Here is a 43,334-nt window from a genome sequence, read left to right on the forward strand (position 1 = left end):
CAAAGGGATGGTAGGGGCTTGACCCTCACGGAGTTGAGGCAACTAGCCCTCGACCTCAGAAAACAAGATGAGGAGTACCAACAGCTATATTCGCAAGTGGTGCAACAAGTCGCAGATCGCTTCTACGAGGCTAGACGGAGGTTCTTGGACGGATTAGCGCGTTTCCCCAAGGAGAAGAAAACCCATAAATACTATAGCTTGGTTTATCCGCAAAAAGGATGGGAGATATTGGAAACTAGGGAGGGGAAGGGCAGGAAAGAGAAAAAACTAGTGCTGAGGTTATCAAATCTAGGCGTCTTCAAATTAATCGTTCATAGGGACTTTCCACTAGAGAAAGTGAAACGCGTGGCCGTGAAATTGACGAGGAGTGAAAGGGTTTTCATCTCATTCATTGTTGAGGATTATGAATTCCCAAAATTGCCAAATACTGGGAAGGCGGTGGGGATCGATGTTGGTGTGGAGAAGCTTCTCGTGACCTCGGATGGGGAGTACCTCCCAAACTTGAGGCCCTACGAGAGGGCATTGAAGAAGGTGAAGAGGCTTCACAAGGCCCTATCCAGGAAGAAGTTTCTTTCCCGCAACTGGTTCAAGGCTAAAATTAAGCTGGCTAGGGCTTATGAGCATTTGGCGGATCTGAGGAGGGATCTATATATGAAACTCGGGAAGTATTTTGCGGAGCATTATGATGCTGTGGTTATGGAGGATATCGATGCTAAGCAACTTGTTGGTGGGGCGAGTAGGGGGCTTAGGAGGAGTCTCCAGGATGCTGCCTTCGGCATGATGCGTACAGTAATAAAGTATCAAGTGGAGAAGTATGGGAAGGAGGTGGTTTTAGTGGATCCTAGGAATTCCTCGAAGACGTGCGCCAAGTGTGGGTACGTAAAGGACGACTTAGCGTTGAGTGATAGGGTGTTTGAGTGTCCCAGGTGTGGTTGGAGGGCTGATAGGGATTATAATTCCTCTCTTAATCACTTGAAGCATGCAGGGTGGGAGTCGCCCGTGGTGCCCGTGGAGCTCCGCCCACTACCCATAACGATGGGCAAGGCGGGGCAGGGAAGCGGGAAGCCTCGCCCTTAAGGGCGGGGTAGCTCACAGGTACTTCTCCAGTTTCTCCAACGATACGCCTCTAGTCTCTATGCCGGCCACTAGCCACATTATTGAACCAATGGTGCCTATTACGTAGAATCCCAGATTGAGGAGGAGGTACGTATACTCGCTTAGGAATGATGATAAGTAAATCATGGAAATATATGCTGACCACGCTATTACCCTGACTAATCCTATGAATGTGGCTCTCTCCGTTGTCTTGAATAACTCAGGCTCAAGCATTGTTCTAACGGCCCAACCAAACTCGCTGAACATCATGTTAATGAATAGGAACGAGTAGAATAAGAGGGGATCGCTGCCCAGGGACTTATAGAGGAATAGTATTGGAATCATGGTTAAGGTGCCGCCCAAATATGAGGCAAGCATGAATTCCCTGCGGCCTATCTTATCCACTATGAATCCGATTAAGCCAGCCACTGCCGCGCCTAGATTAGCCATCATTATTATCGTGCTTATAGTTGTTATCGATGTATAGTAATAATACGCCAAGTAAAATGCTATTAAGCCGTAAGTCACTATTTGGGACACTCCTATGGCTGCAAGAGTGAATAATCTGAGCCAGAGCGGTGATTTAACTATGTTGCTTCCGCGATCCATGTCTCGCTCATTAGCAAGCGGGGGCTCCGGATTATTGCTTAATTTACCTGTGGCAATCAACCACTTAGTTGATTCAGGCATTGATAATCTAATGATTGTGGTCACAATAATTGCGGCTATGCCCGATGCGCCCAGAATTATCCTGGCCTGCCCAAAACTAAGCGAGTAGAGACCGCTCAGCAATATTATTCCAGAGGCCAGTGCTGCCCCCACATTATCGAAGTTAGACGATAATACGAGCGCCTTTCCTCTACTGCTGGCGGGCATTAATTCAGTTAATGCGGCCAGCGATGCTGGTTCCTCGCCTCCTACACCGAATTCAGCCGCGGCATAAGCTAGAGTAAATTCATACAGGTTATTTGAAGCGGCCATGCCCAATAATCCAATTGAGTATAACAGCATTGTTACTATATAGATTTTTTTCCGTCCAATTAGATCAGCGGCTCTCCCCATTACTTGATTGCCTATGAGAAGCATTAGGGGACCAACAATGGGGTATATGGGTATCATAAACGCCGGCATCTCTCCCTTGAACCAGGAAAGCGATGCAACTCCCATAGTGGTAACGAATCCCCACATTAGAAAACCCAGCGATGTCGATATGAAGGCGCTGATCTGGGGTTTTCCCCACTGGGTCTCCACAGTTTCCCGTGGTTTCCTCATAATTATCCTAGTTATTTGTAGCCTATAAATATTTTTTCACGTAAATAATCGCGGTTAAATAATGTGGAACTGAACTTATTGACTAATCATAAATGTCAATGGAATCAATAGAAGATAACTTATTAATTGCCCACGCTATGGCCGCTAGATGAATGATTGTGAGTCCGCATCATTGATTTTGCTTGCGGCCATAATTCTAGATTGGATTTATCCAAGACATAAGGGCCTCGCCTACTTAATTCACCCAGTGCATTTGACTTACTGGATATCACAATCCCTCTTCAGCCATATGCGGCATACGAAGATCATGGGAGTCCTGATATGGTTGATATCGGTTGTCCCCGTGATGATTATATACATTACACCACTATTGGTCGTGGGAAGGGGCTGGATCCTCATATTGGTCTCGGCTATTGTGCTTAAGATGACATTCTCATTAAGGTTGCTGATAGATATAGCCAGAAATTACCTGAATAATGAGGGGCAAGATGCGTTGAATTATGCCCAGCAATTAGTTAGGCGGAATGTATATGCACTGGATGAGGGGCACGTTAATTCAGCCGTAATAGAATCCCTAGCGGAGAGCCTAGTTGATGGATTCTCATCCCCTCTTTTTTATTTCTCAATAATCGGCGTGCCTGGCGCCCTTCTACAGAGGTTAACCAATACCATGGATAGCTCGCTGGGGTATATGGATGAACCATATAGGGAACCCGGTTGGTTCTCCGCTAAGACGGATACCCTGATCAATTACATACCTGCACGCCTCACTGCGGTAATAATACTATTTACAGCTAAGTTGCTGGGTTTTCCGCCCAGCATACACATTTTCATGAGAAATAAGCGCTCAACTCAAAGCATTAATGCTGGGTACCCAATTGCAGCAATATCGGCCAGCTTAGGCGTTAGGCTGGAGAAAATTGGTTCATACTCAATCGGATCAGGTAAATTGCCTAGTAAAGCTGATGTAGAAAACGCAATAAGGCTGATAACAGCATCTGCAATAATAATGGTCATACTATCGATAATTATTCAATGCATTATATCAATGATTATTCCCCATATATAGATAGGTTCAAAGAGACGAAAAACCTCGCTGTTTAGAGCCATGGAGGAGGTCGATGGATAACCTTAGTGAATTAGGTTTTATATATAACGTTTTTCATTAGAAACCTTTATTAAGATAGCGAAACTGTTAGATGCATGGGTTGGCGCATTGGGCTTGCGCTGGTATTGATGATAGTGATGGCGCTCACGGCATATGAATTGCTCATGGGCATTGTGGTAACTAGGGCGCTCTTAATGGGTGGATTAATGGGCGTGAGTATTAAGGGGGAGGGACGGCATGTGACATCAATGAAAGATCTTCTCCGCGGCTCAAAGCATTAAANCTCTGACTAGTTAAGCAATATATGCCGGTTATAATCGACGAACTAGACAAGAGGATACTAGGCGAGTTACAGAAGGATGGAAGAACTCCTCTAGCGAAATTGGCTGATGATATAGGAAAGCCTAGAACCACCATAATGAATAGGGTTCAAAAGTTGGAGGAGGGCGGCATAATAAAGGGATATAGGGCGATATTGAGTCCATACGTATTAGGCTTCTCAATGCAAGCGTATGTATTGATAACCGTTAGGAGATCGGTTACTGCTGGTTCTAAACCATCTCAAGTTATGCTTGCCGAGAAGATNATAAGGGATTGCGATAATGATGCTCGTCTCCCCTGGATCGAGGAAGCAAATGTATTGACTGGACAGTACGATATAATGCTTAAGGTGTGGGTGCGNGACTTAAAGCAATTATCATCTTTCCTATTGAATTACTTGCCGACTAACCCGGACATAATAAAGACGGAGACGATGGTGGTGTTGGAGGAGGTTGCAATAGGCAGGGAACGATTGATTCCCCTCGATAAAGTGAAGGAGTAATTAAATAATTAATGGATTCGGCATTTATTTTTAAAGGTACATCCAGACCCCATTAGCTGCTGCACAGAGATTCTCATCGGCATCCTTTACCTCTATATAGACGAATGCCAAGTTGCGGCCCCGCTTCTTAACCCATGCCTCCGCATAGAAGTCTTTACTCACTGGCCTAATGTATTCTATATTAAGGGTAACAGTGACTTGATTTCTTCCCTCATTATTCAAGGTCATGACGGCGGCTCCACCTGTGGCATCTATTAGCGTTGCTATTGCTCCACCATTAGCGATGCCACCTAGCCTAGTTATTTCGGTTCTGAATTTCATGGATAGTTTTGCATAGCCATCCTTTGCTTCTATTGTTTTTACTTGAAGCATTGATAGGAAGGGATCGAGCTCCTCAACGTACTTCTTCATGGCTTCCTTAAGATCCATGTAATCGAATTTCAGCATGGGTTTAAATGTATTGATCCTATTTCTACACGTGTTAATAAATTTCAGTGCCCCAGCATTGTGCTCTCCAAGAAGATCTTCTCATAGTCGTCCAGCGCCGCCATCTCGATTACCTTAATCATATTTACTACATGCGTAGTTTTATCCCAATAATCCGCATTCCTCAGGATAAGCTTCGCACCACTTATTGCAGCATTCCCCAGAAAGAAGACTTTCGCCTGCGGGAGAAGACCTATTGAAATTGCTGAGTCAGGATTAATATGGGTACCAAATGAGCCGGCCACATACACGGCATCCAACTCCCGCTCAGTAATTCCAGCCGCTCGCAGAAGTGTTTTCCAGGTTGATTGAATGGCTGCCTTAGCCTCCTGAAGGAGACGAATATCGCGCTGAGTAACCGTGATTCCATTAATATCAATCACGAGCGATCCATTCCGCTCCTTAACAAAAGGCCCCGGAATTAACCGACCGCTCCTACCGATTGAGCCGGCCCTCATTAAGGCAGCCACTAGATCAATAAGGCCAGTCCCAGTTATTCCTATGGGGTCTCCACCGCCTATTGTAAAGGCCTGAAGCTTTCCATTCACTAACTCAACTCTATCTATGGCTCCCTCCACAGCCCTGACTCCACTTGATATCCCAACTCCCTCTATTGCGCTGCCAGCCGGGGCTGATGCAGCCAATATATAATCACTGGTTCTAAGCATGACTTCGGTATTAGTCCCTATATCTATAAGCAGCTTACGTCTATCCTCTTCCAGATTCGCCACCAATGCATCAGCCACGGCATCGCCACCAATGAAGCCAGCGACGGCCGGCATAATGAAGACAATCGCAGCTGGATTCACGATTAATCCAACATCGCTGGCTCTAAGTATAGTGGATAACCCAATTGNGGGTATGTAGGGGCTTTGAACCAAACTATTAAGCCTTATGCCAAGGAATAATTGGGTCATTACGGTGTTTCCAGCCACGACAACTGCATCTATATCGNTTGGGTCAATTCCAGAGCTACTGGATATTTTTTTGATTAATGAATTAATAGCGTCTATAACTAGTTCCCTAAGCTTATCATTTATCCCCTCATCGCTTATNNCAAGGGATGCCCTACTTATTATATCGATGCCGTACCTAGTCTGAGGGTTCTCGACCACATCATATGCAATCGTATTTCCATTCCTCAGATCAACCACGTGAACAACTATTTTTGTGGAACCTATATCTATGGCAGCCCCAAATACTGAATCACTGCACTTAACATTAATAACTTCATCCCACGCGTATACAATATTTACGGACCAATTACATTCCCTTAAAACGCTAGGCAGCCTCCTATATATCCATAAATGCCTTGGCCTATACCCGCTCTCCCTAAATAGGTTAACATCATCCGGAACCTGGGACCTAAGGGTGGGCGGATTCAATTCAACTCTTTTCATCTTCACCAGCGGCTTTATGGGAATAGTAGGTTCATAACCAACAGCCACAAACTTACCGCTGCCATGATTAATGGGCTCCACAATTACTTCCCCCCTCATTACCCAAGCCATACAGGCTAATCGCTCGCCAGGATCAAGCCCCTCTTCCCTACGAGTTCTTGGATTGAGGTTCTCGGAACCAGCAATAACCTTTACCCTACACTTGCCGCATATACCGATACCGCCGCACACTCCCTCAACGGGCATACCCATTCTCCATANCTCATCAATTATCCTAACAGGCTTGTCGGAGGCCCTTATCCTAATCATTAATTAGGTCTTCCCAATGCCTAGCACATAGGTCTTCTTTAAATATTAGGTCCAGTTCTTTTTTCATGGATCGAGCGGCTTGGCATTAATATTTATTATGCGGCTATCGGCTCGGGTCGCCCCATCTCCTATATATGTTATTCCTCAACCCCAACAGATCGAGAACTCTGCCTGCTACCGAGTTGATCATGTCATCTATTGTGGTTGGCTTATTATAGAACGGTGGACTGGCAGGCATAACTATGGCTCCAGCCATTGTGGCCAACTCCATGTTCCTAATATGGACTAGGCTTAATGGGCTTTCCCTTATCACTAGGACTAGCCTCCGTCGCTCCTTCAATGCAACATCAGCTGCCCTGGTCACTAAGTTATCCGTAATGCCGTGCGCAATCGATGCAAGGGTCTTCATTGAGCAAGGCACTATTGCCATGCCGTCAAACCAAAAAGAACCGCTGGCTATTGGTGCCTCCATTTCTTCCTCACCAAATACTCTAGTAGCTAACGCCTCGATCCTGGCGGGNTCAATGCCTTCTTCCCTCATCACTTTCCTAGCCGTTTCGCTCACCACTAGATACGTCTCCACATTAAGGCTCTTGAGCGCCTCCATTACCTTAAGTCCATATACTGCGCCGGAGGCGCCTGTTACTCCTATAACTACCCTCATCTACCGTCTCCCATTGCCTCTGGATTAGCTATGTATATGGGCGGCTTCCCATGAATTAATACATTGATTACGCTTTGAATTATGATTTCAGCCATATTATTCCTCGTATCAAATGATGCCGATGCTATGTGGGGCGTTAATACTACGTTATTCAGGGAAAGCAGTTCACTGTTAGTGGGTAGCGGTTCATCCTCATATACATCAAGTGCGGCGCCGCGTATCCATCCTTCACGCAGTGCCTTAATGAGGGCCGGCGTATCTATCACTGCTCCCCTGGCTATGTTTATTACATAGGCGTTTCTCTTCATTAACCTAAATCTATCCTCGTTCACTAAATGCCGCGTTTCAGGCGTGAGCGCCACAGATATTATTAGGTAGTCGCTTTGCCTAAATATTTCATCAAGCGTTACCGGCGATACCCCCATTGCTATCTCCACATTTGGCTTTCTATGCTTTGACCAATATATAATCCTCATTTTAAATGCAGCAGCCCTCCGCGCCACTGCGATTCCTATATTGCCTAACCCAAGTATGCCCAGGGTTTTTCCCCAAACCTCATCACCCATGTACTCACCCCAAACTGTTTCTGCATTTCCACTCCTAATGATTTTATCGCCATCAACTATTCTGCGAGCTGCGCTGAGCATTAATCCGATTGCGAAATCGGCTACAGACTCAACAAGTACCTCAGGCGTGTATGCCACTGGTATTCTAAGCCTAGTTGCTGCGTGCAGATCAATGTGATCAAACCCCACGCTATACGTGGCGAGGATCCGTATCTTGGCGTCCCTCAATATATCCTCCGTGATCCTATCCCCAATGGTGATCACCGCTCCATCACACTCCGAGAACTTCCGCCTTAATATGTCAGGAGGCGGCGCTGCTTTCCTGCTCCACATGCCTATCCCATCATTATTCCAGACATCTATTTGGAAATGCTTGCTTAATTCATCGTATATTACCTTGGGGAAGGTGGATCTACTAATGAAGATGCATTGCATGCATGGAGCATCCTTCACTGTTTAAAACAGTTGCTCAGCATTTAAAAATGTAAATCGAGTCCAGCGCTTAATGCGTTACCAGAGCCATAAGTATATATCGCTGCACGATTTGGCAAGTGTAATTGAAAAAACGCCGAGATGCGAGCCACCCATGAATAGGGTACCAACGTGGAGCGCCTTAAATAGGATAGCTGCACATGACATCATAACCACCATGGATGTGCCCCATAGAGCTAGGGCTGCATATGATGGATTCGCCGTACATTCAATGGATACGCCTGGAAAACTTCGATTAATGGGATCAGTAAGGGTCGGCGAGATCCCCACCTTCAGCGTAGATAGGGGGGAAGCAGTTTATGTGACTACGGGTGCATACTTGCCGGATGGAGTTGATGCCGTGGTTCCGGAGGAGGAGGCAGAATTAATTGATGACCAAGTATTAGTCGCAAATAAGGTGATGAGCGGCGCAAATATTGACCCTATCGGTAGCTACTTAGCTAGTGGAAGCAAGGTAATCGGGAAGGGAGACGTGATAATGGGCCACGTAATTCCGGCATTACTGGAGGCGGGAATAATGGAGGTGGATGTATATGAGAGGCCCACGATATCCATAATAAGCACTGGAAACGAATTAGTTAAGCCAACCAATGCATCTGACGCGGTGCAGGCATTTCTTGCGGGAAAAACCGTGGAGAGCACTGGTTCCCTTATTTCCTGGTTCATCGAGTCATACATGCCATACCTATCTATTATCGAACATAGATTGGTTAATGATGATCCGGAATCAATTCGATCCATTATGCTTGATGCGCTTAGGAAGAGCAATATTTTGATAACCACCGGCGGCTCCGGTCCAAGCGATATTGATTACATAGAGGAGGCAACATCATCCCTGGGACCTAAGTGGATGATTAGGGGATTGAAAATGAGGCCGGGAAGACCAACCACAGTAGCTGCGATGGATGGCTGTAAATTAATTTTCGGCTTAAGCGGCCACCCAATAAGCGCACTTAATGCCTTGATAAATGTAATAGAGCCCATGGTTAAGATAATGCTAGGCATACGCAGATCACCGGCGAAACCAATAGTAAAGGGCAGGCTCACTCGCGGCATTGCAGTGGAGCCCGGCATTATAACTCAAATAAGGGTTAAAGTCACTAGGGGAAATGGTGAGTTACTGGTGACCCCATTAGGAGGCGGTAGTTCCGTGACCACATCATTGGCAGCCACGGATGGATTAATCACGCTTACATCCTCCCTGCGCGAGGGGGATATAGTTGACGTGTTTATGATGCGGGATCCAGGTGATGCATGATGGGAATACATATGATTGATGTTACGAATAAGGAAGCCATGTATAGGGAGGCAACCGCCTCGGGATTCCTTGAGTTGAGAGGAGGCCTAGCCAGAGATGCTTCTTCCGGCTTCACCGGGTTAGGCAATGTTATCTCCACTATAGAGTTCGCATCAGTAATGGCTACGAAAAAAGCATGGCAATTCGTGGGCCTGCTTCACCCCATTGAATTAACTTATATAAGGCCGATCGTTACGCTAAGTAATTCTGGAATTAATGTGCGGGTCACTGCAAGAACGCTTGGGAGGACTGGAGTTGAAATGGATGCATTATTTGGTTCATTCATTGGACTTCTTGCTGCTTGGAATGTAGTGAAGGCTAAGTACTGCCTATGCAGCGGAGGAAAATGCGAGCCTGTACTTGAGTCGCCTGGATCATCAACTGTATTCATAGGCGCTAATCCCGACATAGTTGGCATACGGGATATCAGGGTTGAGTCTAAAGTGAAATCCATTAATCCAATAGAGGGAGAGGAATCCGCCACGCAATTATTGGCCCCACCAATAGTATTCATGTTTGATGCCACGGATGAGCCTCTATATAGGGGGGAAGCATTGTCCCGCGGCAAAATAATGCTGGGAAAGAAATCAATTGACTTGATAAGGAGTAATAAGGTAGAGAAGGGTGATGTAAGGACCACAGCCCAATTAGCGGGCATGATGGCCGCCAAGAAGGCTTGGGACCTGCTTCCTCTTGTTCATAACAATGATATAACAGACGTTAGGGTGGGAATAGATCTAGAGGAGGATGGAGTCTCCGTCGCTGTTCTTACAAAGAATATATCCAGGACTGGTTCAGCCATGGAGTCTCTCCTGGCTGCAGGGGTCTCTCTCCTAACCGTGTGGGATATGGTTAAGAAATATGAGAAGGACGAGAATGGCCAATACCCATATACGCGTATAAGCAGCATCACGCTTGAGAAGAGCGAGAAGCATCCATTAACATAGATCGATAAGTTTACTCTGCGTTGACGGGTTTTGCCTTGAATGTCCGTATCTTGATTATTATCCTGTATCCGCAATTTGGACAGTGGATTCCAGGCGAGATCTCTAGGTCACTCTTAGAAAATACTGTGCCGCACCTAAGGCACATGTATATCTTCCTTTCCGGCGCGGCTTCGCTTGGTTCCTCGCTTGGCGCTACCTCTTCCTCCTCTGCCATAATCTAATCATCACTCATTGGTTTAAAATATTTTCTATGCGTGCAAGCCTCATCAATCTTTCCACTCCATGTATCCTATCCATAACCCTGACCACGCCGCTGGGCACTAATTCAGCCCACGTTGAGTCATTTCTCGCAATCATGTATCTAATCCTGGATCCGCTCAACTTATCTCGCTCAAATAATGGAGTGGGCTTAACGCTTATTCCCCACTGCTCCATTGATAACCTGGTATATTCATCATTGGAATAAACCTCATCAAATGACGGGCAATATTGCCTAACAAGGGGATACCAAAGCAATGACTGTCCCCCCGTATCTGGTATGCTGCAAGTGGTCACGGAGCCTATGGCTGCCTCGATCATATCAATTCGTTCCCCCACGGTGAATGGGTTTCTAAATGTTAATGATGCATTTGCGGATCCTATTCCTATAATTACCTTATCCGCATTATTGAAAAGCCACCTCAATACGTTGGCATGACCGTTATGAAACGGTTGAAACCTACCTATGAATAACGCCCTCATCTAGGTTCGGTGCCGTGGAATTTGTTTTTAAGCATTAAAATTCAATTAATGAAGATTGGGCAAGTTTTTTAAAGAAATAAAAAATCGAATCCACATGTCATACTCAAGCAAGGTAAATGAGAAGCTAGGCAAATTTGGGGCATCCATATTCAGCAGGGTCAGGATCAATACTAATAGCGGCGAGTCAATTGAGGGCATAATACTGCCGAGGCCAGATATAGGCGATGCGGATGTCTTATTGCTGAAGCACGAGAATGGATATAACGTCGGCATACATATAGATGAGATTAAAGACATTGAGGTTAAGGAAATATATAATCCCCCAACTAGGATAGAGGGAATACCTAAACCAACGGGCGAGGGGCCGCGATCCGTCTTAGTGGCCACTGGAGGCACAATAATGTCTAAGGTAGATTACGTGACGGGCGCCGTGTATCCATCATTTAGCCTAGAGGAATTATATGATATGTACCCAGAGCTAAGGAACATAGCATCCATTGAGTTATTGAATCTATTTTCAATATTCAGTGAAGACATGAATCCAACCAGGTGGAGCGAAATGGGGGATGCAATATATAAAGCAATTCAAAGCGGTGCAGAGGGCGTCGTAGTGCTGCATGGCACCGATACGATGCATTATAGCGCAGCGGCAATGGCGTTTGCATTCCCCTCAAGCAGTGCACCCATAGTATTTACGGGGTCTCAGCGAAGCAGTGATAGGCCATCTAGTGATTCATTTGAGAATATGTATGCCGCAGTGCTTGCATCAATTAAGGCACCATTCGCGGAGTCCATAATAGCTATGCATTCCACCAGCAGCGACGGCGAAGTAGCGCTTCATAGGGGGGTCAGGGCCAGGAAAATGCATTCATCTAGACGCGATGCTTTTCTAAGCATTAATTCCAGTCCCCTTGGCTTAATCAACATTGATAAAAAGGAAATTAAAGTGCTTGCCTCTAGTTTCAAGGCGAGAGGCGAGGTAAGGTATGAAGCTGGTTTTGACGATATGGTTGCCTTAGTCAAGTATTATCCAGGCATGAAAGGCGAGGTAATAGATTACTTAGTGGATAAGGGATACCACGGAATAGTGGTGGAGGGGACTGGCTTTGGGCATGTATCTGAGTCAGTTCGTGACTCGATTGGGAGAGCCATTGACATGAAAATACCAGTGGTAATCACAACTCAAACGATATATGGAAGAGTCAACCTAAACGTTTATAGGCGCGGCGTGGAATTAAGTAAACTAGGCGTTATTCCGGGCGGCGATATGCATCCGGAGACAGCCTATGCAAAGTTATCATGGGTGCTCCACAAGACGAAGGATATGGGGGAGGTCAGGAAATTGATGATTAGTCCATTAGCATTTGAGCTAAGCAATAGAACTGAACTATTTAATTACTGTAAAGGGGTGTCCTGACGTGGTTAAGCATAAGGTTGGGCTGGAGATACATGTTCAGCTGGATACGGCATCCAAATTGTTCTGTTCATGCCCTACCCAGCTTCGCAATGATGAGCCCCACTTCCAAGTGAGGAGGAGGCTTCGCCCATCAATGAGCGAGTTAGGCCAGATTGATCCAGCGGCTCTATGGGAATTCAGGAAGAGTAGGACGTATATATATGAGGGATATAATGACTCCACCTGCTTAGTGGAGCTGGATGAGGAGCCACCGCATGATATGAATGAGGAGGCGCTAGAGACGGCATTAGCGGTGGCCCTACGATTCAATGCAAAGCCATTCGATGAGGTAATAGTAATGCGGAAGGTCGTGATCGATGGCTCCAATACATCTGGCTTCCAGAGGACTGCACTTGTTGCTAGGAATGGATTGGCCACATTCATGGATTTAAAGGTACCTATTTGGACAATAGCTATTGAGGAGGACGCGGCTAGGAGGATAGGCGAGAATGGTCGTGAAGTAACCTATAGATTGGATAGGTTAGGCATTCCATTAATAGAGGTATCAACTGGGCCCATGGAGTATCCCCCCAATACCATAATGGATGTGGCCTTCTATATAGGGCAAACCATAAGAAACACCGGTAAGGCAAAGAGAGGGCTCGGCTCTATTAGGCAGGACCTAAATATATCGATAGAGGGCGGCGCTAAGGTAGAGGTAAAGGGTGTGCCGGAGCTTTCATTGATACCGAAGGTTATTCAGTATGAGATAGATAGGCAAATAAATCTATTGAAGATAAGGGATGAATTGATTAAGCGAGGCTTAAGCCCTAATTATGGGCCTGACTTAATTGATGTTACCGATCAATTCAATGAAACCAAGTCCAACATGATTCAATCAATAATCAAGCAAGGGGGAAAAGTGATGGCAATGAAGCTGCCGGGCCTATCTGGAATACTTGGTTTTGAGATTCAGCCGAAGCGGAGATTCGGGACGGAACTGGCTGATAGGGTTCGTAATTGGACGGAGCTAGGTGGGCTTCTCCATAGTGATGAGTTGCCGAATTACGGCATAACAAGGGAAGAAGCGCAAAACATTAGGTCCAGGTTAGGGGTTGATTCATTCATTTTGTTAAGTGGACTAAATGAGCGGGAGCTTATGGAGGCTGCTACAGTTGTAGCAAATAGGATAAATGAGTCATTTAATGGTGTTCCAGAGGAGACTAGGGCTGCTAATGATGATGGCACAACCAAGTTCCTGAGACCGAGGCCAGGATCGGCTAGAATGTATCCTGAGACTGATTTGCGTCCAATAAGGATAACGAGGTACATACTAGATAAGGCTGCGGCATTGATGCCTGAGCCAATAGANGAGCAAGTAAATAGGTACCTGAAGATGGGCATGAGCAGGGAATTAGCCATGCAGGTCGTGAAGTCGCCATATGCTAAGGACGTAGATAGATTAATATCAATATATGGGAACAGCGTATCGCCCACATTAGTGGCTACGTTATTCGTAAATACTTTAAGGTATATTGGGAGAGAGGAGGGCTGGTTCCTTGACCCTGTTCCAGTCATCGAGGATGCTATTAGGCTATATATTGATGGAAAGATAACTAAGGAAGCTATACAGGAAGCGCTGGAGGAATATGCTAAGAGGCGGGGTTCCACTAGTCTTGAGAAAATAATAGAGGAAAGGAAATTATTCAAGTTGCCCCCTGATAAGGTTAAGGAGATCGTGTTGGAAGTGGTTTCCAGGCTGGGAACAACCGATGAAAAGATAGTGATTCAAGAAGTGATGAGGAGGTATAGGGGATTAATTGATGCTAGGGATGCATCAATGGCATTAAAGGATATTAAGCAGTCATCATAGGTAATCCAAGCTTCTTCCTATACTCATTATACTTGCTGATTAACTCAATATTCCATTTATCTATATTAGACGGATCATTAGGATACTTCTCATAAATCGCGCCAATGGTCTTCATATAGTTTAACGCGGTCACTAACTTCTTCGCCAATGATGGCACAGAGAGCAGCTTAGCCGCTGCCCTCACGCGCCTAGTTGCGCCTATCGACATTGATCCCTTAATGGAGATCTCCAATACATCCTCCTCCGTTAATATTCGCGCCCGTAATCCCTTGTTTATTTCGTCGTCGGTTAGGGATTGAAGCATTAACCTAAACACGTCCAGCTTCGCTTGCTTTATGCCGTAAGTCTTCAGGTAACTTATATTATAGCCCCACAATCCACTCATGGATAGATCTCCCCGCTCAAATGCCGCAGCTATGGTATCGCTTGCTAACTTAGCCGACTCAAGCGCTGGCCCTAATCCACCGCCGTGAACTGGATTAACAGCCACCGCGGCGTCCCCAATGGCCAATATGGAGGGACCAACCATTGACTTAAGGGGCCTCCTAGTGGGTACTATTCCTCCCCCACTATGAATAACTCGCCTACCCCTCGTGTATTTAGTGTTCAGCAAGTACTTCTCATAATTCTGCCTAGGATTAAGGCCCTTCTCCTTAACTAGTTTACCCCAGATACCTAGCCCTATATTCATGGTGTTCCTGGATTTCGGGAATAACCACCAGTACCCACCCGGCGATATATTATTATCCAGGTATATCTTAATGAATTCGGGCTCCTCAATATCATAATCAACCTCAATTATTTCCCTATAGGCATAGGATGCATCCTCCGGTAACAGGGGCTCCGATATTAGCCAATTATATGGCAACCTACTCCTCACTACTCCAGTTGCTCCAGATGCGTCTATAACGATCCTTCCCAGAACATCGATTTGTCCATGCCCATCCTCGCTTGAGGCTTTAACTCCAGCGACCCTACCATTATCCAGAGAGGAGAGGAGACAGAGTACCTTTCATGTATTGTCGCGCCATTATTAATCGCTTGCTTGGCCAACCATGGACCCCACTTACTCATATCGAGTCCATATCCCTCCCCCATTACCCTATATCTAACGCTCATATCCGGGCTATAAACATCAGCGCCTTTATAGTGAATCATGGCAACGCCCGCATCAAGGGTAAGCCCAAGCGACTCAACATGGTGAGACCCTATGGCATCCCCCGTCACCTTGAAAATATCATCAATCCTCTTCCTCTCCACAACAGCCACATTGAATCCATTCTTGGCCAATAAATAGGCCGCATATGATCCAGCGGTGCCAGCCCCAACTATCACCACATCATATTGATTACCCATGCAACCCCACAAGCAAGGCTGGTTTTAACCTTATCGCCACAAATTAATAACAAATTTCTATTCAGAAACACGCTCGCCAAGCCAGGATCATTGCAGTCATTGGACAAGGTAAAAATTAAAAACCACAGAAAAACGCTTGAACAAGGGTCCGTAGTCTAGCGGTTAGGATACTCCCCTGACGCGGGAGAGATCCCGGTCGGGCCATGTTGCCCGGGGAAGGTTCAAATCCCGGCGGACCCACCAATCATAACAATGAATGATGATCGCGGTCCCTTATGGCAATATTCCGGCATGAAGCACTTAATATTCTCGCCCAGTGCTGCCCTGAGGCTGGAATATTATAGCTGGCTTACTGTGATCCAATGAAGGAAGGAAAATAACCCAGCTAATAATGGGAGGAGACCAGTAAAGCTAAAGAAGTTCTCTAACTATTTTACCTAATTTATCGCTGAACTCCCTTAATGAGAGGCCCCTTACCCTCGATAATGCTGAAACGGATAACTTGGAGAAAGCGGATTCATCAGTTAAGAGCCTCGCCAACGCCTCTACGGCTTCCCCCGAGTCCCGGTACCCAATCCCGTTCTCTCCCTCCCCCGCTAAATCAGTCCAAGTTCCTCCAGATGCATGTACAACTATGGGGAGGCCCCGCGACATAGCTTCAGCCACCGCTATGCCCCAATGCTCATTAATAGTGGCGTGCAGGAATGCGCGGCTTGAATCCATGATAGAGTTAATCACTGATCGTGGCGCATTAGGAATCAACCGAACTATACCGCCATCCCCCTCAGCCTCGCCAATTCCCCTAATAACCCTCAGCCTCGCTTTTCTTGCTTCTGCCTCAACCCTCTCCAAATAATTGACTTGGGTTCTCGTTGTTGCTCCCCCCATTATTATCAACTCGGCATTTGGCATCTCCTTAAATAGTCGAGGCGCTATTTCCTTAACTACCCAGTGATACCTCTTCTCCTCGCTGAATCTGCCCAGCATGACCACCTTGGGCCCCCTCTCATCGAATTCCAGTGGTTTTCCAATTATTTCCGTATTTGGAGCTATAGGGGGATTAAGGACGATGGGGTCCCCTCCATAGACTTCCTTAATGACTTTAGCGGTCCACCGGGAATTAGTTAGTACTGCGTCGGAATCTTCAAAGGGATTGCTCCTAATATAGTGGGGAAGCATGGTAGTAAATAACTTCCAATACATGTTGAGGGGGAATCGACCGTACCGCTCCATTATGTATGGGTCCTCACCATACGCTAATCCGGTACCCTTAAACTTGGGATTCACGACAATCTCCAGCGGGAAATGTATATACTCAATGATTTTAAGCGATTTATGGTACCTATACTTAAGTAGTGGCTTATAGGTTGGTTCATCTGTGAATAAGAGATCTGTATTATATCTTTTTATAGCAGTTTCAGCGGGTTTCCATGCATATAGCCTAGTCAATAATCCAAATGCCTTAATTCCGATTGATAGGGTTATTATCTTGAAGCTAGATAAATCTATCCCATACCAATCAACGTACTTACGTGGATCGAAGGAGAATGTTCCAGTTAGTATTGGATTGAAGCCGGCTTCGCTTAGGGCTATGGCTGCAGCAGCATCAACTAATTGCCCCCCACCTGGTGATCCCCAGTATCTATGGCTTACTACAGCATATCTCGCCTTACTTTTACTCATCATTACAGCATAATTATTAGGTCCATAAATAAATTTATTGCATGGATATGTAGCATGAATTGATGAGCGCCTTAAGCTGCTCATGAGTCTAGAAGCGGGAAGTTTTATAAAACGACTTTCTCCTTGAGTAACTTATGACTCCTCCATTGCGTAAGATAGATAAAAACATTTGGGAGATACCGAGGGATTATAAGCCATGCATGAAGGTCCCCGCCAGGATATTCGCTAGCGACTCATTAATTGAGAAAATGAAGAGCGACATGACGCTTGAACAGGCCGCCAATGTTGCTTGCTTGCCTGGCCTCTATAAGTATAGCATAGCGTTGCCTGATGCGCATCAGGGTTATGGTTTTCCGGTGGGCGGCGTGGCGGCGGTTGATGTGAACAGCGGTGCAATTAGTCCTGGCGGGATTGGTTATGATATTAATTGTGGAGTTAGGGTATTGAGAACCGACTTAAGCATTAATGATGTGAAGCCTAGATTACGGGAATTAGTTGATACCATTTTTAAATTAGCGCCGGCCGGCGTTGGGGAGACTGGCCATGTAAGATTATCGGTTGGGGAACTCGATCAAGTGTTAAACGAGGGGATTTCATGGGCGATAAGTCGAGGATATGGTTGGAGGGATGATCAGGATTATATTGAGCAAAACGGGAGCTGGGACTATGCGGATGCGTCTAAGGTAAGCGCGAGAGCTAAGGATAGAGGAAAAAGCGAGCTAGGCACCATAGGTTCCGGGAATCACTTCATAGAGGTGCAGGTCGTGGAGAAGATATTCGATGAGAAAGTGGCAAAGGCCTTTGGCATAAATGATGTTGGGCAAGTGATGGTGATGATACATAGCGGGTCAAGGGGTCTCGGTCATCANGTGGCAACGGACTATATAAGAATCGCCGAGGGTAAAATGAGGCAATGGGGACTCATCCTGCCGGATAGGGAGCTAGTTTCAATGCCAATCAACACGAGGGAGGCCCAGGATTACTTGCATGCCATGGCTGCAGCCGCCAATTATGCCTGGACTAATAGGCACTTGCTTATGCATTGGGTTAGGGAGGCATTTAAGAGTGTCTTTAATAGAGATCCAGACAAGTTGGGGATGAGGGTTGTCTATGATGTAGCCCATAATATAGCCAAGTTAGAGGAACATGAAATCGATGGACAAAGAAAAAGCATGTGGGTTCATAGGAAGGGCGCAACCAGGGCATTCCCAGCAGGTAGGCCTGAGATTCCGAAGATATATAGGGATATTGGCCAACCGGTTTTGATACCTGGAAGCATGGGGACGGGTTCCTATATATTAGTTGGGTCGGAGGCATCGATGAATTTAACGTTTGGCACGGCGCCTCATGGTGCAGGTAGGGTAATGAGTAGATCAGCGGCGGTGAGGATGTTGCCTCCCAGTAAGGTTAAGACCGCATTGGAGGGNAGAGGAATAATAGTTAGGAGCGCGGAGTCCGAGATAATAAGTGAGGAAGCGCCAGAGGCATATAAAGATGTGGATGCCGTAGTGGAGGTGGCGGACTCCATTGGCATGGCTAAGAAAGTGGCTAGGATGAGACCCATAGGCGTAGTAAAGGGATAATGCCTTTAATTCAATAGATTTTAATAATAGGATTCAAGTGAGCATTCATGGAGTTAAGCGATATAATAAGATCAATAGAGACTCGGATCAGCGTTGTTGATGAGACTAGGGAGCGATTATTGAAGGATACTAGGGACATAATNAGGACATCCAAGGAGGTTATCCTACGCGTGGCTAAGGGTGACCTAAATGCTGAGTCAAATAATGTCAATAAAATAATGAATCAGGTGATGAATGTTATCAACATTGCGAAGAATGTGCCCGAGGTTTATTATAGTGGCATACTGGATGGCCCGCTAGCCGAATATGCGGAGGCGATGATACTATATAATCTAGTTAAGCAGAATAAGTACCCTACGCCGGAGGAGTTAGGCATATATGATGTGCCATACCTCCTTGGGCTAGGCGATGTTGTTGGCGAACTTCGTCGCATAGTATTGGATAAGTTAAGGCTTGAAAAGTATAAGGAGGCAGAGGCATTATTTAATAGGATGGAGGAGATCTATGAGGTCCTCTCAACCCTAATTATACCAAATGCGTTGGCGCCCGGTCTTAGACCTAAGGTTGATGTGGCTAGGAAACTCGTTGATGCGACGCGGTCTGACTTATTTCTGGCCCAGGTAAAGAGGGGATTTATCAATGACGAGGATAATGAGGAGAATAAGCGAGAATTACATTAAGTCAAAGATACCTAAGGGCTTTAACCTGGATGCGGCTCGATCAATTCAGAAGCGATTAGCGGGCCTAATTGAGGAGCGCGAGTTAATGGAAAGGAGATTAGTGGCCGGAATAGATGCCGCATATGTAGGTGATGTAGCGATTAGCGCCGCGGTCGTGATTGATTCAATTAATAAATCTATAATAGATTCATCAATTGCCAAGACAAAGGTATGGTTTCCATATGTTCCTACCCTGCTTTCCTTTAGGGAATTAAAGCCGATGATTGCAGCTTATGAAGGGCTTCACGTTAAGCCGCACGTGATTATGATAGATGGTCATGGCTTTGCGCATCCCTCTCGCTTGGGAATAGCATCCCACTTCGGTGTAACTATGCAATTACCAACAATAGGAGTCGCTAAGTCGCTTTTATATGGTGAATGCGAAATCGATGATACGTATTCTCCCATACTTGATCCAATCGATCATAGCGTGATAGGCGCTATGCTGCGTTGTTCACGGAACTCAAAACCTATGTTCATAAGCATAGGTAATCTAGTGACTCTTCGGGATGCAGTTGACTTATCGAGGTCGCTTTGTGCTGGGTCATCAATGCCTCTACCAATACTGTTGGCTCATAGATTAGCCAATAAAAGCAAAAGGTCATAGCCATTATATTCTCGTAATAAGCAAGAGGGATATGGTGCGATATTTTTCCATGGACGGAGAAAGTTTTTTAATGAGTGTTTAAACGGGTTGTCATAGGTAGTGGGCGAGGGAAATGAAGATACCGTTTTGCACGTTTTGCGTCAAGTCGCGCATGTTCTGCGCTAAGTGCCAATCCTTATTGGATAGTGGGGAATATGATGAATTGGATGTGGATGTGATCGATAAGTTACTTTCAATTGAGCAGAAATATAAGCAATACTTGTCTGATGTGTCTTACAGCAAATCATACAAGGTCAGGAATCTACTGCTCATTGCCATGGTTGGCGTAAGAAACATGCCGAGAAACATCATTAAGCAGATCGAGGATGAATTAACTACAGCTCTTGGAATTACCGTTAAGTTAGTTGAGCACACAACCAGCGTTAATGATTTAGCGACTCAATTGACGTATCCTGCCAGGATTTACAGTATTTCAGTGGCTTGGTTGCCGGATGGAACTAACGAAACTATAATTAAGATACCGAAACATGAAACCAGTAGGTTGCCATTCAAGCCTACTGAGCTTGGAAAGGTTTTAAGTCGCTTGACTAATGAGAATGTTAAGGTTGAGGTTGTGGGTTAATGCTTTTTAATCACTATTGCCGTACCCCTCAATGAGGAAGCAGTGGACACGTGAAGTAGAATCAATGCCGGACGGCGCTGTGGCTNAGTTAGCTGGGTGGGTATGGGATGTCCGTGATGTTGGCAAGATACGCTTCATAATATTGAGGGATAGGGAAGGAACTGTTCAATTAACCATTAAAAGAAATGATGTGTCGCCGAAATTATGGGAAACCGCTGTGTCCCTTGCTAAGGAGGACGTGGTAGCGGTTAAGGGCATTGTTAGATCCAGTCAAATAGCTAAGCGCGGCATCGAAGTGATTCCAACAGAATTAACTGTACTTAATAAGTCGAAGCCGCTTCCAATAGATATATGGGGGAATGTTTCCCAAACGGAGCTAGATGTAAGGCTGAAATATAGGGTAGTCGACTTAAAGAGGCCCGAGTCACTTACAATATTTAGGGCATCTAGTGAGGCTGCGAGAGCCATACGTGAAACCCTTTATGGAAAGGGATTCATTGAGGTGTTTACTCCCAAGATAATATCCACAAGCACAGAAGGNGGAGCGGATTTATTTCAGGTTCAGTACTTCGAGACCGTGGCTTACTTGGCTCAGAGTCCCCAACTCTATAAGGAGGAACTGACGGCATCCCTTGAGCGCGTTTTCGAGATTGGACCTGCATATAGGGCTGAAAAGCATAGCACTACTTACCACTTGAATGAGTTCATTTCAGTTGATTTAGAGGCCGCATTCATGGATTATAGGGATGTGATGAGTATATTGGAGGATGTCGTAATCAATGTTTATTCCAGCGTAACTAAGGTTCCGGGCATCCATGAATTAAATAGTGAATTAACAGTGCCTAAGAAGCCGTTTAAGGTAGTTACGTATGATGAATCCCTAGATATATTGAGAAAGAAGGGGCTAGAGGTGAAGTGGGGTGATGACGTGCCGAAGGAGGGCCTTGAATTATTGTCAAGCGAGGTTGGTTCACCATTCTTTCTAGTGAATTTCCCAACATCGCTCAGAGCCTTCTATACAATGCCAATCGAGTCGGATCCAAGTCGTAGCCAATCCTTTGATCTAGTTATAGATGGGGTTGAGATAGTGTCCGGCGCTACTAGGATACATGATAGGCAAATGCTGGAGAAGGCCTTAATGGAGAGAGGCCTTAATCCAGCTAATTTTGAGACCCACCTTGCCGCATTTAATTGGGGCATGCCTCCCCATGCTGGGTGGGGCCTTGGCTTCTATAGGCTAATCATGGTAATGCTCCGGAGAAGCAATATACGTGAGGTAGTGCTTTTCCCCCGTGATAGAACCCGCTTGACCCCTTAGGAATCCTTTAAATCCGCTGCCTGTTTCTTGTGTCAATTATGGATGTTGCTGTTTTCACGGTTGCATCAACATTGTCCGGGGGACACCTTAGGATACTCAATGCATTATCAAGGTATCCAAAGAGACCTACATTATTTATACCCAGGAATTACTATGATGTATTGCTCCATACTTTGGAGAGGTTTTATGAGGGGCAATTCGTGGATTTCATTAAGAACAATACTATAGTGTTGCCTCCCAGGCCGTTGACTAATCCAATAGCTGCCTTATTATACATGAGGTACCTGAGGGCCGCCTTTAAGAGGGATTTTCATTATTACGATATTTTCTATGTGCCGCATGAGCATACGGATCTAGCCATGATGTTTAAGGGAATTAATCATCCATGGACAGCACTGCTTCAATTAACGCCGGCAATTGGTTCACTAGCGTATGAGGGCGATCGATCGCCCATGGAATTAATTGCAAATAATTATAGGATACAGAGCGGAATTAGGTTGCCTCAATTTATGCTTAGCGAGAAGTTAATTGAATTAAAGTTAGCTGAGGCAGTGTTTAAGGGAACAACTATTTTATCTGTTTCCCGATCCATAAGATATGAGTTGAAGAGGCTAGGGATCAATATTAGGGTTAAGCCCCTTGATCCTGGAGTTGGAGTCGATGATTGCCCCTTAAGCCTCAATAAAAAGGACATAGATGCCGTGTTCTTCGGTAGATTAATACCGGGTAAGGGCATATTTGAGTTTCTTCATGTGATTAAAAAACTAAAGGCGATGGGCTTAAACCCCATGGCGGTGATGGCCGGTCACCCCGAGAAGGAGAGTTACGTGCGGGAATTAAGGGTTAAGGCATCCAATATGGGTATTGAAGTAGATATTCGGCCTGGAGTTGAGCGAAGCGAGTTAATGAATCTAGTATCCAGGTCAAAGGTATTTATCTATCCCACTAAACTAGACTCTGTCGGGATGGTTGTACTGGAGGCCCTTAATTGCGGTGTTCCAGTGGTTACTCATGATATTCCGGCAACTAGGTTCAATTTTAAAACAAAGGCAGTGATCCGAGTCCCACTTCGTGATGTAGATTCCATGGCGTCCGCGGCGGCCTACCTTATTAAGAACGATGATGAACGCATAAGGTTGGGATTAATCGGCAAGCGATTCACGGCTAAGTATGATTGGAGCGCTGTAGCCATAACCGAGTGGGAAGCACTAAGATCAATTGCAAACAATTGGTCCATAATAAAGGAAAAGGAATATAATGGACTAGGAGTGCCAAGCAATTGATAAAACGAACGACAAACCTCGCCAAATGGCGGGGAGGAGGTCAGTCGATAAAACCGATAATATTGATGTTAAAGCTTCACGGTATTTTTAAAAGGCATTCCTCGCCTAATCACTTAATGGGTAAAATAATAGTCCTTGGGCTTGGTTCAATGGGTAGGGCAGCGGCGTATTACTTAGCTAATTACACCAATAACCAGGTTAAGGGATTTGATGCATCAATTAAGGCAGTGCAAGAAGCATCCGCCCTTGGTTTGAATGCTGCTCAGGCCGATGTATTAAGTAACATTAAGCAATTGATTAGTGATAGCGATGCAGTAATAAGCGCGCTTCCCCAATCGATAGCGGATGAGGTCGTTAATGAGGTTCATGCGGCTGGTGTTCCAGTGATAGACATGATATATATGTGGAAATACGATGAATCAAAGGCAAGATCATTAAGTAGTGGTTCCATAGTTATACCGGCATGCGGTTGGGCTCCTGGATTAACTAATCTGTTGGCTGCAGCTGCAGTTAATGAATTGGATGAGGCAAAGGAATTGGGGATCCATGTTGGAGGAAACCCTATTAATCCTGCTCCTCCATTGTATTACTCATTGCTTTTTTCGCTGGAAAGCACAATAGACGAGTATGTAAGGCCAGCCACGATTATACGAGATGGTAATCCAGTATTAGTCAATCCATTGGATACTATTAAGCCCTTTGAGACGTCACTAATGAAGGGGGAANTCGAGGAATTCTATACAGATGGATTATCAACATTAGTGAAGACGCTTAATGTGAAGAATATGTATGAATTAACCATTAGGTGGAAGGGCCACTTACAAGCCATGAAATTATTAAGGGATATCGGAATACTTAGCGATAAGGAACTTGCAGCAAAGGTATTAAGCTCTGCATTGAACAGAGGCTCTCAAGACTTCTCNATAACAGNGGTTGAGGCCCGAGGCTTCATTAATGGCGAGGATGCAATGGTGAGGTACGAGGGGATCGATTATGCATCGGGGCAATTTACATCAATGGCCAGATTAACGGGCTTCTTCGCCGCTGAAGTAGCTAAATTATTGCTTGAAGGATATATAAGGGGAAGCGGATTAACTCCCGTGGAGACCATATACAGCGGTGACCTTTTAGAACTAATTCTAAGCGATTTGAGGAGGGATGGAATAAAGTTTTGGAGAGTAGAACGGCAATTGGCGGAATAAGAACATCAATTCCTCAGTGATTAGATGCCTTACTGATCCCGAGTAGTATTGATCCGGCTATTACGAGCGCTAGTGACGATGATCCAAGCACTAGATACGCATGCTCGAAGCCGTATTCTAGCAGTGCCCCAATCAAGTATGGGGATATCGTTCCTCCTAATTGAGTCATGAAGTTAAGGAATGCGCTAGTAGTTCCTATGTGACTTGATGATCTGGATGATGCAAGTGATGGCGATGCATAAAATCCATACATGAAGCCCATCATCAACATCAAGAGTTCCTGAACTATGAAGGGCATCCAATAAATCGTTAATATTGATATCGCTATTGCGCCGGAGCCAAATATGCTGGGCCCAACATACCCTAACCTATCCCCCACGATGCCTCCCATTATTGTACCAATTGAGCCTAGAATAGTGGAAGTGAATACATATAATCCACTGCTTGATGCTGATGCGTGAAGGACATGCACTGAGTAATATGTAGCCCACGCAATGAATCCAAGGTAAGAGAAACCAGCGGCTAATCTTATCAATCCCATTCCAATAACATTGATTCCAAATCTATTTGATGCGCCATGCTTAGCCGCTTCGGGTTCTATCATTATGGCCGGAATTAAGGCTACCAATAATGATACTGAATATAGTATAAAGGGAATCGCCATATTAATTGCGTATAAAATGGGAGTTAAGGCTATTGAGATGGATGATGCAATGAAGAATGCGCTTTGGTAGATTCCCACAGCTAATCCGCTTTTCTCTTGGCTTGAAATAAGCTGGCTAACCAGCGCTACATAAATCATAGCGGATAATGAGCCGGCGACGAATTGAGCGATCAGTAGCGACTCATATGATTTAATTAATATTGGATATGCAAGAAAAATCACGGCTAATGAGACGCCCATTATCAATATCTTTCTATGGCCAACCCTATCTACGATGATTCCACTGGGCAGCATGAATGCAGTGTATCCAAGCCAATATGACGTGACCAATAAGCCCTCCATTGCCGTCCTTATATTCATAATAGAGCCAAGAAAGGGCAGCAGCGAGGGAACGGTGAACCTAATCATAACTATTACGAAGAACAGGAAGAAGGCGGCAGCAAGCCTCTTCACAATATAGTAAGGTTGAAACCGGTTTTTATCGATTCCCCTCGCAAGTTTAGCCATGATTTTTACTAATTAATATGGCGATTATCCAGAAAATCAACAATATAATTAATACCTCAATATATTGATATGCAATGCTTGGCTTTAACGGCGCTGCCTCGTTACTTATAGTTATGGCATGCATAGTTAAGTTAGGCGGAGTCACGGTTGTGTATAATTCGTTGAATGATGGAACTCCCAAGGCAATAATTGCCGAGTTGCCGCTCCATTTAGACGTCACATTCTGCGCGCCCTCCATTGTGTCTGCCCCGAAATTCCATGCACTAGGGGGCATATCCATTGATGTTCCATTGATTATAAATAGGGACATGGTGGCCCTAAGCGATTTAAATGATGCAATGCTGGAGTTGCCTGAGCCTCCGACAACAAGCTCAGCATCATAAAGGCCACTAAATGGCGTTAGTTCCCCTCCATTCACAATAAATCTAGCTGGTCCTGGAAGCTTAATGTATAATTGCCAATTCCAATCACTTGAGTTAAGCTGAATCATTAAGTAGTATCCACTTTCATTTCTAGTGATATTATCCATTAAAGTTGCGATTAATGGATATGAGATATTCCCCAATGCTCGGCTAGCATAAAGGTATTTCCCTTCATTAATTAACGGCCCCTCCAGCGGCTGGCCNCTCTCATTCCATATATTTATTATTCCAACTAATTTTCCGCTATAATAATCCAATGCATCCTGAATGAAGTAGATAGAGCCATTGGCCTCCAAATTGCCATTAAGCTGAATGCCGTAACTCCTTGAATCCGCATTCATAATAGCTACATTACCAATTAAACCGGTGCAATTATACTTATATAGGACTAGGGAACCATTGCTCAGGGATACCCCATAATCAGCAATACCAATTGCCATATCCGGCCTCACTGCCTCCAGTGGATTCACCCCTTCATATACTAATGATTTTGATAATACTAAGCCATTGGATATTATTAGCAATGCATAGGATCCATTGGGGAGAAGCACATTACCATTTATGTCGTTCCCATTCCCACTAAAATAGGTATATATACTGCCCCTAGTATAGTTACTTAGCTCGCTGAGGGGTATTACGTAAACGCTTGTGGTTGNATTAGAGGTTATATTTATTTTAATTAGGCCGGCGGAATTCAAGAAGAAGCTTTGATAAAAGGCTCCATTTATGACTTTGCTCATCGATAGATTAATAGAAAGGAGCTGGGGTTGGGCAATAACATAACTTGCCTTAATCGATCCAGNAATTGCCAATATCAGTAGGGCAATAAGTACTGTTTTCCTCACGATGTCGTGATGAATTGNAATGCATTATAAAGTTATTTCTGAATTATGGTTAGCGGCTGACTGCATTCANGCCCTAAGGGGGGAGGCTTTCAATCTTTTGGCAATTATGGGACCCAGTTAAAGATAAAAAGCTAAAATCATGATACGTGGATACGTGGATCCCATAGTTTACTTAGTGCTTGGGATTGGCGTTGCTTATTTGATTATTGGAGTCATGCTGGCCTATTACGCATTAAATGCATTTCGCATTCTCCGCGATTCGAGGCTTATAGGTCTAATGCTTGGTTTTTTATTATTGGGTTTATCAGTGCTCATTGAAAGCGCATTATCGCTGATTTATAGCGTAGAGAGAATTGNTTATCTCTATTCCCATGTGGCTTTTATGCATGAACCCCTAGTTGCAGTGATCTATAACGTGATTACTCTAGCAGCATATGTTGCTTTTGCATACTCGGTCACAAATATTGGGATCGCGGCATCGCCTCTGCTGTTAATGAGGTTGTACACTAATCAATTAATGCAAGTGATAACTCCTGCAATTCAATTATATGTTGCGCTGATGTTATGGATAAATTATTATAAGGGAAATTCACTTGTTGTATCAAATGCATTGGCGTTCACATTATTATTCATCGATAACTTTGTGCTTCAAGCAATGATTAATATAGTATCCTCGTTCTGGGCATTGTTGACATACTTCATTATTCGTTTGCTTGGCCTTGTTTTTCTAGTCAATGGATTGATAAAAGTGAATGCGAATGCGGGACAGTAAGAAGAAGAGAAGCAGGATAGAGATTATTGCGGATATCCTAAAGTATCTGGATAATAATGGCTGCTCTAGACCAACCAGGATGTCCACCGCGCTTAATCTTTCCTATGATAAATTAATGGATTATGTGAAGGAATTAGCGGCTAAGGGCATGATAGAGACAAATATTGAGGGGATATGCATAACCTCAAGGGGTCTTCAATTCCTAAGGGAATACATTAGATGGAGCAGCTTCGCTAAATCATTTGGAATCGATATATAATTCATCCCTCCGGCATTAATTGCCTAGCCGCTATGATTAAGGGATCCCATGCAGTTGAGAGAGGCGGCAAGTAACCCAGTTCAGCAAAGAATAGATCCTTAATGCTTAAACCATGCTGTATCGATATTGCCAAGGCATCAATGCGGGCCAGCACGCCCTCATTGCCTATAACCTGTGCCCCAATTATTTTATCATTGGCATCACTGATCAGCTTAATCCATATCCATCCGCCGCCTGGATAATATCTAGACCTGGTTCGTGCCTTTATGATAGTGGATTTAGGCTTTAACCCAGCATTAATGGCTTCGCTTTCCTTAACCCCGGTTGATCCTATTTCGAGATCCATATACCTAGTTAGGCCAGTGAGGACAACGCCTGGAAAAATAATATCGCCCCCACCTGCATTAACTCCAGCCACATAACCCATCTTATTGGCAACTGGACCAAAGGGTGCCATAACTCTTTTTCCAGTCACTAAATTAATCGTTTCAACGACATCGCCGGCGGCGAATATATTGCCTTGGCTAGTCCTCATGTGATCATCAACTAATATGCCGCCATCCTTGCCAATGCTTAACCCAAAATCACGTGCGAGTTCCGAGTTGGGGCGTATCCCAGTCGCAATTACAACTATATCGCCCTCAAAATTATCCTCACTGGTTTCAANAATGGTCTTGCCATTGTTTCCCCTACTTATTGCCCGTAAATCAGCATTCTTTACTAATATAATATCCCTTACTAATCGCTCCTCAACTATATTAGCCATTTCTGGATCAAGCATCTTGGAAAGTACTTGCCTAGACCTAGTAACTATGGTGACCCGCTTCCCAAGATTAACTAAAGCCTCGGCTAACTCGATGGCGATGAGACCGCTTCCAATTATCACCACATCATTTGCGTTCCAGAGTCTATGCTTAGCTTGCCCGGCATTAATGGGATGGTGAATTGTCAGTACGTTGCCGCTGATGGGCACATCTGGTAGGCGGGGTCTTGCACCGGTTGCTATTATCAATTTATCGAACTCGATAAGTCTCTTTTCATTTTTGTTCTCAATCAGTACCTCGCCGTCCCGTATTTCAATTGCTCTGCTATTTATCAATATATTTATGTTTCTATCAATGGCGAATTGAGATGGAGTATACGCGCTTAATAGTGATTCATCGGAGAATAGTCCCTCTATATAGTATGGTATGCCGCATGGCGCATGGGAAATGATGCTGCTCTCCTCTATCACAGTTACCTGTGCGTCTCTGCTTAATTTCCTGATGCGTGAGGCGGCGCTCATTCCGGCGGCTCCGCCGCCAATTATGACTATTTTCACAATAGATTCACTTCGCTTATATCCTCATAAATAGGGCCTTGAGGCGTTAATGTGCTTTTCTTTAGCTTTATGCTCTTAATATCTTGCCATCCGAAATCCATGTTCTGCCATTGGTTAATGACTTGGATCAATTTATTTCTATTTCTACCACTTCTAACCCTAGCCATTGTTATATGAGGAGAGAAACCCTCATCTTTATCTCTGCCAACTAAGTCCTTTATCAACTCTTCAATTGAATCATGAAATAATGCCGCTTCATTACTTCCTTCAGATATTCCAACCCATACTACGCGTGGATAATCCAAATTTGGGAACGCACCAACACCAACTAGATGCATCCTAAAGCTGTTTCCAGATAATTGAGATAACTTATTGGCTATCTGTGGGGCCAAGGCATCCCTTACCTCTCCAATGAATCTAAGCGTTACATGTAGGTTACTTAGTTCAACTATTTTTAGATCGGCTTCGCTGTTCTTCAATGCGTTTTGGAACTTCTTTAACTTATCCAGTATTTCCGGGTTATCTATGTCCACTGCTATGAAGAGTCTCATGAAATAATCCAGTTAGTGGGATTAATAAGAGAAGCGATAATCTGACCTCCTCCCCACCCTGAAGGGCGAGTTTTGCCGTTCGTTTTATCAGCAATGGAGAGTCATTAATCGCTTGATGTTAGGGTAATATTAATGCTGAGCGATATTTATGAAGCAAACATGCCTAGTCCCTCAAAGGTCCAGAGTGATCAGAGCTTAGATATATTGCGTATCCATCGTCCCAGCAGTTCGCAAGTGTCTGGGCTAACGTGTCCTCCTTTTCCGCAGTCCTTTATATAGGGGCAATAAAAGCACGGTATTGACATGAGCAGCTCTATATCAGTACCCATGCCGGTCTTCATGCCCTCAACAAGGGCCTTTGCCCTCTTCACGCCTGCATCAGTTAATCTAACGACATATTGGCTTCGCTTGTCTCCACCAACCTTATCTCGCTCTATTAATCCTCTCCTCTCTAGTTTGCTGAGCGCAGGTATTCCGGATTTGCTGTTTATTCCCGCCATTCGCCATAAGTCCCTTTGATTATATTGATTTCCAAGTTTTATTAGCGCTATTAAGATCTTGCTCTCATTCTCATCTAATTCCCCATACTCATCCTCCCCGCTCATTGAACGTTCGTTTAATGCTTTATTAAAAATGTTGTGTTTTCTTTCGTATTCATTCTTTATTCTACTGGTATAGAATATAATATAGTAAACATTAAAATCCATCTTTATTAGAAAACGATTTCATCATTTTAATCAACATAATAATAACCATAAAATAGAAGTGCCTATTATATTAGTAAAATTTTTTAAACGGTAATTGCAGGCGTAGAGTTGTATGTGGACGGGTGATTCAATGTGGATATAAAGAATGTGGCGGTAATAGGAGCTGGAGAAATGGGGCACGGAATAGCTGAGCTATTCGCAATTAATGGCTTTAATGTAAATCTAATGGATGCCTATGAAGATGCGCTAAAGAAAGGGCTCGCCAGGATAAGGGAGAGCCTAAACAAGCTTGCCGAGAAGGGAAAGGTAGGTAACGTGGATGATATAATGAGTAGGATAAAGACATTTACCGATATTCAATCCGCCGTTAAGAACGTTGATCTGGTTGTTGAGGCAGTTCCAGAATTACTCGATCTAAAAATAAAAGTATTCAAAGACGTAGATGCTGCGGCTCCAAGACATGCAATACTTGCATCCAATACCAGCAATATAAGGATAAGCGACTTAGCTGCAGCAACATCAAGGCCGGAAATGGTTGTTGGAATGCATTTCTTCAATCCTCCCGTCGTAATGAAGCTGGTTGAGGTCATAAGGGGATCCAAGACAAGCGATGAAGCATTTCAAGCAATATTTGATCTTTCCAAAACCCTTGGAAAGACTCCGGTTAAGGTGCTTAAGGACTCGCCCGGCTTCATAGTGAATAGGATTCAGGCACCAGAGCTTCTTTTATTGTGCTTGATCCAGGACAAGGGCGTAGCAACGCCGGAGGAAGTTGATGCCTTATTGCTTGGGCAAGGTCTCCCCATGGGAGCCTACGAATTGCTTGACTTCGTTGGAATAGATGTTGTTTATCATAGCATGGAGTACTTCTCCAAGGCCTTATCAGGCGATTACGGTAAATGCGTCACAATAAAGAAGATGTATGAGGAAAAGAGGCTCGGCAAGAAGACTGGCAAGGGGTTCTATGATTGGAGCAAGGGGAGGCCATCCATAGATATAATGAAGGTCACCAATAAGGTTGGTCTCCTTGATTTCTTTGCGGTGGAAATAAATGAGGCAGTTAAGGTGCTTGAGGAGGGAGTGGCTGAGAAGCCGGAGGACGTGGATACCGCCGTCATGCTTGGATTAAATAGGCCATTTGGTCCCTTCAGTGTAGCTAAGAGTCTAAGTAATGAGGAAGTGAAGGCTAAACTGGAATCCCTCGCTAACGAGTTTGGAGTGGATGTTTTCAAGCCGACGAGGTCAATAGTTGAGGGAAAATTACGTGAAGTCGCGCAGGGTCGCGTTAAATTCATAATGGAGCAGCCTCAACAATCAATAACTAGGGAAGCTCGACAGGAGCAAGCTACTAAGCCAGGAGNTGGAGTGGGCCAATTCGAAACCATTAAAGTCGAGAAATTCGATTTCAAGGTTGCCCGCATAAGTTTGAATAGGCCTAAGTATAATACAATAAATGGCAAGGTTCTCGATGAACTTAACGCAGCAATAGATGCCCTTTGGGATGATCCGGAGATCAACGTCGTCATAATAACCGGTGTAGGCGATATTATGTCAGCTGGCGCAGACTTAACGGGCTTCTACTTCTCCAATCCATTGCAATTCACCGAGTTCTCTAGAAAGGGGGAGAGGACATTTAGGAGATTAATGGAGATGCCTAAACTCACCATTGCTGCAATAAAGGGTTACGCTTTGGGCGGTGGCCTTGAATTATCATTAGCATGCGATTTACGGGTTGCCACAGAGGATTCGCAAATAGGATTCCCAGAAGTAACCCTGGGCTTAATACCGGGTTGGGGTGGTACCCAGAGAGCCGTCAAGTTGATTGGCATCAGCAGGGCTAATCAATTAGTGTTGACCGGCGAACGAATAAGCGCTAAAATAGCGCATGAGTGGGGATTAATTAATGTGCTGTTTCCAAGAGATGGCTTTGATGATAGGGTGCTTCAATATGCAAAGGATATAGCCGCCAAGGTAGCGCCAATATCGGTTGCATTAGCCAAGAGACTCACAAATAAGGCTGGTGAAGTAGCTAGCGATGTTGGTCTAGAGATGGAGGCCACCGCGATGGGTTTATTATTCTCCACGGAGGATCTAAAGGAGGGAATAATGGCGTTTTCACAAAAGAGGCAACCAAACTTTAAGGGGAGATGAGGAATGGATGTCTATATAGTTGATTTCCTTAGAACCGCCTTCTCCCGCTCTAGGCCTAATGAGCCGGAGAAGGATGTATTTAATTCGATTAGAATGGATGAGGCGCTGGCCAAGCTAATTAAGGAAGTAGTGAATAGGACCGGAGTTAATCCCAAGGAGATCGGCGACGTAATAACGGGATGCGCCCTACAGGCTGATGAGAATTGGCTATACGCAGGCCGGCACCCTGTCTTTCTGGCTAATCTGCCAATCGAGGTTCCAGCAATGGCTGTTGATAGGGCATGCGCATCAAGCATGACATCTATATCTATTGGAGCAATGGAAATAATGACGGGCAATTCGGATATAGTGCTTGCAGGCGGCATGGAGCACATGACTCATGTGCCTATGAGCAATAATCCACATGTAGCCATAAACTTCAAATTAATGACTGATCCCCATTATGCGCATTTACAAATGGGAATCGGCTACAACATGGGATTAACTGCAGAGAATTTGGCCCGCTATGCCAAGATACCTAAGGATGAAATGGATCAATTAGCCTATAGGAGCCACATGCTTGCCGCTAAGTCCCTTGATGAGGGTTGGTTCAAGGGCGAGATACTGCCACTGGAAGTGGAGTACCAAGGAAGAAGGATAGTGGTGGATAAGGATCAAAGCATTAGGCCAGACACTACCCTGGAGCAAATAGCTAAATTGCCTCCGGCATTCATGGCGAATGGCGTAATCACCGCCGGCAATTCATCCCCGCTAAATGCAGGAGCATCACTGGTAATGTTGATGTCCGAGNAGAAGGTCAAGGAATACGGATTAAAGCCGCTTGCTAAAATACGATCAATGGGGTGGGCTGGGGTTCATCCAGCCTTAATGGGCATGGGCCCTGTGCCGGCCAGTCAAAAGGCGCTTCAACGCGCCGGTTTGAAGCCTGAGGATATAGATTATTGGGAAATAAATGAGGCATTCGCGGTTGTTGTTCTATATGCAATTAAGCAGCTTGGGATCGACATAAATAAGGTGAATATTCATGGGGGAGCAATAGCAATTGGACACCCATTAGGCGCAACCGGGGCAAGAATAACAGGAACATTGGCTAGAATATTAAATGAGAAGGGCAAGAATCTTGGTGTGGCTNCTCTTTGTGTTGGAAGTGGCCAGGGGTTCTCAATAGTTTTGGAGCGGGCGTAATAAAATTAAATGTATAAAACAATCCCTATTTTCTCCATTAATTCCCTGTATCGGCTTCTTATTGTAACATCAGTGACATTAGCTATGCTTGCCACATCCCTCTGCTTAGTTTTTACTCCGAAAACCATCATAGCTATGTATACTGCAGCCGCTGCAACAGAGTATGAGGATTTGCCATTCAATAATCTCTTATCATGCGCCTTGTTCAATATCTCTATCACGAAGCTATATATGGTCTTCTTCTCTATTGAACCAGTATTAATTGAATTAACTAGGGACGAAACATACTTCGCCACATCGCTCCCATTGATTTGAACCTTATCATTAGTTAATTGCTTTATCTTTGTTATTGTCCTATTAAGTCCATGCCCCTCTATTCCAGTTATCTTAATTAATGTCTTTAGTCTACATGGTATGCCCCACTTCTTGCAGTTTAAGTATGTTAATGCAACCGCCGTCTCACGTAGCCTCCCCTTATAGCCATTCTCGGCCAGCCTTCTATATTCGGTTATCACGCTGGATAAAATGAAGCTCGGAATTGATGACCTAGTTATTATTTGTTTAACGACATGCCTTATGGTTGCGACATTGCGCTCTATATTATTAGATCTAATTATGGCTTCTATTTTTCGCTCAAATCCTAATCTACGCTGCTTACCAAGCATTTGCCCCATCTTCAGTAATCCTATGCCATAATGGGGCTGCGTCTCATCAATCACTTGAGCGCGCGCCTTGCTCGGCCTATCCCCGAAATCGCGCCACTCGGCTCCTAAATCAATACGGGGTACTTCTTTAAGCACAGTGCCGCATTTAGCGCAGACTAATTCGCCTGTTTCTCCGTCATAGGCTATCTCGGTCGAACCACAGGCCTTACACTTAAATTCTTCTGCTTCCTCCATAGTGCCTCCCCCTTCTTTTTCCTTCCTTGCCTGACTTTCTGCTTTGCTTTTCGAGGCTCCTCGCATCAACATATATTGGTTTGCCTATTATGAATGATGGGTCCTCCTGGTTGGCCTTTATCAATCCATAAGGTGACTTAACGGGTCCAATCACATCATATAACGATCCCACGCGTTTCATTCCATAATCAAATACCTGAATGCCGAGAGGGGGAACCATGACTAGACGGGCAACTATCTTACCATCATTAGCAACGTGAATCGCATCACCTATTTTCTTTAGAGACATGACGTATACGGGTCCCTCCCCATTTTTAAGTATAATACGATCAAACTTTTAGATAACTTTCCTGCCTGTATCCATGAATTATTAGCATATTATGGGTAATGATGCCATATGATTATGCATTTATAAAAATCAATAATAATTGAAAAATAATCATAGGCCCCAATACGTATACTTCGAATTAATGCCTGTTTAATCCCTATTATGGGAGCCCATTATGAAGGGGAACTAAATCGATGTATTACGCATCTAATTCCCCTTAGTTCTAATGAGCAGGATTTATAGGTAAAACGAATTGTTATCCTAGCCCATTAAGACGGGGGGAGACCTGCGATGCCCTTTAATGTCGATGAAAGGCTAGTGCGTTTAGGCACAGTAAATTCAAGGTAACCTTTTTAAATATGCCGAGTTGAATTGGTAGCATGGAAAATCAGCAGACCCCAGTAGAGACTGGTGATGTGGATATACTCTATTTTAAGAGCCTTCATGATTTTCTATTATATCTTGATCAATTGATAAATGATAATCAGAGAAAAGCAGAGGCCATAAATAAAGACTTGGAGGCACTCAAGGGACGTGTTGATAAGTTTGAAGCCATTCAGAGAATAATAGAGGAATTATTAGAGAAGAATAAGGAGGTGCTTCCAACGGCGATAGAGTTAACGGGCCTCAAGATATACATTGACCCGAGGCCCACGGATGAGTATGATATATTAAAGGAAGGCCTTGACTCAATAACTGATAGAAATACGGTGCTGAGGAAAATTAAGGATATAGTGGATATACTTCAAACAAAAATAGGCCAAAGCGATACGACAATAATAGTGGAGATGAGAAACGGAGTCCCAGTCAAGATACTATTTAGAGGCTGGTAATGAGGCTCTTTCAAGATTTAATTTTAAAATAGCGAAGAGCTGGGAGATTGTCTCTCACATCATGGTATTACTTATAATACACTAGCTGTGGGGCATATCCATGAAGCTTCAGGTCGCGCTCGATTTAGTGGATATAGAGGTTGCTGTGGGCATGGCTAAGACCCTATATATTGGTAATGCGGTTGATGTGCTTGAGGCCGGCACTCCCCTAATAAAATCAAGTGGGATGTATGCTGTATCCAGGCTTCGGGCTTGTTGCAGGAATGCAGTCATTTTTGCGGACTTGAAGACAATGGATGCTGGTTCAATAGAGGTTAAGATGGCTGCCGATGCTGGGGCCGATATGGCAAGCGTATTGGCCGCGGCTCCTCTGGAGACCATAATAGAATTCATAAAGTCAGCGTCATCAAATGGAATAAAATCGATAGTTGACTTCATAGGAATAACAAATATAGATGATAGATTAAGTGAAATACTAGCATCAGGAGTAAGGCCGGACTTCATTGGTTTACATGTTGGGATAGATATACAGAGGCGCACTGGATTAACAGCAGCTAATCTGGTTAATGAGGCAATTAAAATAAAGGAAAAATACGGTATTCAAGTAACTATAGCTGGGGGCATAAATGAGAAAATTGCCGCAGCAATAGCAGGTAAAGATATAGATATAGTGGTTGTGGGGAATGCCATAACCGGAGCTGATGATCCGTTATCCTCTGCAATCAGAATACGACGCGCATTAGGAATCGAATCTAGGGCCTCCAAATAAATATCTAAACCCCCTAAGATACCCTAAGAGGCGAGTATTGCCTCCCCTTATAATTATTAAAAAGAAAGTTTTTGAGCTAGAAGGGACTTTTTGAGCGGTTAAAAGGATGGAGTACCTCATTAATGAGGATCAAGTGATAATGAGAGCAGCAATCGCTTTTTAGGGGAGGCCACGCTGGGCTAAACACTTTATTAAAGAGTTACCTAATCGGTTAATTAATGAGCAATATAGAAGATGAGTTAACGGGCTTAACCATAGATTTGGTTCGCATAAATAGCGTTAATCCCCCGGGTCTAACTAATGATATCGCCAGTTTCATAAGGGAATGGCTGGGGAGACGCGGGTATCAAGGCCATGTATATGAGTATGAAAAAGGAAAACCCAATATAATTGCTAAGGTTGGCCGCGGATCCCCCACGCTCATATTAAATGGGCACATGGATGTGGTTCCACCAGGGGAATCCAGTAAGTGGAGCGTGCCTCCTTTTTCTGGAAAGGTAATTGATGGAAAGATTTTCGGCAGAGGCACAACGGACATGAAGGGAGGATTAGCTGCATTAATGATGGCATTCATTGACTTGGCTCCACAAGTTGAAAATAGCGATGCATCGCTGATATTCTCCGCGACGGTTGACGAGGAGTCAGGCGGACATCCGGGCGTTGAGGCGCTGGTGAATAATGGTGTTTTAAGGGGAGATGCCGCAATAATAGCCGAACCAACTGGTGCCTCCCGCTTCTGCATAGCTGAGAAGGGCTTGGCTCAAGTGAGAATAAATACTATGGGAAGGCCTGCGCATGGTAGTTTGCCGATCCTCGGCAGGAATGCAATTTTGGAATTGATTAATGCAGTTAATGAATCGGCTAAGGCAATTAATGAGTTCAATAGGGGAATCAAGTTGCCGCGCGATCTAGAGGCTCCAATAGAGAATTCAGCCAAAATCTACGGAGCTGCCGCCAGAGGCATTGGCTTAAGAGTGGATGATAATGAGCTTGGGAACATAATAGGATCAGTATCATTTAATCCCGGCGTGATTCGCGGTGGTTCCAAAATAAATATGGTGCCTGATTCAGCTGAGCTTGAGCTAGATATGAGGGTTCCTCCTGGCGCTTCATCTAGGCAAGTAATCGATTACCTGGCGGCTAGGCTAGGCGATTCAGCTAGGGTTGAGGTCATAGATGTTAGTGAGCCCAATTACACGCCAATTAATTCTGAAATAGTTGCTTCAGTGAGGGATTCCATAATTGAGGAAGGAAAGCAACCAGTTCCATTAATATTAACGGGGGCAACCGATGGCCGCTATCTAAGGGCTGCAGGAATACCGGTGGTTATTTATGGTCCAGGCGAGCTAGCTATGGCTCATTCATATGATGAATACGTCGCTATAGATGACTTAAAGGACTCCTTGATAGTCATGGAGAAAGCCATTCAACGATTCCTTGGATTGGGGAGATATGGTAAAAAAATTGGTAATAAACGAAACTAATTTAAGCAACTGTTCTGAAAGTAGTGACATGAGTTCTGAATATAAACTACCCCTAATCGGTGAGAAGTTTCCGGAAATGGAGGTAGAGACTACCCAGGGCAAAATAAAGCTCCCAGATCACTTTAAGGGGAAATGGTTCATGCTGTTTAGTCACCCCGGCGACTTTACGCCGGTATGCACAACTGAGTTCATCAGCTTCGCTAAGAGGTATGATGACTTCAAGAAGCTCAACACGGAATTAATAGGGCTATCCGTGGATAGCGTAATTTCCCATGTTGAGTGGATCAGGTGGATAGAGGATAACATTAAGGTCAAAGTGCCGTTCCCAGTAATAGCTGACNCAATGGGTAATGTAGCTAAGAGGCTAGGCATGATACATGCAGAATCAGCGACAAGCACTGTCAGGGCCGTCTTCATTGTTGATGATAAGGGCACGGTTAGGTTAATATTATATTACCCACTAGAAATAGGGAGAAGCGTTAATGAATTGCTGCGCGTGATAAAGGCGCTACAGGTAGTGGATAAGTATGGCGTTGCATTGCCGGCAAACTGGCCTGAGAATGAAGTGATTGGGGAGAATGCGATTAATCCGCCGCCTCACACCGTTGATGGCGCTGCATCCAGGTTAAAGGAGTATAAGGGCTATGCATGGTGGTTAACGTATAGGGAATTACCGAAAGCGGAGGTCGAGGAGGCAAGAAACATATTAAAGATACGCGTATAGGAAACGGAAACTAATATATAAAATAAAAATTTATTTAACTATTTTCATCGATCGCTAACTAATGGAGTTTAGGCAAGCCACGTCGTTGGATTCTGAGGAAATCAAATCATTTACTATGGATACATTTCCATGGGGTGACTACTTGCCGAATGAGGTAGATACATGGATAAAGAATGGGAATGTCTATGTAATGACTGATAATGGAAGAATAGTGGCGGTTGCATCCATGCTTTTTCTTTTCCAGGAAACGGCTTGGTTACGGGGATTAAGGGTTAGGAAGCAGGAGCGGAGGAGGGGCATCGGTAAAGCAATCACGATGAATATGCTGGAACTGGCGAGAAGCAATGGCGCAAGGCGAGCAATGCTGATGGTAGCTGAATGGAATACCGCAAGCAGAATGCTAGTTAAATCCCTAGGCTTTGAACAAGTAATGGATGTATGGGGCGGAGTAATAGATCCAAACGCGACTATTATTGATGATGCCATTGAACTAATTAGGGATGCCTTATCCATCACTGATAATTATATTTGTTTACCTGATGATCCATGGACATGCACAAAGGCATCCTTGAATGACGTGCTATCACTATCTCCCCGGATTTATAGGGGACCCGGCATAGGTATAGGGCGATTCTCCGTGGGGCAGCCGACCTCCGCCATACCGGCCTCGGTCGTCTCCACTGCGGAGGGTAAATTTAAGGAATCATATGGTAAATATACCATTTTTGAGTTGATGCTATAGATCAATCATTATTCCATTGATAAATTTCATTCATATAATGGGGTCCCTCCATGGTTATCAGAATCACTTGGAGCAGTGATTCCTAATTGATTCAATAATTCCCTCTTTGGTTTCCCATTCTCATCATAGCCCCTCAATTCATAGTAATACTGTAGAGCCGCTTCCAATTCAGCTCGGGGAATCACGTGCTTCTTACCCTCATACTCCACCCCTTCCTCAAACCACCGTCTTGGCAGCTCATCATCGGCTTTAGTGGTTCCATTCATTAATCTATGCATCACTATTATGCGGTGCGACACTGACTTCAACTCATTTAAGCTATATTCATATCCAGTGACTGCCTTAAGCGAGGCTCTAATAGTGTCCCAATCATAAATGGATCGCCCGAACTTACATAAAAGCATTGAATCATATAACGCATTGCGGTTCTCTAGGTCAATTACATAATTGATTTTTTCTTCATTAATTGAGAATCTGCCTCCGGCTTGTCCACTTATATCAATGGCATATGCGCTGGACCAGAGGTGATCAGCGCCTCTTTCTCCTACTGCATTATTTAGCGACATCCCCATTAATGTTCTAGGATCATAACCGGCAGGCTCTAGTCCTTTCACGTGAATCGCTAGATCTTGCACGCCAAGTTTTTCTGCCATGCCTCTAACGCCGAGGGCTATTAATTCTCCAATGCCTTGCTTATATGCTGTATTAATTATGAGCTCTCGTATCTTCTCATGATCACCCCATTTAGGTGCATTATCCATGATCCCCCTTTGACCTAAGTATATCAGGAACGCTATTGAATTGCCTAGGCTAACAGTGTCGAGACCTAATCTATCTGCTAATTCCGCTAAGTCAATTATTTTTGATGGATCGCTTATTCCGGTTAGTCCGCCAATTGCCATTACAGACTCGTACTCCAAGTCATAGGAGCCATTACTTGATTTGACTATTTTGTGGCATGCAATGGGGCAGTAGAGGCAAGCCCCATTCCTTAATAAGAAACTAGTCTTTAATTTTTCTTCCCAAGATATGTTTCTCCATCCGGGCAACTCAACCTTGGTCCAGTACAGGCTTGGGAAGAAGCCCATTGAATTACCAATATCGATCAGCCTAACTGTTCCTCCGCTTCTATATGGTATTGTTCCCGGATTACTTAATGTGGCTTTACCCAGTTGCTTGACTAATTCGTAATATAAGGATGGATTCGCCACGTTGATATCTTTATTATCTGGAAGAAATGCTATGGCCTTTATCATTTTGCTGCCCATGACTGCTCCTGCCCCTGTTCGCCCGAATTGCCTCCATTTCTCGTGATTTATGGTAGCATAGGGAACGGCATTTTCGCCTGCTGGTCCAATTACTAATATGCTTGAGTCCCCTAGTTCTCTCCTAATCAATTCCTCTGCTTGAACTGAGTCCATGCCCCACATCCACTCTGCGTCGCGAGTCTCAACTCCACCATCACTTACTACTAGGTAAATTGGTTTATTAGATGAACCCGTAATTATCAATGCATCGATTCCAGCATACTTCATGTATGCTCCAAGAGTTCCACCAACTGTTGAGTAACTCCATCTATTTGTGAGGGGTGATTTAAATATGGCTGCGGCCCTTGTGGCTAAAGGCAATTTGGAACCCCCAAGGGGTCCAGTGGCTATTATTAGAGGAGATGATGGGTCAAATGGATTAATGGTCCTTGGGATCCCCATTTCCAGAATAAGCCTTAATCCAAGTCCGCGACCACCAATCATGGATTTAGCAATGGNTTCGTCCAGATTGGTTTTCATGTAGCTGTGGCCAAGTCTTATATGGAGAATTGCGCCAGCATAGCCATACATGGACACATATGTTTTTGCTTGAATTAAAAGTTAACTATAGCATTGCTAATTGCCTTGCATTCATGGTATCTTAGGCTATGAAGATAGGCGAAACAAGTCTTGCTCTTATAAAGCCTATTTTTATAATTATCGTTTATTTTAACCAATATATTTATAAATATTAAAGCAAGTTAATTTATCTAATGGGTTTAAATAGGGGGGGACTCCATGAATCAATGGATGCTTCGATCGATTATGTTGATCATGACTGTGACGACAATATCAATACTTTTCGGCGTTGATTACGTGTTGCTGCAAGTATTGATAACGGGGTCATCCAATTTAGGCATCATATTTATGGTGCCAACTATGTTATTCTTGGTATTAATGGAGATAATCACATTCATAATATATATATCGCAATTAAGGGAAAAAGATATACTAGAAAGGTCAGGCAAGGCATATAAGTTCCTTATCTTTTTAGTAACGGCTATAGCCATAATAGCCATGCTATACATAGATATAGATATGCTTGGTGAATTTTCCAGCCTAGTTATACCTGTAACTGCGCCCAGCATCGTAATGGATAAATCAGTGGGTATGGGAATAGCGTTTTATAATGGTGGATTAGCGATAATGATCTTTGCACTCACTCAATTGTATAGAAACAGTATACCATTACCAATAATCATCAATAGGTATAGCGATGATAATGATAAACCCGAAATAGACGAAATATAGAAATATGGTCTAGAGTTTTCCTTTCACCATATAATTTGGATTCTCATCATCAATTCTTTGAATTGCCGATTACATTCCTCGCTCCAGTTCCCCGGACTGCTGATCAGTGATGGGGTCTCCTTGAAGAATTGATTCTCTTTAATCAGCAATAGAGGTTTGCATCAATGTGAGGAAATTACGCTCTAAAGGTTAAAGGGTTTTGTTGTTCTGTTCCGTTTTCTGTTTCTCATTTTCATCGTTGCTTCTTCTCTTAACTTCAAATATGTCTCCATATATTAATTTTATGCCAGCAGCTTGCGCATCATCTATTGCTTCCTTGGTCGTGCTAACTGCGAGAATCATCTTGATTGGATCCTTAAGATTTAATATCTTGGAAACCACATCAACCTTCNCCCTAAACCACTCAACGTCGTCAGAATCAGCGAATGATTTAACTTCTATCAAGTATACCTTATCGTTCTTTGCCACTATGTCAACCTCATAAAGGACTCCCTTGAATCCGAATATGCCCTCATTATCCTTGTATGTGAATTTATTCAAGTACTTTATGTCTATGCCTAACTGGTCCAGTACCTCCTTAAAGAACCCCCTTATTAGCTCCTCATAATCTGCTCCCCAACGCTTTCCAATGCTATCAATGGACCTCCTAAGTTGATCCATTCCTTTTCTTAGATCAATAACAGCATCAGTTAACTTCGCTATGTTATCCTCAGTTCTTTTCTGCGCTTCCGCTAATTGGTCTAGTCTTTCTTCTGTTTTTCTTTGTGCTTC

42 protein-coding genes, 1 tRNA gene and 1 pseudogene are annotated in these 43,334 nt (G+C 44.2%); 26 read left to right on the forward strand and 18 right to left on the reverse strand.

What is annotated here, in order from left to right:
* On the forward strand, window positions 1-1,077 hold a 1,077-nt coding region (locus AT710_00955), incomplete at its 5' end, for a transposase (protein KUO93082.1).
* Between the two features lie 12 nt (window positions 1,078-1,089).
* Here the strand turns inward: AT710_00955 and AT710_00960 are convergent.
* Window positions 1,090-2,367 carry a hypothetical protein gene (locus tag AT710_00960; GenBank protein ID KUO93083.1) on the reverse strand — a complete coding sequence of 426 codons (1,278 nt, stop codon included), beginning with the start codon at window positions 2,365-2,367 and terminating at the stop codon, window positions 1,090-1,092.
* A 148-nt stretch (window positions 2,368-2,515) separates the two neighbouring features.
* Between AT710_00960 and AT710_00965 the strand changes: the two genes are divergently transcribed.
* From AT710_00965 to AT710_00975, 3 genes are all read left to right on the forward strand, one after another.
* The gene (locus tag AT710_00965) at window positions 2,516-3,436 is read left to right on the forward strand and encodes a hypothetical protein (protein KUO93084.1); all 921 of its coding nucleotides are present in this window, start codon (window positions 2,516-2,518) and stop codon (window positions 3,434-3,436) included.
* Between the two features lie 134 nt (window positions 3,437-3,570).
* Complete coding sequence (locus AT710_00970; GenBank protein ID KUO93085.1) at window positions 3,571-3,756, forward strand: hypothetical protein; 186 nt, start codon at window positions 3,571-3,573, stop codon at window positions 3,754-3,756.
* A gap of 23 nt (window positions 3,757-3,779) precedes the next feature.
* A complete protein-coding gene (locus AT710_00975; protein KUO93086.1) occupies window positions 3,780-4,298 on the forward strand; it encodes an AsnC family transcriptional regulator in 519 nt (172 codons plus the stop codon).
* Between the two features lie 30 nt (window positions 4,299-4,328).
* Here the strand turns inward: AT710_00975 and AT710_00980 are convergent, their stop codons facing one another.
* The 4 genes from AT710_00980 to AT710_00995 all read right to left on the reverse strand — a co-directional run bounded on the left by AT710_00980 (window position 4,329) and on the right by AT710_00995 (window position 8,158).
* Complete coding sequence (locus AT710_00980) at window positions 4,329-4,745, reverse strand: hypothetical protein (GenBank protein KUO93087.1); 417 nt, start codon at window positions 4,743-4,745, stop codon at window positions 4,329-4,331.
* Window positions 4,746-4,789: 44 nt separating this feature from the next.
* The gene (locus AT710_00985; protein KUO93088.1) at window positions 4,790-6,493 is read right to left on the reverse strand and encodes a hypothetical protein; all 1,704 of its coding nucleotides are present in this window, start codon (window positions 6,491-6,493) and stop codon (window positions 4,790-4,792) included.
* Window positions 6,494-6,596: 103 nt separating this feature from the next.
* A complete protein-coding gene (locus AT710_00990; protein ID KUO93089.1) occupies window positions 6,597-7,157 on the reverse strand; it encodes an aromatic acid decarboxylase in 561 nt (186 codons plus the stop codon).
* A complete protein-coding gene (locus AT710_00995) occupies window positions 7,154-8,158 on the reverse strand; it encodes a D-glycerate dehydrogenase (protein KUO93121.1) in 1,005 nt (334 codons plus the stop codon). Before AT710_00995 ends, AT710_00990 begins: the two co-directional genes overlap by 4 nt.
* 70 nt (window positions 8,159-8,228) lie before the next feature.
* Between AT710_00995 and AT710_01000 the strand changes: the two genes are divergently transcribed.
* On the forward strand, window positions 8,229-9,473 hold the full coding sequence (locus tag AT710_01000; protein KUO93090.1) for a hypothetical protein: 1,245 nt from the start codon (window positions 8,229-8,231) through the stop codon (window positions 9,471-9,473).
* Entirely contained in the window at window positions 9,473-10,459 is a 987-nt protein-coding gene (locus AT710_01005; protein KUO93091.1) for a hypothetical protein, read from the forward strand. The genes AT710_01000 and AT710_01005 overlap by 1 nt, the downstream gene beginning before the upstream one ends.
* 10 nt (window positions 10,460-10,469) lie before the next feature.
* On the opposite strand, the gene AT710_01010 is transcribed toward AT710_01005, so the two are convergent.
* Both AT710_01010 and AT710_01015 read right to left on the reverse strand, forming a co-directional pair.
* The gene (locus AT710_01010) at window positions 10,470-10,673 is read right to left on the reverse strand and encodes a DNA-directed RNA polymerase subunit P (GenBank protein KUO93092.1); all 204 of its coding nucleotides are present in this window, start codon (window positions 10,671-10,673) and stop codon (window positions 10,470-10,472) included.
* Window positions 10,674-10,687: 14 nt separating this feature from the next.
* A complete protein-coding gene (locus AT710_01015; protein KUO93093.1) occupies window positions 10,688-11,200 on the reverse strand; it encodes a cytidyltransferase in 513 nt (170 codons plus the stop codon).
* Between the two features lie 94 nt (window positions 11,201-11,294).
* Here AT710_01015 and AT710_01020 point away from each other — a divergent pair, with 94 nt between their 5' ends.
* Both AT710_01020 and AT710_01025 read left to right on the forward strand, forming a co-directional pair.
* Complete coding sequence (locus tag AT710_01020; protein ID KUO93094.1) at window positions 11,295-12,617, forward strand: glutamyl-tRNA(Gln) amidotransferase subunit D; 1,323 nt, start codon at window positions 11,295-11,297, stop codon at window positions 12,615-12,617.
* A gap of 1 nt (window position 12,618) precedes the next feature.
* A complete protein-coding gene (locus tag AT710_01025; GenBank protein KUO93095.1) occupies window positions 12,619-14,469 on the forward strand; it encodes a glutamyl-tRNA amidotransferase in 1,851 nt (616 codons plus the stop codon).
* Here AT710_01025 and AT710_01030 read toward each other — a convergent pair.
* A pseudogene (locus AT710_01030) lies at window positions 14,453-15,825 on the reverse strand (dehydrogenase). The gene AT710_01025 and the pseudogene AT710_01030 overlap by 17 nt on opposite strands.
* 144 nt (window positions 15,826-15,969) lie before the next feature.
* Here AT710_01030 and AT710_01035 point away from each other — a divergent pair.
* Window positions 15,970-16,068 (forward strand) — tRNA-Val (locus tag AT710_01035).
* A gap of 168 nt (window positions 16,069-16,236) precedes the next feature.
* On the opposite strand, the gene AT710_01040 is transcribed toward AT710_01035, so the two are convergent.
* Window positions 16,237-17,508, reverse strand: coding sequence for a glycosyl transferase (locus AT710_01040; protein KUO93122.1), 1,272 nt, complete (start codon window positions 17,506-17,508; stop codon window positions 16,237-16,239).
* A 134-nt stretch (window positions 17,509-17,642) separates the two neighbouring features.
* Here AT710_01040 and AT710_01045 point away from each other — a divergent pair, with 134 nt between their 5' ends.
* The 7 genes from AT710_01045 (at window position 17,643) to AT710_01075 (ending at window position 24,842) form a co-directional block, all read left to right on the forward strand.
* On the forward strand, window positions 17,643-19,091 hold the full coding sequence (locus AT710_01045; protein KUO93096.1) for an RNA-splicing ligase RtcB: 1,449 nt from the start codon (window positions 17,643-17,645) through the stop codon (window positions 19,089-19,091).
* Window positions 19,092-19,138: 47 nt separating this feature from the next.
* The gene (locus AT710_01050) at window positions 19,139-19,771 is read left to right on the forward strand and encodes a hypothetical protein (GenBank protein ID KUO93097.1); all 633 of its coding nucleotides are present in this window, start codon (window positions 19,139-19,141) and stop codon (window positions 19,769-19,771) included.
* Window positions 19,731-20,417, forward strand: coding sequence for a hypothetical protein (locus AT710_01055; protein KUO93098.1), 687 nt, complete (start codon window positions 19,731-19,733; stop codon window positions 20,415-20,417). Before AT710_01050 ends, AT710_01055 begins: the two co-directional genes overlap by 41 nt.
* A gap of 112 nt (window positions 20,418-20,529) precedes the next feature.
* Window positions 20,530-21,039 (forward strand): transcription elongation factor NusA, encoded by a 510-nt coding sequence (locus AT710_01060; GenBank protein ID KUO93099.1) that lies wholly within the window; start codon window positions 20,530-20,532, stop codon window positions 21,037-21,039.
* Between the two features lie 31 nt (window positions 21,040-21,070).
* On the forward strand, window positions 21,071-22,357 hold the full coding sequence (locus AT710_01065; protein ID KUO93100.1) for an aspartate--tRNA(Asp/Asn) ligase: 1,287 nt from the start codon (window positions 21,071-21,073) through the stop codon (window positions 22,355-22,357).
* Window positions 22,358-22,395: 38 nt separating this feature from the next.
* Window positions 22,396-23,640, forward strand: a complete 1,245-nt coding sequence (locus tag AT710_01070) for a hypothetical protein (GenBank protein KUO93101.1) — start codon at window positions 22,396-22,398, stop codon at window positions 23,638-23,640.
* Window positions 23,641-23,756: 116 nt separating this feature from the next.
* Window positions 23,757-24,842, forward strand: a complete 1,086-nt coding sequence (locus tag AT710_01075; protein ID KUO93102.1) for a saccharopine dehydrogenase — start codon at window positions 23,757-23,759, stop codon at window positions 24,840-24,842.
* 13 nt (window positions 24,843-24,855) lie between these two features.
* Here the strand turns inward: AT710_01075 and AT710_01080 are convergent, their stop codons facing one another.
* Entirely contained in the window at window positions 24,856-25,959 is a 1,104-nt protein-coding gene (locus AT710_01080) for a hypothetical protein (protein ID KUO93103.1), read from the reverse strand.
* 46 nt (window positions 25,960-26,005) lie between these two features.
* Window positions 26,006-27,280 (reverse strand): hypothetical protein, encoded by a 1,275-nt coding sequence (locus AT710_01085; GenBank protein KUO93104.1) that lies wholly within the window; start codon window positions 27,278-27,280, stop codon window positions 26,006-26,008.
* Window positions 27,281-27,419: 139 nt separating this feature from the next.
* Between AT710_01085 and AT710_01090 the strand changes: the two genes are divergently transcribed.
* Together AT710_01090 and AT710_01095 are read left to right on the forward strand one after the other, a co-directional pair.
* Window positions 27,420-28,052 carry a hypothetical protein gene (locus AT710_01090; protein ID KUO93105.1) on the forward strand — a complete coding sequence of 211 codons (633 nt, stop codon included), beginning with the start codon at window positions 27,420-27,422 and terminating at the stop codon, window positions 28,050-28,052.
* Window positions 28,039-28,311, forward strand: coding sequence for a hypothetical protein (locus AT710_01095; protein ID KUO93106.1), 273 nt, complete (start codon window positions 28,039-28,041; stop codon window positions 28,309-28,311). The genes AT710_01090 and AT710_01095 overlap by 14 nt, the downstream gene beginning before the upstream one ends.
* A 1-nt stretch (window position 28,312) precedes the next feature.
* On the opposite strand, the gene AT710_01100 is transcribed toward AT710_01095, so the two are convergent.
* From AT710_01100 to AT710_01110, 3 genes are all read right to left on the reverse strand, one after another.
* Window positions 28,313-29,632, reverse strand: coding sequence for a hypothetical protein (locus tag AT710_01100; GenBank protein KUO93107.1), 1,320 nt, complete (start codon window positions 29,630-29,632; stop codon window positions 28,313-28,315).
* On the reverse strand, window positions 29,629-30,183 hold the full coding sequence (locus AT710_01105; protein ID KUO93108.1) for a hypothetical protein: 555 nt from the start codon (window positions 30,181-30,183) through the stop codon (window positions 29,629-29,631). Before AT710_01105 ends, AT710_01100 begins: the two co-directional genes overlap by 4 nt.
* A 188-nt stretch (window positions 30,184-30,371) precedes the next feature.
* Window positions 30,372-30,890 carry a hypothetical protein gene (locus AT710_01110; GenBank protein ID KUO93109.1) on the reverse strand — a complete coding sequence of 173 codons (519 nt, stop codon included), beginning with the start codon at window positions 30,888-30,890 and terminating at the stop codon, window positions 30,372-30,374.
* 171 nt (window positions 30,891-31,061) lie between these two features.
* Here AT710_01110 and AT710_01115 point away from each other — a divergent pair, with 171 nt between their 5' ends.
* Together AT710_01115 and AT710_01120 are read left to right on the forward strand one after the other, a co-directional pair.
* A complete protein-coding gene (locus AT710_01115) occupies window positions 31,062-33,041 on the forward strand; it encodes a 3-hydroxyacyl-CoA dehydrogenase (GenBank protein ID KUO93123.1) in 1,980 nt (659 codons plus the stop codon).
* 3 nt (window positions 33,042-33,044) lie between these two features.
* The gene (locus tag AT710_01120) at window positions 33,045-34,226 is read left to right on the forward strand and encodes an acetyl-CoA acetyltransferase (protein KUO93110.1); all 1,182 of its coding nucleotides are present in this window, start codon (window positions 33,045-33,047) and stop codon (window positions 34,224-34,226) included.
* Between the two features lie 5 nt (window positions 34,227-34,231).
* On the opposite strand, the gene AT710_01125 is transcribed toward AT710_01120, so the two are convergent.
* Window positions 34,232-35,026, reverse strand: coding sequence for a hypothetical protein (locus tag AT710_01125; GenBank protein ID KUO93111.1), 795 nt, complete (start codon window positions 35,024-35,026; stop codon window positions 34,232-34,234).
* A 76-nt stretch (window positions 35,027-35,102) separates the two neighbouring features.
* Entirely contained in the window at window positions 35,103-35,414 is a 312-nt protein-coding gene (locus AT710_01130) for a hypothetical protein (GenBank protein ID KUO93112.1), read from the reverse strand.
* A 419-nt stretch (window positions 35,415-35,833) separates the two neighbouring features.
* On the opposite strand from AT710_01130, the gene AT710_01135 reads away from it, so the two are divergent.
* The 5 genes from AT710_01135 (at window position 35,834) to AT710_01155 (ending at window position 40,005) form a co-directional block, all read left to right on the forward strand.
* On the forward strand, window positions 35,834-36,286 hold the full coding sequence (locus AT710_01135) for a hypothetical protein (GenBank protein ID KUO93113.1): 453 nt from the start codon (window positions 35,834-35,836) through the stop codon (window positions 36,284-36,286).
* A gap of 100 nt (window positions 36,287-36,386) precedes the next feature.
* Entirely contained in the window at window positions 36,387-37,055 is a 669-nt protein-coding gene (locus tag AT710_01140; protein ID KUO93114.1) for an orotidine 5-phosphate decarboxylase, read from the forward strand.
* A gap of 218 nt (window positions 37,056-37,273) precedes the next feature.
* The gene (locus AT710_01145; protein ID KUO93115.1) at window positions 37,274-38,539 is read left to right on the forward strand and encodes a succinyl-diaminopimelate desuccinylase; all 1,266 of its coding nucleotides are present in this window, start codon (window positions 37,274-37,276) and stop codon (window positions 38,537-38,539) included.
* Between the two features lie 28 nt (window positions 38,540-38,567).
* Window positions 38,568-39,263, forward strand: a complete 696-nt coding sequence (locus AT710_01150; protein KUO93116.1) for a peroxiredoxin — start codon at window positions 38,568-38,570, stop codon at window positions 39,261-39,263.
* 61 nt (window positions 39,264-39,324) lie between these two features.
* Window positions 39,325-40,005: a hypothetical protein gene (locus AT710_01155; GenBank protein KUO93117.1), complete on the forward strand. Its 681-nt coding sequence runs from the start codon at window positions 39,325-39,327 to the stop codon at window positions 40,003-40,005.
* Window positions 40,006-40,031: 26 nt separating this feature from the next.
* Here the strand turns inward: AT710_01155 and AT710_01160 are convergent, their stop codons facing one another.
* Window positions 40,032-41,843: an aldehyde ferredoxin oxidoreductase gene (locus tag AT710_01160; GenBank protein KUO93118.1), complete on the reverse strand. Its 1,812-nt coding sequence runs from the start codon at window positions 41,841-41,843 to the stop codon at window positions 40,032-40,034.
* A gap of 219 nt (window positions 41,844-42,062) precedes the next feature.
* On the opposite strand from AT710_01160, the gene AT710_01165 reads away from it, so the two are divergent.
* Window positions 42,063-42,563 carry a hypothetical protein gene (locus AT710_01165; GenBank protein ID KUO93119.1) on the forward strand — a complete coding sequence of 167 codons (501 nt, stop codon included), beginning with the start codon at window positions 42,063-42,065 and terminating at the stop codon, window positions 42,561-42,563.
* Window positions 42,564-42,752: 189 nt separating this feature from the next.
* Here AT710_01165 and AT710_01170 read toward each other — a convergent pair whose 3' ends face one another.
* On the reverse strand, window positions 42,753-43,223 hold the full coding sequence (locus AT710_01170) for a hypothetical protein (protein KUO93120.1): 471 nt from the start codon (window positions 43,221-43,223) through the stop codon (window positions 42,753-42,755).
* Between the last annotated feature and the right edge of the window lie 111 nt (window positions 43,224-43,334).

This window comes from Thermocladium sp. ECH_B, assembly GCA_001516585.1.
Classification (GTDB): domain Archaea; phylum Thermoproteota; class Thermoprotei; order Thermoproteales; family Thermocladiaceae; genus Thermocladium.

What these genes read in the sequence shown, in the direction of transcription:
- AT710_00960 (KUO93083.1), bottom strand. Translation starts at nt 2,367, where the DNA reads ATGAGGAAACCACGGGAAACTGTGGAGACCCAGTGGGGAAAACCCCAG.
- AT710_00965 (KUO93084.1), top strand. Translation starts at nt 2,516, where the DNA reads ATGAATGATTGTGAGTCCGCATCATTGATTTTGCTTGCGGCCATAATT.
- AT710_00970 (KUO93085.1), top strand. Translation starts at nt 3,571, where the DNA reads ATGGGTTGGCGCATTGGGCTTGCGCTGGTATTGATGATAGTGATGGCG.
- AT710_00980 (KUO93087.1), bottom strand. Translation starts at nt 4,745, where the DNA reads ATGCTGAAATTCGATTACATGGATCTTAAGGAAGCCATGAAGAAGTAC.
- AT710_00995 (KUO93121.1), bottom strand. Translation starts at nt 8,158, where the DNA reads ATGCAATGCATCTTCATTAGTAGATCCACCTTCCCCAAGGTAATATAC.
- AT710_01000 (KUO93090.1), top strand. Translation starts at nt 8,229, where the DNA reads ATGCGTTACCAGAGCCATAAGTATATATCGCTGCACGATTTGGCAAGT.
- AT710_01005 (KUO93091.1), top strand. Translation starts at nt 9,473, where the DNA reads ATGGGAATACATATGATTGATGTTACGAATAAGGAAGCCATGTATAGG.
- AT710_01010 (KUO93092.1), bottom strand. Translation starts at nt 10,673, where the DNA reads ATGGCAGAGGAGGAAGAGGTAGCGCCAAGCGAGGAACCAAGCGAAGCC.
- AT710_01015 (KUO93093.1), bottom strand. Translation starts at nt 11,200, where the DNA reads ATGAGGGCGTTATTCATAGGTAGGTTTCAACCGTTTCATAACGGTCAT.
- AT710_01020 (KUO93094.1), top strand. Translation starts at nt 11,295, where the DNA reads ATGTCATACTCAAGCAAGGTAAATGAGAAGCTAGGCAAATTTGGGGCA.
- AT710_01040 (KUO93122.1), bottom strand. Translation starts at nt 17,508, where the DNA reads ATGAGTAAAAGTAAGGCGAGATATGCTGTAGTAAGCCATAGATACTGG.
- AT710_01055 (KUO93098.1), top strand. Translation starts at nt 19,731, where the DNA reads ATGACGAGGATAATGAGGAGAATAAGCGAGAATTACATTAAGTCAAAG.
- AT710_01060 (KUO93099.1), top strand. Translation starts at nt 20,530, where the DNA reads ATGAAGATACCGTTTTGCACGTTTTGCGTCAAGTCGCGCATGTTCTGC.
- AT710_01070 (KUO93101.1), top strand. Translation starts at nt 22,396, where the DNA reads ATGGATGTTGCTGTTTTCACGGTTGCATCAACATTGTCCGGGGGACAC.
- AT710_01095 (KUO93106.1), top strand. Translation starts at nt 28,039, where the DNA reads ATGCGGGACAGTAAGAAGAAGAGAAGCAGGATAGAGATTATTGCGGAT.
- AT710_01105 (KUO93108.1), bottom strand. Translation starts at nt 30,183, where the DNA reads ATGAGACTCTTCATAGCAGTGGACATAGATAACCCGGAAATACTGGAT.
- AT710_01110 (KUO93109.1), bottom strand. Translation starts at nt 30,890, where the DNA reads ATGGATTTTAATGTTTACTATATTATATTCTATACCAGTAGAATAAAG.
- AT710_01130 (KUO93112.1), bottom strand. Translation starts at nt 35,414, where the DNA reads ATGTCTCTAAAGAAAATAGGTGATGCGATTCACGTTGCTAATGATGGT.
- AT710_01135 (KUO93113.1), top strand. Translation starts at nt 35,834, where the DNA reads ATGGAAAATCAGCAGACCCCAGTAGAGACTGGTGATGTGGATATACTC.
- AT710_01140 (KUO93114.1), top strand. Translation starts at nt 36,387, where the DNA reads ATGAAGCTTCAGGTCGCGCTCGATTTAGTGGATATAGAGGTTGCTGTG.
- AT710_01145 (KUO93115.1), top strand. Translation starts at nt 37,274, where the DNA reads ATGAGCAATATAGAAGATGAGTTAACGGGCTTAACCATAGATTTGGTT.
- AT710_01155 (KUO93117.1), top strand. Translation starts at nt 39,325, where the DNA reads ATGGAGTTTAGGCAAGCCACGTCGTTGGATTCTGAGGAAATCAAATCA.
- AT710_01165 (KUO93119.1), top strand. Translation starts at nt 42,063, where the DNA reads ATGCTTCGATCGATTATGTTGATCATGACTGTGACGACAATATCAATA.